Raw genomic sequence first — 57671 nt, forward strand, 5'->3', positions numbered from 1 at the left:
AAAAATGCGCTCCGAATTTGTGGAAGGGCGTTCAAAATTGATGCGCTTGAAAATGGAATCGGCAGTGGTTTTAAAAATGAAAGAAAAGGGGTTGGAGTCATCCGTTATTCCACCCAAAAAGATAATAATAAAAACACAAGAGTAAAACAGTAAGTGGCGGTAAGCGAGAAGAACATATTGAACAGATTGTATTTCGTAGCAGGTTGTATGTTCATCCTTGGTGTGACGGTAATGGTAAAATTGGCCAACGTGCAATTTGTGCAGGGCGATAAATATCGCGCCAAAGCCAGCAAACGCATAGTTAAGGATTTTGTGGTGCCCGCCAATCGGGGGAATGTCTACTCGGCTAATGGAAATTTGTTGGCCACAACCATTCCAAAATACAATGTCCGTCTGGATTTAAAAACGCCCAAAACCAATGTTTTTGAAGAGCATTTGGTGGGTCTATGTGATTCTCTTTCTGATTTCTTTGGCGAACATTCTTCGGGTTATTATCAAAAGAAACTGAGGAAAGCAAGGGCGAACAAAAACAGAGGGTTTTTAATCGCCCGGGATTTAAGTTACTCAGATTATTTGAGGATTACCAGTTTCCCTTTGCTTAGCGAAAAACCTTTTATTGGAGGGTTGGTCGTGGAGCAAAAGGCCAAACGTGAACACCCGATGGGCGGTATTGCTCAGCGGACTATTGGTTATGAAAGGATTGACGACCAGGGTCACGTTACCCGACCCGGAATTGATGGTGCTTTCGGTGTGCCTTATTTAAGGGGGAAAGACGGCAAAAGTACCATGCAACAGATTTATGGTGGTAAATGGAAGTTGATTGAGCACAATCAAATAGAACCAGAAGATGGCTATGATGTATATACCACGATTGATGTCAATATTCAAGATATCGCCCATCATGCATTACTGAAACAGTTGGAGCATTATAAAGCAGACCATGGTTGCGCTGTGGTCATGGAAACCAAAACGGGAGAGGTAAAGGCGATTGTAAACCTTGGCAGAAATTCAGAAGGTAAATATTATGAACGCCGAAATTATGCAGTGTGGGAGTCGCACGAACCGGGGTCAACCTTTAAACTGATGGCTGTTACCGCAGGTTTGGAGGACAAAGTGATTGATACCAGTGATGTAGTGGATACCGAGAATGGTCGTATAACTTTTTACGGCAAACATGTTAGGGACTCCAACCGCAGAGGTTATGGCAAGATTTCGGTTTCTAAAGCTTTCGAACTCTCATCCAATACGGGGATTGTTCGGGCTATTCATGATGCTTATAAGGATAAACCTGAAAAGTTTGTGGATAGACTATATGCCATGAATCTCCATGACAGTTTGGAGCTTCCCATTAAGGGGGAAGGGAAAGCTATAATTCCAGACCCGCGTATCAAAAATGGACGATGGAGCGGTATCGCTTTGCCATGGATGGCGTTTGGCTATGGCGTGTCCTTTACGCCTCTGCAAACCTTAACGTTTTATAATGCCATTGCCAATAATGGCGAAATGGTGAAGCCTCAATTTTTAAAGGAGGTGAAGCAGTTTGATAAAACCATTGTGCCCTTCAAAAAGGAGGTCATTAATAAGAGAATATGTTCTAAGGAAACGGTAAGCAAGGTAAAGCAATTACTCAAAAACGTGGTAGAAAAGAAACATGGAACTGGTCACAGACTATATTCCAAAAACTTTTCAATGGCCGGAAAAACAGGCACCTGCCAAAAGGATTATAGGGACAAGGAGAAGCTGAATTATATATCGTCATTCTCTGGGTTTTTTCCGGCTGATGACCCAAAGTATTCTTGTATCGTGGTCATTCATGAGCCTGATAAAACTGTGGGTTACTATGGAGCTGATGTATCTGGGCCTGTATTCAAAAGCATCGCTCAAAAGATATTTATTGATACCCCGATTGTAGACGAACTGGATTCAATGGAAGTGAAGCATGGTGCTGTCATTGAAGAATATGATGGGTATTATCAATTGGCTCAAAAGCATAAAACCATTATGCCAAATGTAGTCGGGTTGCCAGCCATGGATGCTGTGGCCTTACTTGAAAATATGGGGCTGAAAGTGGATTTAAGAGGGGCTGGATTGGTAAAAAGACAATCCATTTCAAAAGGACAAAAAATAAAGAAAAATCAAAAAGTTGTTTTAGAAATTTCGTGAACATACTAAGGGACATATTATATAGAGTGAATCTGAATGCCGTTGTTGGGAGCACGAGCGTCAAAATAAATGCTATTCATTTCGATTCCCGAAAAGTGGAAGAGAACGATGCATTTGTCGCTGTGCGAGGCACCGTTTCAGATGGGCACGATTATATAGATGTCGCTATAAAACAGGGCGCAATTGCGATTATTTGCGAAGCTTTACCTACTTCTTTAGTTGATGGGATAACTTATATAGAGGTTGACTACTCAAACAAAGCGCTGGCAATTATGGCTTCAAATTATTATGATTCCCCATCTGATAATTTGAAGCTTGTCGGTGTGACGGGTACCAATGGAAAAACTACCATTACAACTTTGCTTTATCAGCTTTTCAAAAATGCGGGCTATAAAGTAGGATTGTTGTCCACCGTGAAAATTTTGGTTGACGATACTGAATATAAAGCCACCCATACCACACCCGATTCAGTCACCATCAACAAATATTTGAAACTGATGAACGAGGCCGGAGTGGAGTATTGCTTTATGGAAGTGAGCTCTCATGGGATTCATCAGGGAAGAGCCGAAGGTTTGCGATTTGAGGGCGGTGTCTTCACGAATTTGTCACACGACCATTTGGATTATCATAAAACATTTGCGGAGTATCGGGATGTGAAAAAATCTTTTTTTGACGGTCTATCGCCAAGGGCATTTGCATTGGTAAATACGGATGACAAAAACGGTTTGGTGATGTTGCAAAATACCGTTGCCAAAAAGTACACCTATGCGCTTAAAGGCTATGCCGACTACAAAGCGCAAATTCTAGAAAATGAATTTAGTGGATTGTTGCTATCCATAGATGGGAGTGAGGTTTGGACGAGACTCATTGGAAATTTTAATGCCTACAACGTATTGGCGATTTATGCCACGGCGGAATTGTTAGGGCTTGAAAAGGTTGAAATCCTCAAGCTGATTAGTGATTTACAGAGTGTTAGTGGCCGGTTTCAATATTTTATTTCAGACGAAAAGATTACGGCCATTGTGGACTATGCCCATACACCCGATGCATTAAGGAATGTATTGGAGACCATCAACAGTATTCGCACCAAAAATGAATCGTTGATTACGGTGGTAGGTTGCGGTGGCGACAGGGATAAAACCAAACGCCCCAAAATGGGACATATTGCTTCCGAACTGAGTACCAAAGTGATTTTCACGAGCGATAATCCAAGAAGCGAAAAGCCAGAAACAATTATTGAAGATATTGAAAAAGGTGTTGAGCCTCAGAATTTCAAAAAGACATTATCCATAGTCGATAGAAAACAAGCTATAAAAACGGCCTGCCAATTAGCAGAGCCGAACGACATTATTTTGATTGCGGGCAAAGGCCACGAAACCTATCAGGAAGTCAACGGCAAGCGTTTCGATTTTGATGATTATAAAACGGTAGAAGAATTTTTAAAACAATTGCAAAAGTAAATGTAACTGTCACCCTGAGCGCAGTCGAAGGGGTCGCAAAATTTAAGGTTGAATGTTATACTACCTATTTGAATATTTAGAAAAGCAATTCCAGTTTCCTGGGGCTACACTCTTTGGGTTTTTAACCTTTAGAGGTGCCTTGGCGATGATTTTGTCATTGTTGATTTCTACCATTTACGGAAAGCGCATCATCAAATTTTTGCAGAAAAAGCAGATGGGCGAGACCATCAGGGACCTAGGCTTGGAAGGGCAGGCTGAAAAAGCAGGAACGCCAACGATGGGTGGTATCATCATTATTTTGGCAACGCTTATCCCCGTATTGCTGTTGGCAAAATTGGAAAACATTTATATCATTCTACTCATTGTTACAACACTTTGGATGGGGGTTATCGGTTTTTTGGATGACTATATCAAAAAATTTAAAAACGATAAAGAGGGTCTAAAAGGACGCTTTAAGGTTTTAGGGCAAATTGGTTTGGGTCTTATCGTCGGAATCACTCTTTATGTGAGTAGTGATGTCACCGTGAAGGAAAAACTGCCAGAGGCACAGCAAGAAATTTTGTTGGCCGAAAATCCAGATTTACCAATAACGAAATTATTTCAAGACGAAGAGAAGTCTACTAAAACTACGATTCCATTTTTCAAAGCAAATGAGTTTGACTATGCCGATTTAATCACTTGGATTAGTCCAGATTTGAAAAAATATACCTGGATTATTTTCATCATTGCAACGATTTTTATTATCACAGCGGTGTCCAACGGTGCCAACCTTACAGATGGTATTGACGGTTTGGCTGCAGGAACCTCTGCCATCATTGTGCTAACCTTGGGCATTTTTGCTTGGGTGTCTGGTAACATCATTTTCTCCGATTATCTCAACATTATGTATATCCCCAGAGTGGAGGAAATCACTATTTATATAGCTGCCTTTGTCGGGGCTTTGATCGGATTCTTGTGGTACAATACTTTTCCTGCCCAAGTATTTATGGGGGATACGGGAAGTTTGACTATTGGAGGGATTATCGCAGTTATCGCCATTGCGGTTCGAAAGGAATGGTTGATTCCATTGATGTGTGGCATTTTCCTTGCAGAAAATTTGTCTGTAGTGATGCAGGTGAGCTGGTTTAAATACACAAAGAAAAAATACGGTGAAGGACGTCGCATTTTCAAAATGTCGCCCTTGCACCACCATTACCAAAAATTGGGCTATCACGAAAGTAAGATAGTTACCCGTTTTTGGATTATAGGTATCCTATTGGCCATCATTTCAATAGTAACATTGAAAATCAGATAGCATGAAAAGGCTAGTGGTTTTAGGTGGCGGTGAAAGTGGAGTTGGTACTGCACTTTTGGGAAAGGCAAAAGACTATGAGGTATTCCTTTCTGATAAAGGAATCATTAAAGACAATTATAAAAAAGTTCTTATACATAATGAGATTGAATGGGAGGAGGAACAGCATACCGAAGCCAAAATTCTAAATGGGGATTTGGTGATGAAAAGCCCGGGGATTCCTGATAAAGTGCCTTTGGTAAAACGAATCAGTGAAAAAGGAATTCCGGTGGTTTCTGAAATTGAATTTGCCTCAAAATTCACATCAGCAACTATTGTTGGTATTACGGGTAGCAATGGGAAAACAACCACGGCAACTTTGACGCATCACCTATTGAAGGATGAATTAAATGTCGGTTTGGCAGGAAACATTGGCGACAGTTTTGCGAAGCAGGTTCTCGAGGAGGATTTCAACAATTACGTGCTGGAAATCAGTAGTTTTCAGTTGGATGACATTGTTGATTTCAAACCGAAAATCGCTGTGATTACCAATATTACGCCTGACCATTTGGACAGATATGACTATCAATTTGAAAACTATATCCGGGCCAAATTCAGAATTGCGATGAATCAAACCTCGGACGATTATTTGATTTATGATGCGGATGATGAAGCAATCACGAATCATTTAAAAAGCCACCCAGTTCAATCCACATTATTGCCATTTTCATTGGAAAAGAAAATTGAAAATGGGGCTTATTACGAAAACGAAAAACTAATTATAACTATAGACAATAACCAAATTATTATGCCAACAACGAATTTAACTTTAGAAGGAAAACACAACATTAAAAATGCCATGGCCGCGTCGACGGTCGCGCATTTGTTGAAAATTAGAAAGCAAACGATACGGGAAAGCTTGGAAAATTTTCAGGGGGTGGAGCATCGTCTTGAACATGTGCTGAAAATTAACAAAGTGCAGTATATCAACGACTCCAAAGCTACCAACGTAAACGCAACGTATTATGCTTTGGAGAGCATGGATGCGCCTACTGTCTGGATTGTTGGGGGCGTGGACAAAGGCAACGATTATAGTGAACTTTTTCCTTTTGTAAACGAAAAGGTAAAAGCTATTATTTGTTTAGGCGTGGACAACCAAAAGTTAATGGAAACCTTTGGGGGCATGGTCGATATAATAATAGAAACGCAATACATGAGCGAGGCTGTGAAAATAGCTTACAAGGTGGCTGATGCTGGTGAAAATGTATTGTTATCACCCGCCTGTGCAAGCTTCGATTTGTTCGAAAATTACGAGGACCGTGGACGTCAATTCAAAAATGCAGTAAGAAACTTATAAAATATAATAACTCCTTCCCTTTTTGAAGGGAAGGTGGATTTTGGTTTTCTAATAAACCAAAATTCGGAAGGGTTAAAAACATGGGAAGTATTTTCAAAAACATAAAGGGCGATCGATTAATCTGGGCGATAGTAGCATTGTTGGCGATACTATCGTTTTTGCCTATTTATAGTACGGCAAAGGGGGCAAACACCTTCTCTTCTTTTGTGACCCATTTTGTGCACTTGGCCCTTGGCTTTTCCATTATGTACGGCATTCACAAGATCCCATATCGTTATTTTAGGGGCTTGTCCTTGGTGATGATTCCAGTGGTTTTGGTGTTGCTGGTAATCACTATTTTCCAAGGTGAAGTGCGGGATGGTGCGGCCGCAAGCCGATGGATAACCGTGCCCATCGTGAATAAATCCTTTCAGCCTTCGGCATTGGCATCAGTTGTCTTGTTAATATATGTGGCGCGGTATCTGTCGAAAATGAAAGAGGAGGTTATTACCTTTAAAAGCTCATTGTTGCCGCTTTGGTTGCCCATGTTTTTGGTTCTGGGATTAATACTGCCGTTTAACTTTTCCACGGCGGCCATCATTTTTAGTATGGCTTTGGTGCTGATGTATTTTGGGGGGTATCCATTGAAATACCTCGGTGCTATTTCTGGTATAGGCTTATTGGGCTTATGTCTTTTCGTGGCGGTAGCCAAAAATACGGATGGCGCACTTCACGTTAAAGTAAATACCTGGGAAAATCGAATCAAGAGTCATTTTTCAGGCGAAGAGGAAACAGGTTCTCAAATTGAAAAAGCTAAAATAGCCATCGCTTCAGGCATGGTAAATGGTGTTGGGCCGGGAAAAAGCATTCAAAAGAACTTTTTGTCCCAATCGGAGTCCGATTTCATTTTTGCCATAATCGTTGAGGAGTACGGCTTTATTGGCGGATTTATTGTGATGTTGCTGTATTTGTGGCTGTTGTTTCGGGTGGTTATTGTAGCACAAAAGGCCGATACTATTTTCGGGAAATTATTGGTGCTGTCAGTGGGCATTCCAATTGTGTTTCAAGCTTTGGTGAATATGGGAGTCTCCGTTGGGCTGTTCCCCGTAACGGGGCAAACGTTGCCGTTAATCAGTTGGGGAGGTTCCTCTATATGGATGACTTGTTTGGCCATCGGTGTGATTTTAAGTGTGAGCGCAAAACGCGAAGAAATAAAAGAACAGGAGATTAGGGAAGATAATCCGTTGGAGATTTTATCAGAAACGATATGATTTAGGAGACAGGAGACAGGAGACAGGAGACAGGAGACAGGAGACAGGTGAAGTTTTGGAATTTAGTATTTGAAAATTGGAATTTTAATAATTGGCTAGAGCGAAAACATATCGAATTATTTTATCAGGAGGTGGCACAGGTGGCCATATCTACCCTGCTATTGCTATTGCCAATGAATTGAAGTCGCGATACCCCGAATCTAAATTTTTGTTTGTGGGCGCAAAGGACAGAATGGAGATGGAAAAAGTGCCACAGGCCGGATATGATATCAAGGGACTTTGGATTTCAGGGATCCAAAGGAGATTGACCCTCAAAAATCTGATGTTTCCATTGAAAGTGATGAGTAGCCTATGGAAAGCTCGCAAAATTATTAAATCGTTTAGGCCTGATGTGGCTATTGGAACCGGAGGTTTTGCAAGCGGTCCGTTATTATATGTGGCGGCTCAAAACAAAATTCCAAGTTTGATTCAGGAACAGAACTCCTATCCGGGAATTACCAACAAACTATTGTCAAAAAAAGCGCAAAAAATCTGTGTGGCTTACGAAGGTTTAGAGCGTTTTTTTCCAAAGGAAAAGATTAAAATAACGGGTAACCCTGTACGTCAGGATTTGCTCAGTGTAGAGGATAAAATAGTGGAAGCCAAAAACCATTTTGAGCTGAAACATGGGAAATATACCCTTTTGGTACTGGGAGGCAGTTTGGGGGCCCGACGGATTAATGAGCTCATAGAAAAAGAACTGGATTTTTTAGATACCCAGAACGTTCAAGTGATATGGCAGTGTGGTAAGTTGTATTATCAGCAGTACAAGCTCTATGGTAATATGAATAATGTTCAGGTGTACGAATTTTTAAATCAAATGGATTTGGCATATGCGGCGGCAGATATCATTATTTCCCGAGCCGGGGCAAGTTCGGTTTCGGAATTGTGTATCGTTGGGAAACCTGTGATTTTTATTCCGTCACCAAACGTAGCGGAAGACCATCAAACGAAAAATGCCCTGTCAATAGTGAATCAAGATGCCGCCATAATGATAAGGGAAAGTGATTTGGATGTGGATTTCGAAAACAAATTTTCTCAGCTGGTAAGTTCACAGGAAAAGCAAAGAGAGTTTGGTAAAAATATCAAAAAATTAGCCCTAGTGAATGCTACAAAAGATATTGTGGATGAAGTGGAATTATTGTTGAAAAAATGAATTTAAATAGTATAAATAACGTGTTTTTCATAGGTATCGGCGGTATCGGAATGAGTGCGTTAGCGCGTTATTTTAAGTCCATTGGGAAACATGTTTCGGGCTATGACAAAACGGCTACTGAAATTACGGAAGCTTTGGGAGATTTGGGGATTTCGGTTCATTTTGAAGACGATTTAAATCGTGTAGATAAGGCATTTCTGGAAAAGGATAAAACACTTGTTATTTATACCCCAGCAATTCCAAAACAACATTCACAATTAAACTATTTTAAGGAAAATAGTTTTACGGTACTGAAACGTTCTCAGATATTGGGGACGATAACAGAGAACACCTTTTGTTTGGCTGTGGCTGGAACCCACGGAAAAACTACCACGACCAGTATTTTGGGGCATTTACTGTATGAATGTGACGTAAAATTAACGGCCTTTTTGGGAGGTATCAGCGAAAATTACAATTCAAATTTGATTTTAAATGGTGATGCCGTTTCAGTAGTTGAAGCAGATGAATTTGACCGCTCCTTCTTGACCCTGTCGCCAAATTTTGCATGTATCACTTCCATGGATGCCGACCATTTGGATATTTATGGAGATGCTTCGGAATTGAAAAAATCCTTTGAGGACTTTTCGAAAAAAATTAAAAAGGAGGGAAAGCTTTTTGTGAAAAACGGGTTGCCTTTAAATGGCATTTCCTATGGTATTGAAGATGGTTCGGATTATGAAATTTTAAATATCAAAATTAAAAATGGAACCTACATTTTCGATGTAAAAACGCCACAAACGGCAATTAAAAATATTGAATTCAATCTTCCGGGAAGGCACAATTTGTCCAATGCTTTGGTGGCTTTCGCTATGGCTTTGGAATATGGTTGTGAGGCTCAAAGATTGGTTTCTGCATTAGCGAGTTACAAAGGTGTAAAACGCAGGTTCACGTATCAAATAAAAACCGAAGATTTGGTATTTATTGATGATTATGCGCATCATCCAGAGGAAATCAATGCGGTACACAGTGCAGTGCGCGAAATGTATCCCGCCAAAAAAGTGCTGGCCATATTTCAGCCACATTTATTTAGCCGAACGAAAGATTTTGCCGATGGTTTTGCCGAAAGTCTGTCGCAATTTGATGAGATTTTATTACTGGATATTTACCCAGCGCGGGAGCTTCCTATTGAGGGAATTACCTCGGAATGGTTAATGGGAAAAGTAAATAATCCTAATAAGAAGTTGATTCAAAAAGGGGAGATTTTAAGTGCTATAAAAGCCAGTGAGGCCACGGTGATACTGGTCATCGGAGCAGGAGATATTGGGGAAGAAGTTAAACATATTAAACAAGGATTGAGCATTGCGAGTTAAGTGGAAACATATAAAAATGGTGCTGTTGCTGATGCTAGTCGTGGGTCTTTTTGCATTCTCGTCAGTCAGAAATGAAGAGCGAATAATTTCCAAACCTGAGGTCTCTTTTTTGGGCGGGGACAACCTTTTTATCACCCAAGAGACTGTTAGTAAATTGTTAATACAAAATCAAGAGGGCGTTAAAAATGTGCCTAAAGAAACTTTAGATTTGAATACGTTAGAAAATGCCCTGAATTCTAATCCCATGATTAAATCGGCCGAGGTGTATGTTGCTGTAAATGGAACACTTAAGGCCGAAATTAAACAAAAAAGACCCCTTGCGAGAGTAAGTACAAACGCATCATATTATATAGATGATGAAGGTCAATATATGCCTTTGTCTCCTAATTATACCGCGCGCGTACCCTTGGTTACGGGTTATGTTGAAAAAAACAATTTGAAGCACATTTATACGGTGGCGAAAAAAATTGAGGACGACCAATTTTTGAAACATCATGTGGTGGAAATCCATCAAAGTCTAAATGGAAATATGGCCTTGAGGTTGCGAAAATGCAAGTTTATGGTAAACCTTGGGGATTTGACATTTTTAGAAAAGAAGATCAGCAATTTTAAAGCTTTCTATAAAAAGAGCTTAAAAGAGAACACATTGGATGCGTATAGTAAAGTGAATTTACAATTTGAGAATCAGGTGGTTTGTACCAAAACATAAGCTATGGAACATAATTTAGCGGTAGGATTAGACATAGGGACCACAAAAATTGTGGCAATGATTGGTCGTAAAAATGATTACGGCAAGCTCGAGATTTTGGGAATAGGCAAATCTAAAAGTTTGGGGGTGCACCGCGGTGTAGTAAACAATATTACACAAACCATTCAGTCCATCCAGCAGGCTGTTCAGGAAGCTGAAGCTGCCGCTGAAATTAAGATTGAAGATGTTACCGTTGGTATTGCCGGTCAGCATATCCGCAGTTTGCAACACAGCGATTACATCACTCGCCCTAATTCTGATCAAGTAATAGATGAAGGGGATATTGATAGGTTGATTAACCAGGTTCATAAGTTGGTGATGTTACCCGGTGAGGAGATCATCCACGTTTTGCCGCAGGAATTTAAGGTTGACGGTCAAGCTGAAATAAAAGAACCCATTGGCATGTACGGTGGCAGGTTGGAAGCCAATTTCCACGTGGTGGTAGGGCAAGTGTCTTCCATCAGAAATATCGGTAGGTGCGTACAAAGTGCCGGACTTAGTTTGGAAGGGATCACACTTGAACCCTTAGCTTCCGCGGAAGCCGTTTTAAGTCAAGAAGAAAAAGAAGCTGGAGTAGCCTTGATTGACATCGGTGGTGGTACTACGGATTTGGCCATTTTTAGGGATGGCATCATCCGGCACACTGCGGTAATCCCTTTTGGAGGGAACGTGATTACCGAGGACATCAAAGAAGGCTGTTCCATCATTGAAAAACAAGCCGAGCTTCTAAAAATAAAATTCGGTTCTGCATGGCCCGGTGAAAATAAAGACAACGAAATCGTGTCTATTCCCGGTTTAAGAGGGAGGGAGCCAAAGGAAATTACTTTAAAAAACCTTTCAAGAATTATTCATGCTCGCGTAGTTGAGATTGTGGAGCAAGTGTACGCCGAGATTAAAAACTATGGCCACGAAGAGCGTAAAAAGAAGCTGATTGCTGGCATTGTGTTAACAGGTGGTGGTAGCCAGTTGAAGCATTTAAAGCAGTTGGTGGAGTACATCACGGGGATGGATACCCGTATTGGTTACCCCAATGAACACTTGGCAGGGGATAGCGATAGTGATGTTACCAGTCCGTTATACGCGACGGCCGTAGGATTGGTGCTGGACGGACTAAAACGCCAAGAACGAAACAGGGCGGAAGAGCAAGAGCAAATTGTCGCTGATGAGCAAACAGAAACAAATGAAGAAAACGGACAAGAAACAGTTGAAAAACCTCTTAAGGAGCGCCGTTCCTTTTTAGATAAATTAACCGAACGCGTTAAGGATTTTTTAGATAACGCGGAGTAATTGAATAGAAGATTTAACCATTGAATTAAAAATAAAACCCCAAAAAAAGAAAAAATTTATGAGCAGCAAAAACGAATTCCAAAGCATTGATTTTGATATGCCTAAAAATCAATCCAATGTGATAAAGGTTATTGGTGTCGGTGGAGGTGGTAGCAACGCCATTAACCACATGTTTCAGCAGGGCATTAAAGGTGTGGACTTTTACGTATGCAACACCGATGCTCAGGCCTTAAAAAGCAGTGGCGTTCCCAATAAAATCCAGTTAGGTGTTAACTTAACTGAAGGATTGGGCGCGGGGGCCAACCCCGATGTTGGCGAGCAATCGGCCGTTGAGAGTTTCGATGAAATCTCCCAAATGTTGGATACCAATACCAAAATGGTATTTATCACTGCCGGTATGGGTGGTGGTACCGGTACTGGTGCGGCTCCTATCATCGCGAAGATGGCCAAGGATAAGGATATTTTAACGGTTGGCATCGTTACTATGCCGTTTCAGTTTGAGGGCAAAATGCGTTTGCAACAATCGCAAAAGGGTATTGAGCGTTTAAGGGCTGTTGTAGACTCATTAATTGTTATCAACAATAATAAACTGCGCGAGGTATATGGCAACCTTGGGTTCAAAGCCGGTTTTTCAAAAGCTGATGAAGTGCTGTCCACAGCTGCTCGTGGAATAGCCGAAGTAATTACAAATTATTACACACAAAATATCGATTTGCATGACGCCAAAACGGTATTGAGCAATAGTGGAACCGCTATTATGGGGTCCTCGTTAGCATCGGGTCAGAATAGAGCCCAAGAAGCTATTCGCAAGGCATTGGATTCTCCTCTGCTGAACGATAACAAAATTACGGGAGCTAAAAATGTGCTACTGCTTATCGTATCCGGTTCCCAAGAAATTACCATTGATGAAATAGGTGAAATTAATGACCACATTCAAGATGAGGCCGGTCATGGTGCCAACATTATTATGGGTGTTGGAGAGGATGAGGCATTGGAGGAATCTATTTCGGTCACTATCATCGCTACTGGTTTTAATGTAGATCAACAGGATGAAATTTCGAATACCGAAACGAAAAAAGTTATCCATCCTTTAGAAGATGAAGTAGAGGCAAAGCAAAAGGCAGACCCCGTAATTATTGCGCCCGTAGTTGAACTAGAAAAAAAACAACCGACTCCTGTGGTACGCCATACTTTGAACTTAGAGGATAATGAAGAAGAGTTGAGTTCAACAGAGAATTCATTTGTTGATAAACAAAAAATAAGTGCCGCTCCAAGGGATATAAATTTGATTCCTACATCAGAATTGATTAAAAATATTGATGTGGTATATGAAGAGGTGACGCCTAATGTCAAGGACGAGGAGGAATTTATCATCACTCCAGTTGCAACAATAGAAGAAAAGAAAGAGGAAATTATCGAAGATGATGATGAACAACAAATTACCTTGACTTTTGATTTGCCGTTATCCGAGGAAACTGCAGAGGAGAAATCTGAAGATGCCATAACCTATAGTTTAGAAGATGAAGAGGTGAAAAAGATTCCAGTCAATGATTACGTGGAATTAATAACGGTAACCGAGTCCAATGAGGAGGGCGATGTGCGCTATGCTCTGGACGACTATATTGAAGCAGAGTCTTCAATGAACAAAAAACAAGTGGCTGAAGAGGTTTTAGAGGAAATAGATGAAGATGTTGTTTTTGAAAAGAAGACCGTTCAGGAAGAACAGGTTGAAGAAGAAGCTGAAGAATTGGATCCAATGGATATGCCAATTTCTGAAGTTTTAAAAGAGCGTGCTGCAGAGCGTCGGCTAAAGATGAAAGATTTCAACTATCGCTTCAACAGTGCAAAAATTGACGATATAGAAAAGATACCGGCCTATAAAAGAAAGGGAATAGATTTGGATGAAACCAAACATTCTTCGGAAACCGATATATCAAGAACAAGTATCAGTGTAGACGATAATGACGATATACAAGTAAGAAGTAATAACTCTTTTCTGCATGACAATGTAGATTAGTAAAGACCTTCTGTGTTTAACCTTATTATGTTATCATCCCGAAAAGTTTCCCTCAAGCTTTTCGGGATTCTTTTTTGATGTCGTCTAAGGACATATTTTCTTCAAACTTCCGATGTGGGGCATTCAACTTTTTTTTATCTTCGCATCGCTTTTTAATTTAGAGGATATGAGTTTACAACAGGAGGTAATGGTCGCCTTAAAAAATGCAATGAAAGCAAAGGATCAAATTGCTTTAACTGCGTTGAGAGCTGTAAAATCTGCCATTCTTTTAGCCAAAACTGAAAGTGGCGCAGGTGATGAATTGACAGAGGAACAAGAACTTAAGTTGTTACAGAAACAAGTAAAACAACGCAAGGACAGTGCCGCTGTTTACATTGAGCAGGGCAGAGAAGATTTGGCGGCGCCTGAATTAGCAGAAGCAGAGATAATCAGCCAATTTTTGCCAGAAGCCCTGAGTGAAGAAGAAATTGAAAAAGTAGTTGTAGCTACAATCGACCAAATCGGAGCAGAAGGCATGAAGGATATGGGGAAAGTAATGGGTATGGTGAGTAAGGAGTTGACGGGACAAGCTGATGGTAAAACTATTTCAACCATTGTAAAAGCAAAATTAAGTAATTAATATAAAGAGATTCCTGCTTTCGCAGGAATGAACGGCCACGTAGCTCAGCTGAATAGAGCACTGGATTTCGGCTCCAGCGGTCGGGGGTTTGAATCCCTCCGTGGTCACGAATAAATGAAAAATTCCAGCGTCAAATCAAGCTTGTTTGAATTTGTAAGCTGGAATTTTTCATTTTCAAAGTGGAGTTTTGAGGGATATGCAATCCCTCCGTGGTCACGAGTAGCTAGTTCAATAAGAAAAAATGCCAAGTTTACTTGAGCATTTTTTTGTTTGAATTGTTTTCAAGACGGAGCTTTGAGGGATCTACAATCTTAATATGTGCAAAATTCGAAAAGAAAATATTAATCTAAATAATCGTTGCCAAAAGGTATTTCGGGTAATTTTGCAGGATTAATTATCAATTTAATTGAAACGCTTTTCCTGTGATTATCAGTTTTTCAGAAAGCACAGACCCATTTTTTATTCTTTCCTCAGAAGGCTGGGATCCACCAACAGATATTTGATATGCTCCCGGTTTAACAATTTTTTCTCCTTTGTTATTTGCAATGGATAACTGCTCCTTCTTGATTTTAAACTTTAAAGTTTTCTTTTCATCAGGCTCAAAAGAAAGGCGTTCAAAAGCCACTAATGTTTTATGAGGATTGTATTCATCTGCATTGGGATTCTCAATATATAATTGTATCACTTCTTCACCTTTTAAAGGGCCAACATTTTCAACTTCAACTTCAACAGTAAAATCAGTGCCAGCTTCAAGGTTTTTCGGTATTATAAAGTTGCTATATTTAAATTTGGTAAAGCTAAGGCCGTAGCCGAATTCATATAATGGGTCTCCTTTAAAATAACGATACGTTTTACCTTTCATTTTATAATCACTAAATGCAGGTATGTCGTTTATATCTTTATAAAAAGTTACAGGTAATCTTCCGGCGGGGTTGTAATCTCCAAAAATAACGTCAGCAATGGCAGTGCCTCCAGCTTGCCCAGGATACCATGCCTCAATAATTGCTGGAATATTTTGATTTTCCCAATTTATTGAAAGTGCGCTACCATTTAGTAATACTAAAATAGTAGGCTTACCAAGTGACTGAATTTTTTTAATTAAATCTGTTTGTGTCTTTGGTAATTTGGTGTTAACGCGATCTCCTCCTGAAAACCCATCAACTTTTACCTTCATTTCTTCACCTTCCAGCAACGGACTAATACCCATACATAAAACAACAGCGTCAGCATCTTTTGCAATGTTTAGTGCTTCTTGTTCTAAATTATCCTTAGGTGATTCCCAAAGCAAATGCATTAGGGAATGCTCTGTATTATCTTGAACACATTCAAATCGAATTTTATAATTCTTTCCAGCTTGTAGTTTTACATATTCATATAATTTTTTTGGGTGATGTACATCTTTTCGTTCTATCAAAAGCTTATCATCTAAAAATAGTTGAATGGATGAAAAAGCTTCACCGCCTAGGGCATAATTTCCTGTCTTGTTAACAGAAAGTATACCAGACCACCTTACGGAGTAGGCGTCATAAGCTATATCAGGAAAAGGAGGTGTAGTTCCCCATGTAAAATCTACGGTTTTGTCAATTCGAGTGTGTTTTGGTGTGCCTTCAAAAGCAATATTGTCATAATATTCAGCTTTTAAGCCTGCAATGCTCTTTGTTTTATCTGTAAATAATACTGTGCTTGGAATAGCTTCAAAAACAGGTAGTCCTTCAGCTAATTTACATCCTGTAGCGTAAACCACTTCAGCATTAGGTAATTTATTTTGTAACCCCTCTAGTGGTGTAATTGGTTCTTCGGGATAGCCATTGTAATTACCGAGTAATACCTCTAAGTCGTTTGCATTTGATCCAATTACTGCAACTTTTTTAATCTTATTTTTATCAAGTGGAAGTACGTTGTTATCGTTTTTTAATAACACCATAGATTTACGAGCAGTTTCAAGCGCGGCAAGCCTATGCTTTTCAGAGTCTACAGCGTCATAAGGGATGCTCTCATATTTAACGGCGCCTTCAGGTGCAAATAAGCCAAGTTTCAGTCGCGCTACCAACAGTCTTTTCAAAGAAACATCAAGTTCTGCTTCTGTAATTAGTCCATCTTTTACCGCTTGTACTAAAGCAGGGTATGAACTGCCGCAGTTTAAATCCGTTCCCGCTTTTACTGCGACGGCTGAGGCTTCTTTCGCATCGGCACTAATTTCGTGTGCCCCTTCATCATAAAAATCCCTGATAGCCCAACAATCGGAAACAATATAACCTTCAAAGCCCCAATCATCCCGTAATAGACTGCTTAATTTTTTGTTCCCACAACATGGTTCGCCATAGAAACTGTTATAAGCACACATAATTGAATATACATCGGCTTCTTTTACAACTTTTTCAAAATGAGGACTATAAGTGTTTAAAAAATCCTGAACACTTGGCTCCGCATTGAACCTATGCCGATCAACTTCAGGACCGCTATGCACAGCGAAGTGTTTTGCTGTTGCTACAAGCTTTAAATAATTAGGGTCGTCACCTTGAAGTCCTTTTATAAATCTTACTGCCAGTTCGCCGGCCAGGTAGGGGTCTTCCCCATAGGTTTCCATGCCCCGTCCCCATCTGGGATCTCTGAAAATATTAATATTCGGTGTCCAATATGTAAGGCCTTGATAGATGCCTCTTTTGCCTCGTGATGCAAATTCATGGTGTTTTGCACGGGCTTCATCTGAAATAATTTCAGATATTTTACTCATTTGATTTTTGTCAAACATGGCTGCCAAACCTATGGCTTGAGGAAAAACCGTAGCTTTTCCTGCACGGCCAACACCATGCAAACACTCGTTCCACCAATTGTATTCTGGTATCCCAAGTCTTTCAATGGCAGGAGATTCATAGCTCATTTGCCCAACCTTTTCTTCTAGGGTCATTTGAGCAATGAGCTCTTTGGCCTTTTTTTCAAAAGTTGGGGCTTCTTTATTTTCTTGGGTATTAGTTTGAGACTTGTCGTTAGAGCATGCTGTTATAATGCTCAAAACAAAAAGGAGCAGAATACGATTGTGAAAATTCATTAATTCTTTTTTAATTAGAGATGAATATAATTAAGGGCAAACACCCACATCGTCAAGATAGAATGTACCGGATACATCATCGCCGGGACTAATAAACATTTGAAACCTTATATACTGCCCTGTAGGAGTAAAAGGTGTAAAATCAGGGATGCCTAAAGCGCCCGAACCTGTAAAGCCGGCAGTGGCTGTTGCAAAATCAAACCTTAATTCCTCCCATCCTGTTCCTGTATGTATAAGATTAACTTCCGCTTCGCGCTCTGTGTTGTTGTTGGGATCCTGTTGTACGGTTAATCTCACTGGTATTTGTGTGTCTGACCAAAACTTGAGTCTTACAATTTTATCATCATTTTCACCATCACTGCTAAAATCTATTGGGCCATTCATTTGCACACCAAAACCATCAAAGTTTCCTCCACCGTCTTGCGTAATTTGTAAAACGTTGGAAACCTCGGGGTTTGCTCCTGATGGATCAGGGTTTTGAACTGTTGCAAGATCTACACCATTAAATCCAAAAGAGAACGCTATATTACCATTATCCCACGTGGCTGGCATGCTGAAAATTTGAGTACAGGGGTCAGCAGGTGGTATAACTTCAAAGAGTTGTTCAGTTACTTTACCATTTGGTGCAATTGCCCTAATTGTGACAAAAAAAGTTTCGTCAGATTCTGGGTATAGGTACATAACTTCTTTTTGAATGCCAATAAGAATGGGCGTGTTGTCACCAGGAAGTCCCGAAAGTACTTCAAAAGCCGTGGCTCCTATTGCAGTAGGACTTACAGTTACCTCGAATGGAGGTTCTGAATTATTGAAGGCTATATTTGCTTGAACACTTTGAGGGGCAGGCCCTTCCACGAGTATGGCATCAAATTCAACTTCTCTATTACAAGAGAATAATAATAAAGTTAGAACTATTAATAAAAACGGTCGCATAGTTATGGTTTATTTAAATTTATAGAACAAGATAGCCTTTTACTTGTTTTTAAAGGCATTTAAGCATTTGCGAATAATGTTTTTGCAACATTTGAGGTTTAAAATGCTACATATTTTATTGTAATTAGTTTTAAATTACATTTATTTCACCACTAAATGCAACAAAATTTATGATAATCATGAAAAGTCATTTTCTGAAATTTTATAGAAATATACTGTTAGTCATATTCATTTTAAATATGATTGATAGTTATTCCCAAATTGACTTTACTACTTTGGAGTTCAATATGGTTGAAAAAAATATATTTCAACGCCCAATCACTTCAATAGTTCATGACAGGCATGGCTTTTTATGGATAGGTACCGATGGTGCTGGCTTGTATAAATATAATGGTTTCTCTTATACCTATTTTGGTCATCATATAGATGACCAAAATAGTATTAACAGTAATTCTATAACGGCGATGTTTCTGGATAGTGCTGGGCAATTATGGATAGGAACGGATGCCGGATTGTGTGCATATAACGAAAAGCAGAATTCATTTAAGCGGTTTAACTCTGTGTATTTTAACAGTTCAGAAAACGCTTATGTTAGTGTCTTGAGTTTCGCTGAATACGAAAACAGGTTTCTTGTAGGTACTTATGATGGTATCATGGTGTTGGATGTGGAGAGTGGTCTGTTAAAGGATTACGGATTAGAAGGACATGGGGTTTTGGATTTACAGTTTTCTGCGAAGGGGAATTTGTACGCAGCTACAGATCTCGGGTTAAAAGTGGAGCGATATCATCAATTGGGGGGGTTTGAGGAAGTAAATCTGGTTGATGGTGTTTTACAGGAACATGTAACGAGCCTGCACGTTGATAAACGCGAGGTTCTGTGGGTCGGAACATTAAAAAGTGGGACATTTAAAGCTGATTTGAAAAAATCACTTATTGCTTTTGATAAGTTAGATATACCTAATAGTGCCACCATGGACATTATAAGTGGCTTAGACCAGGTTTTTGTGTCCGTAGAAAATGAAGGTCTGTTCGTTTTGGATCAAGCAGGAGAATTAGTAAAGCACTATTGGTATAGCGTTAAGAATAGAAATGGCGTTGGTTCAGATTCTGTTTGGTCTATGTTTTTAGATAATGAAAATAGGCTATGGCTGGGTTATTACGAAAATGGCTTAGGCTTTTTCGATGAACACTATAATAAGTTTGAGTCTGTCGTAAGGAAGGAGGAGGGAAATAGCATTCATACCAATGAAATAAAGGCTTTTGCTAAAACAGAGGAAGGGAATATATGGATAGCGCAAATAAATGGAATTGATATTTTAAATGCTACTACTGGTACTATAACCAATGTTTACGGTAATGAAAGCTCAGAATATACGGGCCTGAAAAAAGGGCTGTATATTGAGGATGTTTTTATCGATAGCAGAGGTAATATTTGGGTGGCAACCTGGGGAGATGGGCTTTTTTTTCTAAAAAAGGGGGGTAAAACTTTTGTAAACTTCAATAAAGTAAATACTTCTGGAGTTCTAAAAACCAATAAAGTGAGGTGTTTTGCTGAAGATGGTAGCGGTAAGGTTTGGATAGGTTCTTTTTTGGAGGGTGTATTTTACTTTGATTATAGTACAGGAAAAATTCATTCGCCAAGTGGGGAGTTTTATGCTGGTTCAGAAGTTGTAAACAAGGATGTTAAGGTAATGCACAACGATAGTTCTGGTTATATATGGGTAGGAACATCGTCAGGGCTTTATCACATCGAAAACCAAAACAATAGTGAATACCTTGTTACAGCCCATAACGACTCCATTTCATCTAAATTTGCTGGTCATCCAAGTTCTAATAGGATTTTAGATATCTATGAAACACAAGATGGAACGCTATGGTGTGGCACAAATGGAGGGGGTTTATTTGAGTTTAAAAGAAACAAGAAACGTTTTGAGTCCTTTCAACTCGAAGGGTTCGATCTTTCATTTGTAAATACCATTTTTGAACCTGTAAAGAACGAATTGTGGGTTAGTAGTAAACAGGGAGTTCTGAAAATTAATCGAGAAACCAAGGATGTTGTCCAGTTCACTACAAATGATGGGTTGCTTGAAAACTTTTTGACAGATCGAGCGGCAATATTAGATAATAATAACAATTTATACTTAGGAACAAAGAGTGGTGTTAATATTATAAATCCACAAAATATAGCCTACAACCCTTATTTAGCTAAGCCCTATCTTAAAGGTGTAAAATTATTTAATAAACGTGTAAATAAAAGCGATAAGGATAGCCCTTTAGCTATTAAAAGTGATACTAACATAATATCCTTAAAGCATGATCAGCGTGTTGTTACCATAGACTATGGTGCCATTAGTTTTACCAGGCCAGAAAAAAATCAATATGCCTATCTTTTAGAGGGTTTTGAAGAAGATTGGAATTACGTTGGGTCTAAAATGAACGCTACTTACACCAACCTTGAGCCAGGAGATTATACATTTAAGTTAAAAGCTTCAAACAATGACAATGTATGGAATGATGCCTCTGCCATTCTCAAAATACAGGTGCAATCTCCATGGTGGAAAACGATATGGGCCTACATTGCGTACGTTCTTTGTTTAGGTTTTTTAGTTTTCATTGGGATGTATTATTACCGCAAACGCGTAAATGAAAGAAACACTTTTAGGCTTGAAAGAGAGCGAAGAAAACAAAAAGTGGAACTGCAACAGCAAAAGCTTCAATTCTTTACAAATATTTCACACGAGTTTAGAACACCACTTACCTTAATAATAAACCCTATAAAGGAGCTTATAGAAACGCAAAACTCAGAGGTATCAAAACCTGTCCAACAAAAATATCATATCATTTATAAAAATGCTGAACGCCTTTCCAGATTAATTAATGAGCTAATGGATTTTAGAAAGCTGCAATCCAACAAGCTTCAATTAAAAGTAAGTCAATTCAATATTGTAAAAAGCACCAAGAATATTCTTAGTTTTTTTAACGAAGAATCCAAGAGAAGGTCAATTCAACTAGATTTAAAATACGAAAATGTAGAATTTAATATTTGGGCGGATAAAGGGATATTGGATAAGGTATTATTTAACTTGTTATCAAACGCCTTTAAGGTTACGCCCAACAAGGGAAAAATCAGAGTAAGGATTGTTTCTGTAAATAAAAAGGTACTGCCTTTGATAAATAAAGATGTGCCTGTACCAGTTGTAGAAATTAGTGTAAAGGATAATGGTCCGGGGATAGACCAAAAAGATTACAATAGAATTTTTGAAAGATTTTATCAAGTAGGAGAACTAAATAAGTCATACTATGGAAGTACTGGCGTTGGTTTAGATATGGTTAAAGATTTTATTAAGCTCCATAAGGGTTTGATAGAGGTAGAGAGCGAATTGGGGAAAGGATCTATTTTTAAGGTATTCTTACCTTATGGAAAAGAGTATTTTGAAGCTGATGAATTTTCTTTGAGGCAAACAGATAGAATCATGCCATTACCTGCAAACTTAGAACCTAAAACCTATAGCATTGAAGATATTCTTTCAGAAAAAGAGTTGAAAAAAAAGTTGCTTATTGCAGAGGATAATGTGGATCTTCAAGATTACCTGGTATCAATTTTAAAAGAAGAATACGATTTGGTTGTTGCATCAGACGGTCAAGAAGGGTGGCTTAAAACTATGGAGCATGCCCCCGATATAATTATTTCAGACTTGATAATGCCGATTATGGATGGTATCGAGTTTTGTAAAAAAGTTAAGAATGACCCTAACCTAAGCAGGATACCTGTAGTAATACTTACAGCAAAAAACCTTAGCGAAGATAGGATAAAGGCAATAAAAGGAGGTGCCGATGCCTACGTTGTTAAGCCTTTTGATAATAACGAGCTAATGGTGATTCTAGAGGAGCTTCTGTCAAAAAGCGAAAAACTAACCGAGAAAAATGCTCATACAGCTTCTTTAAATGAAGACAAGAAGGAGGCAGATTTAGATAATGACTTTATTCAAAAAGTTCTAGGATTTATATCTGAAAATATTGAAAACCCTGCTTTAAACGTAGAAAAACTGTCTTCTCACCTTTGTTTAAGTAGGAGTCAGGTTTATCGAAAGATAAAATTATTAACGGGCTTGTCGCCTATACAGTTTATCAGACGGGTAAGGTTAGAAAGGTCTAAGGTGATTTTTCAAAATGATAAAAATATAAATGTGAGTGAAGTGGCCCATAAGGTAGGTTTCCTGTCTGCATCATATTTTACAGTATGTTATAAAAAGCAGTTTGGAGAGTTGCCCAAGGGCAAGAAAATTGACTAAAAACTTTTTTGGTTTACACTTTATGTTGAGCCTGTGTCCTTTTTTAAAAAACGCTATAAAACATAACTATTTCTAGAAAATGTTTAAATGCAACATTTGAAATATTTATTGCATCAAATAAAATGCTCCTATTGCAATTACTAAATATAACTTGCAATCAACAAAAGTTTTAGACGTCAATAACTTGATTTTTGTCAAGATAAAAACCACAAACTAAAGCTATCTAATCTAAACTAACTAACATGAAATTAAAGAACTTATGTGCTGTTTTCTTTTTGGCTATTGCAGGTCAGATGTTTGGCCAAACGGTTACTGGATCAGTTACTTCAAATGGAGGTCCATTACCTGGCGCTAATGTTACAGTAAAAAATCAATCTAAAGGTGTTGTTACGGATTTTGACGGAGCGTACACGCTCGATAATCTTAGTAATGGCGATGTTATTTTGTATTCTTTCGTTGGATTTATTTCTAAAGAAGTAACATATTCAGGTCAAAAAGAGATAAACGTTTTTCTGGATGAAGACTTGGTCGGTCTGGATGAGGTGGTAATTGTAACCTACGGGAAGCAAAGAAACACACCTGTTTCTGTTGTAAAATCTGAAGACCTTAGTGAATTTCCAACGGCAGATTTGGGTCAAGCGTTGCAAGGTCGAGCCGCTGGTGTAACCATTACAAATGGAGGTTCTCCAGGATCACAAACCCTGATACAAATACGCGGGGTTAACACATTTGGAGATGGTACGCCACTGTATGTTATTGACGGTGTTTTTACCAATAGCATCAATAGTTTGGATATGTCAAGTGTAGAGAAGGTTGATATTTTAAAGGATGCAGCCTCTCTAGCCGTTTATGGTTCAAGAGGAACTAATGGTGTAGTTTTAATAACAACCAAAAAAGGTAAGGTAGGTAAGGCATCCTTTACAGTGCAGGCCTCTACAGGAATTCAGGAATTTAACAGAAGGTACGACCTTATGAATACTGCGCAGTATATTCAATTCTTGAGAGAAGTAAATGCACTAGCAGGACAAAATGGAGGGCCAGATTTTCCGATAGAGAGAGTAAATGATGATCCCTTATTTGATGGTAATGGTATAGATACCGATTGGCAGGATGCCTATTTTAGACAAGCACCTATGTATAACATTAGTGCTAATATAAATGGGGGTAGTGAAAAAGCTAAATTTAATGTAGGCATTTCAAGGCTTAGTCAGGACGGTGTGTATATAGACACCGGTTTTGAAAGAACAACAGTGAATATTAATACAGATGCGAGCATTGCAGACTGGATGGATATTGGGCAAACCTTGGCTTTAGCGCAAAGCGAAACCATCTTTCCTGAAAGAGCGGAAGGTAGAGACCCTTTGCAGAACATTATCGGGCAGGCACCTTATGTACCTATTATTGACGAAAATGGTCTTTTTGGTGGAACTGATTCAGGAGATCTAAACGATTCAAGAAATCAAGTGCGAATTCAGAATACAAATGATAACTTAAATAGGTTTTCTTCTGTTATTGGTAGTATATACGCCAATATTAAATTAGCCAAAGGACTCACATTCAGAACTCAGTTTGGGCTTAATGCTAATTTAACGCTCGTGGATGCTCAGAATAGAAGTTTTGCAGAATCGGGAGGTAGATTTGAAAACCCCATAAATTTTATTTCCAAGACCAGACGAACAGTTGTTCAGACGGTACTTACTAATACTTTAGCTTATGATAGGGATTTTGACAAACACTCTGTCAATTTTTCGGCTGTTTCAGAGCGAATGCAAATTAAAACAGAATCGGCATCTATTTCTGATAATAATATAGAATCGCCAAACCTTACCGAGGTGTTTTCTCCTAACGCTAGGGCTACATCCTTATTATTGGAAGATAATTTGAATTCTATACTGTTTCTTGGAGGTTATGAGTTTGATAATAGGTATTCTGTAAGTGTTTCTGGACGAAGAGATACATTTTCCCGTTTCGCACCCGGAAATGCGTCCCAATGGTTTTTTTCTGGATCTTTAGGTTGGGATGTAACCAAAGAGTCCTTTTTTAAGGTGGATTGGATTAATAGTTTAAAGTTAAGAGCCAGTTACGGCGAAACTGGAAATAACAGAACAGGAAACACCTTAAATCCATTCACATCTACGCTAGGTGTAAATCAACCTTATGTTATAGGAAATGAGACAGTTACAGGTATTACTCCCAATAATTTACCAAACCCCGATATCTTATGGGAAACTCAAATTAAGCAAAATTATGGTTTTAATCTTGGCCTATTAAACGACCAGATCCAAATTGGTGTTGATTATTATAAAAACAAAAGTGAAGATCTTTTAGTTCCAGTAGACACAGAGCCTAGTTCTGGAGTCCTTGGTAATAATTTAACAGGTGTTTCTGTAACGCGTAATATTGGAATTGTAGAAGTTGATGGTTTTGAAGTTACGTTGGGTTACAATGATTATGAAGGCGAGTTTAAATGGAATTTTTGGGCTAATGTAACAACAAACCAAAGTACTGTGACAAGGTTAGACGGCGTTAATAATGAACCAGTAGAAAGAGCAAGACTTAATCCTCCGTTTGCTGCACCTCTGAATAGATTGGCGCTTAATGAAGCACCTTTTCACTTTTTTGGTTTAGTGGCAGATGGAGTATATTCTACACAAGATGAGGTAGATGCGTATTTGCCTAATAACAACGATACTGCCGTACCAGTACAACCAGGCGATGTTAGGTATGTAGATATTAATGAAGATGGAAAAATTGACTTGGAGGACAGGGCAGTGATTGGAGATCCCAATCCTGATTTTACTTATGCTATTAATCTTAGGGCAGAATATAAAGGTTGGGATTTTAATGTGTTGTTCAATGGCGTACAAGGAGTTGATGCCTTCAATAGTAATATTTACTATTTAGAAGGGCTAGATAACGGATTGAATTACGGTACTCGTGTAATGCGCAGATGGCAAAATGAAGGAGATGTTACGGACATACCGAGGTTTAGGTTTGGTTCAAACGTCAATAACGAAATTTCATCCCGTTATGTTGAAGATGCTTCCTACCTTAGATTGAGAAACGTTACCATTGGTTATAACCTTCCCAGTAATTGGATAAATAAATCGGGCAATGGCATAATTAAAAAGCTAAGGATTTATGTACAAGGTCAGAATTTGTTAACTTTTACTGATTACACAGGTCTCGATCCAGAAATAGCGCCTTTTTATAATGCCCAAGGTCTTGTAGATGGGTTAGGAATTGATAGAAGTGCACAACCGAGACCAATTACCGTGTTGAGCGGCATTCAAATAGAATTTTAAATCAATAGAATTGTTAAGATGAAAAAAATTAGTAATTATTGTTTAAAGTGCGCAACGTTATTCTCTTTAGTTTTACTTGTGGCATGTGAAGACTATGTCGCTGTAGAGAATACTAACGCATTAAACCCTGAGATTTTCTTTGAGTCTCGAAGTCAAGTTGAAGCGGCGGTAAATGCAAGTTATAACCAATTCCAGACCTTATATCAACGGGTAGGTTATATTTTTCCAGACGCAATGTCTGATGAGGTGGTCTCTAGTGGAGATCCTAACTTTGCGCCTTATAATAGATTTGAGTTTAATGCAACCCTTGATAATATAGCATTGTATTGGACGGCTTGTTTTAATGGTATTGGCGCGTCTAATTTTGTTATACTCAATGAAGACAGGATGCGGGCTAATGCAGCAACTTCAGATTTTTCGGATGAAGATGTTGATAATGCCTTAGGGCAGGCCTATTTTTTAAGAGCACTATATTATTATTACCTAGTAAAGCGTTTTGGTGGGGTTCCTATCAAATCTGATGCTGTAAATACATTGTCATCTCAGCCAAGAGCTACAGCTGATCAGGTGTATAACCTAATTATAACAGATTTACAAGTGTCAACCAGATTAACCCTGCCAAAAGGAAGAACTGACGTAGGGCGAGTGACCAAAGAAGCCGCTTTTGCAATGCTGGGAAAAGTGTATTTACATAGGGAGATGTATCCAGAAGCAAAGGAAGCCTTTAGTAATGTTGTAAATCATAGTTTGCTTCCCATAGAGAATTATCGTGATAACTTTAGTGAAACTGGAGAGTATAATGATGAATCTATGTTTGAAGTAGGTTATAATGGAGAAGTAGGTACTGAAACAGAACGATGGGCTCAAACAGGTGTAGGCACATCAGAAGTAACGTTCCGATCTCAAGATTACACAGGTTGGGCTAATGCAAGGCCCTCTACTAAAATTATTGAAGAATTTGAAGAGGACGACCCTAGATTGGATGTTGCCATTCTTGTGGATGAAGAAAACACGTATGGTCCTGGTGATGCCCTTCAATTCCCGTGCCCCGGATGTGTCGGGGGACCAGTTTGGTATAAATTTTCACAATTATATGACAATCAAAATGTTTCTGAAAACAGCGGTGTTAACGTAAGAATATTGAGATATGCGGATGTTGTACTAATGCAAGCAGAAGTTGAAATGAACCTAAATAATAATGCGGGAGCTGTAGATTTCCTAAATCAGATAAGAGATAGAGCAGGCATGCCAAGATATGGCACGGCAACTATGGATGCGCGAGGTTATCCAGTAAACACAAAAGAACAAATTTTTAATGCTATTGTACATGAAAGATTTGTTGAACTGTGTGGAGAGCAGGTACGATTTGATGATTTGGTAAGATGGGATTTGGACGATCAGGAACTGTCCGTTTTCCCGGATGAAAACTTTGATAATCCAGATCCATCACTGCGAGTCACCAGAAATTATGATCCTTCAGTACACCGTGTTATGCCAATACCTCAGAATGAAATTGACGCCAACCCGGAAATAAGTGGAGGGGATCAAAATACAGGGTATTAAAGAGTTATTTGTTTAGTTTAATTTAGTTTAAAATGGGCGAAAGTTTTTCTTTTCGCTCATTTGTCTTTAATTTAAACATCTTAATAAAGGTTATTAAAGTGAAGATTATGTTGCGAGCAATTTTGATACTGCTTTTTGTGTCAACTGCACTAGGTTGTAGAGAAAATGATACTAATGAGCAAAACTTAAATAATGCTGTTAAGGAAAAGGTTTTTACTAAGCTTTTATCTAAGGATACGGGAATAACTTTTAAAAATCAGTTAGTTGAGAATGACACCATCAATTACTTTACTTATCCATATATATACATGGGTGGTGGTGTTTCTGCAGGGGATATTAATAATGATGGCCTTACCGATTTGTTTTTCACGGGCAATATGGTGGATAATAAGCTGTATCTCAATCAAGGAGGCCTCAAATTCAAAGATATCACTCTAGAATCTGGCCTTTCCGGAGATAGACGATGGTACACGGGTACAACCATGGCAGATGTTAATGGTGATGGCTTAATGGACATATATTGTTTGGCCTCAGGTCTTTTAGGAAACAAAAAAAACCAGCTTTTTATCAACCAGGGGGATAATACATTTATAGAAAGTGCAGCTAATTTTGGTTTAGATGACGCTGGAAATAGTGTTGACGCCACATTTTTTGATTTTGATAATGATGGTGATCTTGATGTTTACGTTGCCAACTATCCGATTACCCCATTTGAATACAATAGCTATCATTACAAGATGCGCATGGATAGGGTAACAGATTTAGAAACCGATAATTTGTATAGAAACGATGGTGGAAAATTCACTAAAATTACAAACAGTGCGGGTGTTAGGTTATATAGCCTTTCCTTGAGTGTAACAGCATCTGATATAAACAACGATGGCTGGATCGATCTTTATATTTCTAATGATTTTGGCACACCGGATTGCTTATATATCAACCAAAAAGATGGTACGTTTAAGGACGAAATCAAAAGCGCGACGGCACATACCTCGTTTTATGGTATGGGGGTAGATATAGCTGATTTTAATAACGATGGCCATGTAGATATTATCCAAATGGATATGGATGCTGCCCTAAACAGACGCTCCAAAGCGAATATGGCTAGTATGAATCCTGAGCTTTTTGCTAATATTGAACGCGTCGGGTTTCAGTACCAATTTATGCAGAATACGCTTCAACTTAATACAGGGTTTAATCATCAAGGGATTCCAAAATTTAAGGATATTTCGCGTTTAGCAGGTGTGTCTTCTACAGATTGGAGTTGGGCACCGCTGTTGGCCGATTTTGATAATGACGGCTATAAAGACCTGTTTGTTTCGAACGGTACGCGAAGAGAGATAAACAATAAAGACTATTTTGAGAGCCTTCGAGGTGAAAAAAAACATAAGGATAGTTTATTGATTAAAAGCCTTAACATCCCAACAGAACCTATCGATAATTATATTTTTAAGAATAATGGAGATCTTACATTTTCCAAAAGTAGTGCAGATTGGGGTATTGAAGGCAAGGGCTTTTCTAATGGTGCCGTTTATGTGGATTTGGATAATGATGGCGATTTAGAATTAGTTACGAATAATATTGATGATTATGCGTCTCTATTTGAAAATCATAGTGCACGCATTAACAACCATGTTACAATAGCGTTTAAAGGTAGTGCTAAAAACACCCATGGTATAGGCGCTAAAGTGCATCTTTACCATAACAACAAGCATCAAGTTCAGGAAGTGTCTCTAAGTCGCGGATTTCAGTCATCGGTTGCGCCAAAACTTCATTTTGGATTGGGTAAAGATGATACAATTGATAGTTTGATTGTGGTATGGCCGAATCAAAAAAGCCAAAAAATAACAGATGTCAAAATCAACACTGCAATATTCCTGGATGAGAATCAGGCCGAGGGAAGCCTTGAGAAAAATAATAGAAACATTGCGGGTCAGTTGTTTAAGAGCTACATGGACACTTTAGCTTTGTATAAGCACAAAGAAAATATTTATGACGATTTTAAAAAGGAAATCCTTTTGCCACATAAAACGTCTCAATTTGGTCCCGGTTTATCAGTGGGTGATTTAAATGGTGATGGTTTGGATGATTTTTATGTTGGCGCCGCATCAAAATACCCAGGAGGCTTATTTTTTCAGAAAGCTGACGGCACTTTTGAACAACAAAAATTTAAGATACTACTTGAGGATAGAAAACATGAAGATATTGGTTCGTTAATTTTTGACGCGGATAACGACGGCGATAATGACCTTTACATTGTTAGCGGTGGAAATGAATTTAAGAGTGGATCGCCGATGTTACAGGATAGACTTTATGTAAATAAAGGTAACGGTGAATTTATCAAAAGTTACAATGCATTACCGCCGATAAGCGAGAGTGGCAGTAGAGTTTACGCTTTTGATTTTGATAAGGATGGCGATCAAGATTTATTTGTGGGCGGCAGGCTTGTGCCTTCAAATTATCCGTACCCAGCTTCTAGTTATATACTCGAAAACATTAGTGAAGTGGATCAACCTAAATTTAGGAATATAACTCAGAAGGTTGCTCCTGAGTTAAGTAGAATTGGTTTAGTAACGGCTGCGCAATGGTTTGATTACGATAATGACGGTTGGGAGGACCTTGCTGTTACGGGGGAATGGATGAAGGTTAGGGTTTTTAAAAATGATAAAGGACAGCGTTTTACTGAATCTACTGAAAAACTCGGCTTGGATAAAACAAGAGGTTGGTGGTTTAGTTTAGTGGCTGATGATATTGATAATGACGGTGATATTGATTTAGTTGGAGGAAATCTTGGAGATAATTACAAGTACAAAGCTTCGGATGAGGCTACTTTTGATATCTACCTAAACGATTTTGATGGTAACAGAACTAACGATATCGTGTTAAGTTATTATAATGAAGGGAAACAGTATCCCGTTAGAGGTAGGGAATGCTCTTCTCAACAAATGCCATCAATTAAGAAGAAATTTAAAAATTACAATGAGTTCTCAACAGCAACGCTGGTAGATGTTTACAATGAGAAAAAACTTGAGAATGCGATACACTATCAAGTATCTTCATTTAAAAGTGCCGTATTTGTAAACGACAATGGTAAATTTGTTAGGCGCGACTTGCCCTTAAGGGCGCAAATTGCACCAGCCAATCAAATTTTGGTTAAAGACTTTGATGCAGACGGCATTAAGGATATGGTCCTTGCCGGTAATTTATATGCTTCGGAGGTTGAGACGCCTAGGGCAGATGCCGGTTATGGTACGTTTTTAAAAGGCGGAAAAGATTTAGGTTTTAAAACATTAAGTGCTGAAAAAACGGGACTTTTTATAGATGGAGATGTAAAGGACCTTGCCATGATTCAGGTACAAGGGAAGCCTTATATTATAGTGGCAAAAAACAATGATTTTTTGAAGTTTGTTGCTATACTCTAAAGAATTGCAGTTCCTGATACTTACGACAAGTGCTTCTGGCAAAAATGCTTAGTGATGCAAAAAATAAGTATGCCAGCGGATTTGCCCGCGTTAGGGTCCCGATAGCTATCGGGAGTAGTGGAAAGCCCACGGCGAAGGCCCGATAGGGCTACGCGAGGACTTGTAGCGGATAGCCCGACCCGCCCGATAGCTATTGGGAGGGTAACGCCCAAATATTTATAAAAGGTTGTTATTGTTGGTAGGCTTTTGTAATAACATCGGCTATATCATCGAAGGCCCAAGCTAAGTTTCGTCTGTTAAAGATGCCTAAATCGTCTTTAGATACTCCAATTTTACCATTGTCCCACCAAACACAGGGCATGCCTCTTTGTGCCGCGGCATTGGCGTAATATGCAGCATGCGTGATACGGTCAGATAAATTATTTAAGTTTCCTGAGCTCCATTCACCAAGTACTACAGGGATGCCACTATCGATAAACTTAGCTTTTATTTTATCCATTTCTGCATCCAAGGCTTGTTTGTCACTGTTGGTGCCCCAAGTTGTATCAGTGCCCCCCAATGTGAAAGGAAAAGGGAAATAAGAATGCAGAGAAACTATAGCCTTATCATCGTTATTAGGTATTTTTAAAGCATTTATGGCGACAGGGAAGGTACTTGCTGCGTATGTCGATATCATAACGTGTCTTGAAATATTATTCCCCCCGGTAGCTCTTATGGCGTCGAGACATACTTGGTGGTATTGGTTTACCACATCCCTGCCCTCTGCAGTCCCGCCCGTCCATTCCTGTGGGGTGTTTTCGTAACGGGGTTCGTTAAGTGTTTCAAAAATGAGATAATCACTATAATTTCTAAATCTAGTTGCAATTTGGGTCCATAATTTTGAGAGTCTATTTTTTACTTCGTTAGCTTTGGTATAGGTAGGAATGATCCAAGTATCTTCATGATGTGTGTTGAGGATAACATACATATTATTGGCCCTTGCATAATTAACGACCTCTTCCACACGATCTAACCACGCTTTGCTAACGGTATAATTTGGACTAGGCCCTTGGTGAAATCGCCATGTAACAGGTATTCTTATGGTTTTAAACCCCCTGTTTGCAATTGCATCAATCATATCCTTTGTGGTAACTGGGTTGCCCCAATGGGTTTCGGTGGGGCCTTCAGCATCAAGGCTGTTTCCTAAATTCCAGCCTATTTTCATTTCCGAAACGATTTCAAAAGAGGATATATTTCTCATCTCCCCATCATCAAATTCACTCGCAAAACCGTCATTTGTTTCAGGCGTTGTTTCCTCTTGTTCAGGTACAATGGTTATATTCATCCTAGGTTTTTCACAAGAAAGTATAATTGGAAAAACAAAAAAGACAATAAAATAGAACTTCATAGCATTGTTTTTTCATCACAAAGTTAGTTAAACAAAAGAATGGTTATCATCTGTAATGATGTAAATAGTGCTAGAAATGGCGCATATTTTTAAAATAAGAGTGTAGAGTGGTGACACGTAACTTACATATAGGAATATTTTTGTTGTTCAGAGGAAGCATTTGTAAGCAATTAACCTTAGCTTTAGAGGAATTAGTACCGCTCGGTTTAAATGTGTTAATTGGTTGCTGTTTTTTTCTCAACACTACGGTCTAAGTTGTTTTAAATTATATTTTGCACGTGAAATGTTGATACGCATCATTTGTTATATAAGTTGCGTTATATGGAATGGTAATTTTATTTGGAATACGATTAATTTCGATGTTTACTAATATGATGTTATAACTGAAAGTTATAAATGAATTGAAAAAGAATGAATTATTTAAATTTAAAAAATGAAATGGACAAATTTTTAAAGCACACTTTAAAATTTCTTATGATGGTAGTTATAACTGGAAGCTATGCGCAATCAAAGTCGCATTTGGACCAAAGTAAACCTATTGAAGAGCGTATCTCGCTTTTAATGAACCAAATGACTTTAGACGAGAAGGTAGGGCAAATGAATCAGTATAACGGGTCTTGGGATTTTACGGGGCCATTGCCAGAATCAGGGTCGGAAGAAGAAAAGTACGAGCACCTTAAAAAAGGCTGGGTAGGCTCCATGCTTAGTGTAAGAGGCGTAAAAGAGGTAAGGGCTGTACAAAAAATAGCTGTGGAAGAAAGTCGTTTGGGCATTCCGATTATTTTTGGTTTTGATGTGATTCATGGTTATAAGACACTGAGTCCTATTCCGTTGGCGGAAGCCGCTAGCTGGGATTTGGAAGCCATAAAAAAATCGGCTAGTGTTGCGGCTCAAGAAGCTTCGGCATCAGGTTTAAACTGGACTTTTGGGCCTAACGTTGATGTCGCCAATGACGCCAGATGGGGGCGTGTTATGGAAGGTGCGGGAGAAGATACCTATTTAGGAAGTAAAATTGCTACGGCCAGAGTTACAGGATTTCAAGGTGAAAACTTAGATGATACCAATACCATTGCCTCTTGTGCAAAGCATTTTGCTGCCTATGGTTACGCAGAAGCGGGTAGGGAGTATAATACCGTTGATATGAGTAGGTCAAAATTATATAATACTGTTTTGCCTCCTTTTAAAGCTGCCGTAGATGCTGGGGTTCGCACACTTATGAACTCTTTTAATACACTAAATGGTATCCCTGCAACCGGACATGTTTTTTTGCAAAGAGATATTTTGAAAGGCGATTGGGGTTTTGATGGATATGTAGTTTCAGATTGGGCTTCAATTTCTGAAATGATAACGCATGGTTACGCATTCGACGGTGCAGATGCTTCTGCCAAGGCAGTTATTGCAGGATCCGATATGGATATGGAATCGCACTTATATGTGAAAGAATTAGTGGGGTTAGTTGAGAATGGAACGGTTAAGGAAGCACTTATTGATGATGCGGTTAGAAGAATACTTCGAGTAAAATTTGAACTGGGGCTATTTGATGATCCTTACAAATATTGTGATGAAGCCAGAGAAAAAGCTACAATTGGTAACAAAGCGATTAATGAAGCTGTTTTGGATATGGCCAAAAAATCTATTGTGTTATTAAAAAACGAGGATAACCTATTGCCTTTAAAAAAATCAGGACAAAAAATAGCATTAATTGGAGCGTTGGCCGCCGATAAAAATAGTCCTTTAGGTAGTTGGAGAATTGCTGCTGATGATAATACTGCGGTATCTGTTTTAGAAGGTATGCAGCAATATAAAAATAACGAACTTGTGTACGAAAAAGGAACCGATGTGTCAATTGGTGCACAATTATTTGTTCAAGAAGTCAAGATAAATACCAATGATTTCTCTGGATTTGAAGCTGCAAAAAACGCTGCAAAAGATGCTGACGTTGTGGTGATGGTTTTAGGAGAAGTAGGTTTTCAAAGTGGTGAGGGCAGAAGTAGAACAGAATTGGGTTTACCAGGAAACCAACAGCAATTGCTGGAGGCTGTTTTTGAGGTGAATAAAAATATCGTTTTAGTATTGAATAATGGTCGTCCATTAGCTTTGCCTTGGGCTGCAGAACATATACCTGCCATAGTGGAAGCTTGGCAATTAGGCACACAGGCAGGAAATGCGGTGGCGCAAGTATTATATGGCGATTATAATCCAAGCGGTAAATTACCAATGTCTTTTCCAAGAAATGTGGGGCAATGCCCAATTTATTACAATAACCTAAGCACGGGTAGGCCGGTTAACTCGCAGGACAATGTATTCTGGTCACATTATATAGATGTTGAAAATAGCCCTCTTTTTCCTTTTGGTTTTGGGTTGAGTTATACGAATTTTGACTATAAGAACTTAAAACTAAGTAAATCTGAGTATAATAAAGGAGAAACTGTGGAGTTGAGTGTGGACGTCACAAATGTTGGTGATTTGGATGGAAAGGAAGTAGTGCAATTGTATATTAATGACCCTGTGGCGAGTATTGTAAGACCTGTTAAGGAATTAAAAGGTTTTGAATTAGTGGAGTTAAAAAAAGGGCAAACAAAAACCGTAACATTTACCTTAACCAATGAAGAATTAGGTTTTTACGATAATAATGGTGCTTATTTAGTTGAACCTGGAACCATTAATGTTATGGTAGGTAGGAGTTCAGAAAAAGGGCTGAAAGACAAATTTGAGTTAAAATAATTGCTGTAGATCCAATGCTATGAAAAATATAATAACTTTTTACAAGGTTGTTTTGCTTTTTGCAATAACAATTACAACTCTTGCTTGCTCCACCGATGACGACAGTGTGCCTCAAGACACGCCAACACCTATTGTTTTGTCTTTTGATGTATTAATATCAGAGCAAAATCCTTTTAGAGTCGCAGTAAATAATACCTCCACAGGAATAAGCGGATTAAGGACTTACTGGCAGTTTTTTTCAAACGGCCCCATAGTTGAAGACCAAGCAGGTCCTGAGACTTATGTTTACGATGCATCAGGCGATTATACAATAACGCTTACTGCAGAAGCACCAAACGGTGATGTTAGCACTAGTCAAGTAGTTTCTATTACTGGAGTGGCTCCTACGGATCCTGTACTTAAAGACGCTACTGATAAATTTTCAATAGGTATGGCGGTTAAATCAAATCTATTAGATGGAAGCCATGGTGAGATTTTAGTTCGAGAATTCAACAACCTTACTGCAGAATATGAAATGAAAATGAATATCATGTATCCTTCTCAGGGTAACTATGACTTTACAGCAGCTGATGCCATTGTGGACTATGGAATTGCCAACAACATGGATATTCATGGACATACGTTAATTTGGCATACTGCAACACCAGAATGGGTAGAAAATTTTGCTGGTACGGATGAGGAGTTTGAAACTATGATTAAAGATTATATTACAACGGTATTAACCCGTTATGCTGGTAAAGTAAGGTCTTGGGATGTTGTAAACGAAGCAGTAGAGGATGGCACTAATCAATTGAGAAATTCTGTCTTTAGAAGACGTATGGGGGATAACTATATTGAAAAATGTTATCAGTTTGCGAGGGATGCAGATCCGAACGTACTCCTCTTCTATAATGACTATAACATAACATTTGATGCAGGTAAGCAAGCTGCAATGTTTGCTATTGTAGATGATCTGTCCTCAAAAAATCTAATTGATGGGGTTGGTGCTCAAATGCACATATCTTATAATTTTCCATCTGCTGCCCAGATACAGAGTGTAGTTAATGGGACTGTGTCAAGAGGACTAAAAATGCATTTCTCTGAGCTTGATATCAGGGCAAACCCAAATAATGATATTACCTCCTTAACCGATGCAAGAGCGACAGCACAACAAAACAAGTATAGAGAGGTTGTTGAAATTTATGATGCTATGCCTGATGCCAATAAATTTGCATTAACCATTTGGGGTATGCGAGACAACGAAACTTGGCTGATTGATTTTTGGGGACAACCAGATTGGCCATTATTGTATGATTCCAATTTCAACTCTAAAAAAGCCTATACAGGTTTTTTAGATGGATTAAGTAATTAATAATACCAGAGTTACGATGCAGGTGATATGTTTCCCGAATACTACGTGAGAGTATATTAGTTATTTGGAGCTATGATTTTGCTGAACGCAGAATTCAATTGGGTAATGTGGTATTATCAGTAAACTATTACCTTGTCTTTATGTGTGGTTGTCAAAATACACCATATTTTCAAATCTTATCGATTTAAGGTATCCATCTGATCACTTCTCTGTATTGGTGTCATTTACCATTTCGATATTTACCATGCCCTTATCGAGGGCGCTTCGAAAACATTAATTTTCAAAAGGAAAATATACGTGTTCAATAGCGATGTGCTATCTTGGCTGTTCAAGAAAGTCTATGCTATTCGTTCAAGATCGCGATTACTCTATTATCGGAAATATTATTCTGGCCCTACTTTTATGCGGTGTTGCTTTCCTTTTGCTTCTTTTAATTAGAAAAATTGTAGTCACGGTTTTGGACGGAATTGAAATGGTTTATGCCTTGTTTCACAAGCAGCCAATTTTTATACACTTCTACCTTTTTAAGAGGGAACTTACGATGGAACAAACCTTCGTCTTGAAAAGTGAATTCACCTTTTACAACAGGCTGAGCAAAAGATACAAAGGCTATTTTAGGCACCGCGTCGCTACATTTCTTAGGAGGAAAAAATTTGAGGGCAAAAAGGATTTTGTTGTTACCGAAGAAGTAAAGGTTTTAGTTGCTGCCACTGGGGTAATGCTCACGTTCGGTTTTAGAAATTATCTTGTTTCCTACATCAAGAATATAATAATTTATCCCTCAATGTACTATTCCAGATTTAGCAAAACTGAGAACAAAGGTGAATTTAATCCACGCTTAAAAACCTTAGTGCTTTCCTGGGATAACTTTTTGGATGGACACAGGATTGAGGATGACAAATTAAACCTAGGCATTCATGAATTTGCACATGCCATTCACTTTAATAGCATAAAAAATGATGATATCAATTCTGTTTTATTCGTAGATACATTTTCAGAACTGCGAAATTTGCTATCCGACGATTCACGCTTGAAAGAAAGATTGATGGCATCAACACTTATCAGAAGTTATGCCTTTACAAATGATTCAGAACTTCTGGCCGTTATCATTGAAACATTCATTGAGGCTCCGGACGAATTTAAAAGTTCTTTTCCCGAAATTTATGGAAAAGTAAAACAAATGCTCAATTTTAACTTCGCAAACTATTGATTTTCTGAAACTTTGGGATTTGCTATGACTTTTATCATGCTTTAATCTTTAGCTAATAGGTACTTTTAGAAGAACTAAACTAAAAATTCAAAACGATGATACGAAAAGCACCGGTTTCGATGATCATGACAGAGAATGTCATCACATTGAAGAAAAATGACCATTTGGAAAAAGCAGAGGCTCTTTTTAAAAGACATAACATTAGACATATTCCCGTAGTTGATGAAGGTGTCGTGATGGGGATGTTGAGCTACACCGATTTGATGCGATTGAGTTTTGGGGATATGACCGACAACTCAATGGACGATACGGACGTCATGATTTACAACGTACTTACTATAAACCAAGTGATGAACAGAAAGATTGTTTCAGTTTCATCTTCCAACTCGATTAAAGAAGTTGCCGAAATTTTGGCAAATCGCGAGTTCCACGCCCTTCCGGTTGTTGATAACAATAAATTGGTGGGCATAGTTACCACTACGGATTTGATCAAATATCTGTTGAAGCAGTTTTAGGAAAATAAATCACAACGTATAAGGGAGGATTCTTGTAATTCTCCTGTTATATTTTACGGATACAAAGTGTAGTGAGTTAGTGCTTCTTCTGTCTCGATTTTAATTTATATCAAAAAATACATACAGTTTGCCAAAAAAAAGGTATGTTTATACCCAACAAATTCAACAACATTTTTTTATGAAAAAGCATCTATTAATTATGCTGGTAATGGCATTTACTACCGCTGGTTTCGCGCAAAAGGCGAAAATTCAGGAAGGAGACTGGAAAAACCTTAAAGGGATTTCAAAATTCAATCTTGTTTTTGATTATTCTGATTTGGAAATTCCTAAGTACAAGAATGAGGACGAATTTCTGAAGGATAAAATGCAAAAAAGGGAGGAAAAAAAGAAAGGCGATGGTGAAAGGTTTAAAAAAGATTGGTTTGCCGACAGGGCTGACCGTTATGAGCCCAAGTTTATTGAATCTTTCAACAAAAGATGGAAAAATGGCGAAGTTATGGTTGATAGAGAATTGAGCGACGCTGAGTACACAATGCATGTTCACACCACCTTTATGTATGCAGGCTACAACGTTGGTGTGGTGAGACAAAATTCTAAAATTGATGCGGTTTTGACATTTTATAAGAATGACAATCCAGAAAAGATATTATTTCAAGTAAAATATATCAAAGCTGAAGGTAACGGTGCGTTTGGAAACGACTACGATTCAGGATATCGAATCTCGGAGGCCTATGCCAAGCTGGCCAAAACTTTAGCGGCTCATTTGAGGAAAAAGGCTAAATAAAAAGTGAACAACTTCAATGTGAAATAGAAAAGCGAATCTTTAGGGATTCGCTTTTTCGTTTTCGTTCATTCTAATGAGGTGGGCCAGGTTTTTAACAATACTATCGTGCCTGGCAACAAAAGGATTGCTGTCATCCCAAACATACCCTGCAAGCACTGCACAGATTTGCCTTTTGACATCCTGATTTTCTGGCCTATGGAAAAATAGGGTTTGCAAATTTCCGGTGTACCATTCCTTTACATATGTAGAGAATACATTTACACCTTTCATGATATAGTCGGAGTACTCTTTCTGCCAATCCACGTTTTCGCCTTTTTGGGCTTTGGCGATGAGTTTAGCCGCCTTGAGTGCCGATTCGGTCGCAAATGTTACCCCAGATGAAAAAACAGGGTCTAAAAACTCAGCACTGTTGCCGGTGAGTACATAGCCCTTACCGTATAACTGGGTAACTGATTTCGAAAAATTCTTTATACAAACAGGAGGAAATGAGAAATCTACCCCTTCAAACCGATCGCGGTAATACTCCGATAGTCTTAACATAGCACCCAAATCGCCATTATAAGATTCTATAAAATCAGTTTTTCCAACAAAACCGATACTCGTATTTCCATCTGAAAAGGGAATCACCCAAAACCAGGTGTCCGTATCTAAAATATCAAATGTTATCAAGGTGCCTTCCCTGCCTTCAGGCCGTCTTACGTCCTTCACATGAGTAAAAATTGATGAATGCTCAGGAATAGAAGACGGCTTGTCTAAACCAAGCAATCTCGGCAATACGCGACCGTAGCCACTGGAATCCACAATATAATTGGCCTTTACCGTATAGTGGTTTCCATTCTTGTCCTTGATTTCCGTTGCTGATATCCCCTCTTCATCAAAAGAAACATTGAGCACCTCATTTTCAAAGGCAATATCAACACCCTTATTTTGAAGCTCTTTGGTTAAAACATGGTCAAAATCGGCTCGAGGTACCTGCCATGTCCAATCCCATCCTGGCGTATGTTTTTTGCTGAAATCAAAATTACTGACTACGCCATGCTTCATAAATCGAGCGCCTCGTTTTATTTCAAAACCAAAATCATCCAAAGCCCCTAATAGGCCAGCTTTTTCAAAATGTTCCATACAGCGTGGCAATAAGCTTTCGCCAATTACAAACCTTGGGAACTTGCTCTTTTCAACCACTTTAACCGAAATGCCCTGTTGCTCCAAATATCCAGCTGCCACACATCCCGAGGGGCCAGCGCCAATTACTAAAACGTCAACTTCAATTTCCGACATACAAATGCTTATTATTAATGAATTATTATCTTAGATTTGCAAATAAAAATAAATACTTTAGCTTTAAAGAAAAATAATTAAAACGAGAATTATTCAGAATCTAATATATGCTCAAAGTTAATGGTAATTTAGGAATTGAGGAATTTTATGACGTTATTATTAATAACAAATCTTTAGAAATAGATGATTCCCTAATTCAATTGGTTGAAAATAGTTTTAACTTTTTAAAGGATTTTTCTGAAAACAAGGTCATTTATGGTGTAAATACAGGCTTTGGTCCAATGGCGCAGTACAAGATTAAGGATGCGCAACGTATTGATCTTCAGTATAATTTAATTCGAAGCCACGCCTCCGGAACTGGAGGGGTTATCCCCCCGATATACGTAAAAGCTGCAATGTTGGCCAGATTGAATACCCTCTCATTAGGTAGGTCGGGTATTCATGTTTCAGCCATTAATCTTATGGCCGAATTGATCAATCGGGACATCATACCTCTAATTTATGAGCACGGCGGTGTTGGAGCCAGTGGCGATTTGGTACAATTGGCGCATTTGGCAGTTGTTTTAATTGGCGAGGGAGAAGTGTTTTATAAAGGAGAACGATGCGCTACCAAGGATGTGTTTCAAAAAGAAGGGTTACAACCCATATCCATCCACATTCGTGAGGGGCTTGCCCTGATGAACGGTACGTCGGTAATGACGGGTATTGGAATCGTAAATACAATTTATGCGAGAAGATTACTGAATTGGATGATTGCATGTTCTGCCGCCATTAATGAAATTGTTGAGGCCTATGACGACCATTTGTCCTTTGAATTGAACCAGTCCAAAAAACATTTGGGGCAACGAGCTGTGGCGAAGCAAATGAGGGAACACCTGGCCGACAGTAAGCTTACGCGAAAAAGGGAACATCACCTTTATGAGAATAACAATGACAATGTTGCCGTTTTTGAGGATAAAGTCCAAGAATACTATTCCCTGCGTTGCGTGCCTCAAATTTTAGGGCCTGTTTTGGATACGCTTAACCATACCGAAAAAATCATGATAGAGGAGGTCAACTCTGCCAATGATAATCCAATAGTTGATGTGGAAAAAAGACACGTTTATCACGGGGGCAACTTCCATGGGGATTACGTGTCGTTAGAAATGGACAAGTTGAAAACCGTAGTTACCAAAATGAGTATGCTGGCCGAACGACAACTTAACTACCTTTTGAACCCAAATCTTAATAATATTTTGCCGGCTTTTGTTAACCTGGGTACTCTAGGGTTAAATTTTGGCATGCAGGGCGTCCAATTTACGGCAACATCTACAACAGCGGAAAATCAAATGCTGTCTAACCCCATGTATGTGCACAGCATCCCAAACAATAACGATAATCAGGATATCGTAAGTATGGGTACAAATGCGTCATTGATTACTAAAAGGGTTATTGAAAATGGCTTCGAGGTTATGGCCATTGAACTTATTACGGTAACCCAGGCCATAGAGTATTTAAAGGTACAGGATAAAGTATCTTCGAAAACAAAGAAACTTTATGATGAAATAAGGGAATTAGTCCCTATATTTACTGATGATGTCATCATGTATCCCTATGTTAATGGTGTGAAGGACTATATTATTAACCATAAGGCTTAGCTATAACAATTAAAATGAATTCTTAATTATGAAAACAAAAGTACTTTTACTGGTATTTCTTTTTTTTACGTTGACAATTACCGCGCAAAAACTCGCGTTGGCAAATACTGATGACAGGTTTGGCTATATTGACAAAACTGGTGAATGGAGTATTCAGCCAGAGTTTAAACTTGCAAAAAATTTCTCAGGGGATTTGGCCGAAGCAATGACCGACCAGAAAAAATGGGGCTATATTAACAGAAAAGGTGAGTGGGTTATCGAGCCACAATTTGATAAGACCAAAGCCTTCAATTCTGGTTATGCCGTAGTTTTAAAAGATAAGCGATGGTTCTATATTAATGAAAAAGGAGAGGAAGCATTAGCTAAAGTGTTAACGGACAAGGTTTACGATTTTAAAGACGGTTTTGCCCAAGTTCGAAGTCGCGACAGAGTAGGTTTTATCAATACTAAAGGAGACTTGGTTATAGAGCCAAAGCTTGAAAAAGCCTTTGATTTTGTAAACGGTTACGCCAAAGTAAAAGAAGGTGAAAAATGGGGATTAATCGACACTAAAGGAAATTACTTTGTAAAGGCGGTGTATGATGGTGTAAGTAATGTCTACAATGGAAATATTGTAGCCTACAAGGGAGAATCCTATGGTTTGATTATTAATGGTGAATTTAAAATTATTTCAGATGCCCAGAAAATCTGGGACTTCTCAGTCAATGGGAATTTAACCTATGCTAAGAAGAACGAAAAACTGGGGTTCATCAATAATAAAGGTGAATGGGTAATTGAACCTGAATACGATAAGGCAAGAGGCTTTGCTAATGGATTGGCACCCGTAGTAAAAAATAAACTTTGGGGTTATATCGATACCTCAGGAAAAATAGTAATTCCATTGCAGTATAAGGATGCCGAAATATTTAGTAAGGATGGTCTTGCACCTGTAAAGGTGAATAAATTATGGGGCTTCATTAATACCTCAGGCGATTTGGTTATACCCGATAAATATGCAGTAACCGTGTTCGGCTTCGGAGCTTTCAAGAAAAATGCTGAAAAAGGTTTTGTTGATGGTTTGGCGAGAGTTAAGGAAAAAAAGGTGTGGGCATATCTAAATACCAAAGGAGAAGTGCTAAACAATAAATGGTTTAAAAATTTGGAGCTATTCAATTAGTTCGCTGAAAATTGCTATTACATGAAATGTGCCTTAATTACAGGCGGTTCCCGGGGTTTAGGAAAAGCTATATGTGTGCAATTGGCAAAGGATACCGATTATCATATTCTAGTCAATTATAACTCTAATAAGGATGCGGCAACGGATACTTTAAAGTCTATTGAGGCCGAAGGAAACACTGGAGAATTAATGCGATTTAACGTCGGAGATGCATCCGAGGTAAAAGCCCAGCTGGAAACTTGGCAGGAAAATAATCCCGATGCTATTATTGAGGTCATTGTTAATAATGCGGGAATTACAAAGGACGGGATGTTTATGTGGATGCCTGAGGAAGATTGGAAGGGCGTTTTGGATACTTCACTGAACGGTTTTTATAATGTTACCACTGCTTTACTTCAAAAAATGCTTCGAAATAGGTTCGGGAGAATAATAAATATGGCCTCAGTTTCGGGCGTAAAAGGTACTGCCGGGCAAGTCAATTATTCGGCCGCCAAAGGAGCGATCGTCGGAGCCACTAAAGCACTGGCTCAGGAGGTGGCCAAGCGAAATATTACTGTAAACGCAGTTGCTCCTGGCTTTATAAAATCGGATATGACCGCCGAACTGGACGAAAAAGAATTAAAAAAGATGATTCCCATCAATAGATTTGGGGAGGCCGACGAGGTGGCGCATTTGGTGTCTTTTTTGGTGTCCAAAAAAGCATCTTATATTACGGGTGAAATTGTGAATATCAATGGCGGAATATATTCGTAGTTAATTACAATTCTAAAATTTTGGTGGACGTATGAGGAGAGTTGTTATTTCAGGAATGGGGATTTACTCATGTTTGGGAAAGAACCTTGATGAGGTGAAAGCATCTTTATATCAGGGTAAATCCGGGATTGTTTGTGATCCCGAAAGAATCGAATTTGGTTACCGTTCGCCATTAACAGGAATGGTAGAAACCCCGAATTTAAAAAAATTACTATCCCGCAGGGAACGTATTAGCCTTGGAGATGAAGGCGCCTATGCCTACGTTGCCACACTTGAAGCGTTGGAGAACTCAAAGATCAATCAAGATTTTTTGAATAATAATGAAGTTGGTATTATTTATGGGAACGATAGCACGGCAAAGGCCGTCATTGACTCCCTAGATAAAATAAGAGAGAAGAAAGATACCACTTTGGTGGGTTCAGGAGCTATTTTTAAAGGCATGAATTCAACAGTGACCATGAATTTGTCCACCTTATTCAAACTTACTGGAATTAATTTTACGGTGAGCGCTGCCTGTGCCAGCGGATCACATGCTATTGGACTTGCTTATCAATTAATTAAAAGCGGGTTGCAGGATTGCGTTATTTGTGGCGGGGCTCAGGAAATTAATAAATATGCCATGGGCAGTTTTGACGGGTTAGGTGTTTTTGCAATAAACCAAAAGCATCCCGAAAAGGCGTCAAAACCCTTCGATAAAGATAGGGACGGTTTGGTGCCAAGCGGAGGTGCCGCTACTTTGATTGTGGAAACTTACGAATCCGCAATGAAACGAGGTGCGCCTATTTTAGGTGAAATATTGGGTTACGGGTTTTCATCCAATGGGGAGCATATTTCAACACCAAATGTTGTGGGGCCTTCCACCGCCATGCTTAAAGCTTTGAAACAGGCGAATATTAACCCTTCTGAAATAGATTACGTAAATGCACATGCCACTTCCACCCCAGTTGGGGATGCCAATGAGGCTAAAGCTATAGTAAACGTGTTTGGAGAAAATGGTCCCTATGTCAGCTCAACGAAGTCTATGACCGGACATGAATGCTGGATGGCTGGGGCCAGTGAAGTGATTTATTCAATGATTATGATGCTGAATGATTTCATTGCGCCTAACATCAATCTAGAGCAACCTGATGAGGCGGCTTCTAAATTAAATTTAGTAAGAAAAACGCTAGATAAAAAAATTGATGTATTTTTGTCCAATTCTTTTGGGTTTGGTGGAACCAACTCAGCGTTGATTATTAAAAAAAAATAAGAGGAAGAAATGGACAAGGACGTTATTATTGAAAAAATAAACGACTTTTTAATAGATGAGTTTGAGGTAGATGAAGATGATATTGCGCCTGATGCAAATTTAAAGGATGCCTTGGACCTTGATAGTCTGGATTTTGTGGATTTAGTGGTTGCCGTGGAATCTAACTTTGGCGTAAAGTTAGTAGGGGAAGATTTCGTTGGAATGGTAGAACTTCAGGATTTTTACGATTTGATCGAAACTAAATTAAGCTAAGTTAGCTTATGTCGGCTGAGTGGCAGGGAAAATCTAGGGGAACCGTAATTGGTTACAAAATTTTTGTTTTCTGCATAAAAAAAATAGGTATCGGTTCGGCCTATTTTATTCTTTTGTTTGTTGCGCTTTACTTTGTTTTCTTTGCATGGAGCAACACTCAATCCAGTTATTATTACTTCAGGAAAAGACGGAATAATTCGGTATTACGAAGCGTTTTAAACGTTTATAAAAGCTACTATGTTTTTGGTCAGACCATTATTGACAAAGTAGCTATATCCTCAGGACTGAGGGATAAATTCACCTATCATTTTGATGGGGTAGAATATATCAACGAGACTCTAAGGAATAAAAAAGGGGGCATCTTAATCAGCGCCCATGTGGGTAATTTTGAAATTGCCGAATATTTCTTTGGAGAATTGGAGGGAAAAGCATCCATCAGTATTTTGACTACGGATTCCGAGCATTCTGCAATAAAGGAGTATTTGGAGTCTGTTGTGGACAAGCCTAATGTCAATTTAATTTTTATTAAAGAGGACCTTTCCCATATTTTTGAATTAAATGCGGCGCTGGCACGGAACGAATTGGTGTGTATTACGGGAGACAGGTATGTAAAAGGTGCTAAGTTTTTAAAAGAAAAATTTTTGGGGGAATGGGCAAAATTTCCAGCTGGCCCCTTTTTGATTTCTTCAAGGCTTAAAGTTCCCGTACTTTTCGTTTATGTGATGAAGGAAACCAGAGAGCACTATCACCTATTTACGAGAAAGGCTGAATTTAAACAGCGGGATGCCCAAAGTCTTTTAAGGGAATATACTGGGAGCTTGCATTGGATATTGAAAAAGTACCCTTTGCAGTGGTTCAACTATTTTGATTTTTGGGAAACTAAATAAACCCTTTAGTATTGAAACGTATTCTGGTCATACATTATTCCCAAACAGGGCAATTAACGGAAATTGTAAAAAATATTGCATCCCCTTTAGAAAAGGATGATGCGATACAGGTGGATTACCATAATATAAAAATGGTAAACCCCTATCCCTTTCCATGGACTAAAGAGGAGTTTTTTGGCATTTTCCCCGAGACTTTTAGACAAATTCCGGCTGAGGTCAATAAGGTTTCAGAAGAGATTTTATCTAAAAATTACGATTTGATTATTTTGGGCTACCAAGTATGGTACCTTACGCCATCTCAGCCAATAGTTTCATTTTTGAAAACACCCGAAGCAAAAACATTGCTTTCAAGAACACCTGTGGTTACAGTTATTGGTTGCAGAAACATGTGGGTGATGGCCCAAGAGAAAATGAAACGGATTTTGAAGGATTTAGAAGCTAATTTAGTTGGCAATATTGCCTTGGTAGACAGGCATTTGAATCATATTAGCGTTATTACCATTTCAAAATGGATGTTCTCGGGAGAAAAAAAGAGATTTCTGGGAATTTTTCCAAAACCAGGGGTGGCACAAAAGGATATTGATGGCGCCACAAAATTTGGGCACACCATTTTGAGCCATCTTAAAAATTCTAGTTTCGATACATTGCAACAAAACCTTGTCAGCAATGGATCGGTGGTAATTAAACCATTTTTGGTGACTACGGATAAAAGGGCAAATCTCATATTTGGAAAATGGGCAAATCTCTTGATTTCTAAAGGGAATAAAAACAATCCGAAACGGCAATTTTGGGTTAAAGTTTTTAATAAATATCTCTTATTTGCCATTTGGTTCATTGCGCCTATAGTTTTTATCTTATTTTTGCTAACTTATTTGCCGAATTACAAAAAAATTGTGAAAGAAAAGGCTTATTACAAATCGTTGGAAATTAAATAGAAGGAATTTATGAAAGAGGTTTACATAACGAGAATAGCCAAATTCTTGCCCAATGAGCCAATAAGTAACGACGAGATGGAGGCCAAGTTGGGTGTGATTAATGGTAAATCTTCTAAGGGGAGACGGATTGTTTTGCGTAACAATCAGATTAAAACCCGTTATTATGCCATTGACGACAAAGGGAATATTACCCACAATAATGCACAATTAACTAAGGAGGCAGTTGAGGCTTTATGCGATTCAGGTTTCTCGAAAAATGATATTGAGTTATTGTCCTGTGGCACGTCCAGTCCGGACCAAATTTTGCCATCTCATGCGGCCATGGTGCACGGGTTTTTACAAAATGGAAATATCGAAATTAACTCACCTTCCGGAGCCTGCTGTTCGGGTATGAATGCTCTGAAGTATGGTTATATGGCTATAAAGTCCGGCGAGAAAAAAAATGCGGTATGTACGGGTTCAGAACGTACATCTTCGTGGATGATGGCTAATACTTTCGAAGAGGAATTAAAGCATTTAGAAACCTTGGAGACCGATCCAATTTTAGCGTTCAACAAGGATTTTTTAAGATGGATGCTTTCTGACGGAGCGGGTGCTTTCCTTTTAGAGCCCGAACCAAAGGGCAAAAGCCCTTTAAAAATCGAATGGATTGAGGGTTATTCATATGCCTATGAATTGGAAGCCTGCATGTACGCAGGAGCGGATAAACAAAACGATGGGTTTTTGAAGCCTTGGAGCGAATATTCTTCTGAGGAGTGGAGCAGACAATCTTTGTTTGCAATGAAGCAGGATGTAAAGCTTTTAGGCGAAAACATACTGCAAAAAGGTGTGGACAGTATGAAAAAGGCCCTTGAGAAACACGACCTCAAACCTTCAGATATCGATTATTACCTACCACATATTTCATCGTATTATTTCAAGGATAATCTATACAAAGAAATGGTTGCCCAAGACGTGGAAATCCCATGGGAAAATTGGTTCATCAACCTAGAAAAGGTGGGCAATATTGGTGCAGGTTCCATTTACGTAATGTTGGAAGAATTGGTGAGTTCCGGTAAGTTAAAAAAGAATGACAAGATATTGCTTTCGGTCCCTGAAAGTGCGCGATTTTCATATGCCTATGCTCTTGTAACGGTTTGCTAATTCAGGTGTCTATGTTGCCAATTTCAAATATTGAACATTTGATTCCACAGAAGGTGCCATTCGTTATGGTGGATACACTTGCTGAATTTTCAAAAGAACATGTGGTTTCCAATTATACCATTCCAGAGCATAACCTATTTATAAACAATGGAAAGCTTTTAGCGCCCGGAGTTATTGAAAATATGGCCCAAACGGTTGCCCTCCATACAGGATACGACTATTTTTTAAGAAATGAAAAGGCACCAACAGGTTATATTGGCTCTATCAAAAAAGTAGAGATTATCGCCTTGCCTAACTTAAATGATGTGATCACTACCAAAGCAGCGGTTCTTCATGAGTTTATGGGTGTGACGATGGTGAAGGTAGAAGTATTGAATTCTGAAAACGAAATGTTAGCCTTTGGCGAAATGAAAACCGTAATTGCTCCTGATGCCTGACATCAAACAACTGGACATATCGAAGTTTTTACCACACAGGGCTCCATTTTTAATGGTAAACCAAGTGGTTTCCATAAGCGATACCCATGTGGATACTTCGTTTACGGTTACTCCAGATTGTATTTTTGTGGACAATGGGGTGTTTAACGAGGTAGGGCTGGTTGAAAATGCGGCACAAACCTGCTCTTCCATTGTTGGGAAAAGCTATTTTGAAGATGACGATTTGGAAGGGGAAGGCACTAAATTGATCGGTTTTATCAGCGCAATTAAAAAAGTCACTATCAATAAATGTCCAAATGTAGGCGATACCATTCTTACCAAGGCGCAATTAGTATCGCGTTTTGATTCGGATATGTATTCCATCTGTACCCTTTCTTGCAGTATCTCTACTTCAAATCAAGAATTGTTATCTTGTGAACTGAATTTATTCATTCAGGAAGTCAAACAATAATTGCGGTTATGAAAAAGAGTGAAGTGCCACAAGATAAGAGCAACTTAGAGTCAGCGGATATTAAGGAAATTTATTATGCCGTTGACGAAAAGGGGGACTACACTACTGCCCAAAGTACGGGGTGGGATCCTAAAACCATTGCTTTGGATAACGCTATTGCCGATATAAACGAACGCGTGGCAAAGGCTAAAGCCAAAGTGCTAAATAACGAAACAAGCCCGATTGAATATTACATGGAGTTGCATAAAATGGACTTGAATATTCTGGCAAGTTACGTGGGCATGTGGAAATGGCGTGTTAAGCGTCATTTTAAGCCCAAGATATTCAATAGATTACCCAATAGAATTTTAAATAAATATGCCGAAGTGTTCGACATCACGGTGCAAGAATTAAAGACGATAGCGCATGAAGATTGATTTTAAGCACCACCAGTCTGCGCACTGCGAAAATGGTGTGGTTTCAAATTTAATGAAGCACAACGGTATAGACATTAGTGAGCCAATGGTTTTTGGCATCGGTTCCGGTCTACTGTTTTGCTATATTCCATTTTTGATGGTGAACCACGCTCCTGCCATAACGTATCGGGTAATGCCAGGTCTGATTTTTAAACGATTTGCGAAGCGTGTAGGGATAAAAGTAAAGCACGAAAAATTCAAAAGTCCTGAAAAAGCCAAAGCGAGGCTAGATGAAAATTTGAGAAAAAACAATCCCGTTGGGCTTCAAGTTGGGGTGTATAATTTGGTCTATTTTCCGGATGAATATCGTTTTCATTTCAATGCCCATAATTTAGTAGTGTACGGAAAGCAGGACGATACGTATCTTATAAGTGACCCTGTGATGCAAACCGTAACAACTTTAACCGAAAAGGAATTGGAGAAAGTACGCTTTGCCAAAGGCGCCTTTGCGCCAAAAGGACATATTTATTATCCCACTGATTTTCCTGAAAACATTGAATTAAAGAGTGCCATCATAAAAGGCATCAAACATACCTGCAGGGACATGTTAGCTCCAGTTTCGATTGTTGGTGTAAAAGGGATCAGGCGTGTGGCAAAATTGGTGAGAAAGTGGCCGAAAAAGAAAGGCACCAAAGTGGCCAATCATTATTTGGGGCAAATCGTGAGGATGCAAGAGGAAATTGGGACTGGCGGTGGCGGTTTTAGGTATATTTTTGCGGCATTTCTACAAGAATCGGGTAAGTTGCTCAACAATGATAAATTATTGGAACTGTCCAAAGAAATGACTGAGATAGGCGATTTATGGCGTGATTTTGCTCTGGATGCTTCACGGATTTACAAACAAAGAGGCCCAAAATTAGACGCTTATAATGATGTTGCGGCCCAATTGGACGCCCTGGCGGATAAAGAAGAGGTTTTCTTTAAAAAGTTGAAGAAAGCAATTTAGTATGATACAGATTGAACAGATTTCAAAAAAGTATAAAACTGCCGATACGTTTGCACTTAAAGATTTGGATTTGTTCATTGCCGAAAACGAAATTTTTGGCCTTTTGGGACCTAATGGTGCAGGTAAGACTACGCTAATTTCAATTTTATGCTCCCTGATTAAACCGACATCTGGAACTTTCTCAATTGATGGGCTGACTTATAAAAAGCATGGAAACCAGTTGAAACAACTCATTGGCATCGTACCTCAGGAGTATGCTCTTTACCCTACACTTACGGCTTTTGAAAACCTAAAGTATTTTGGAAGTATGTATGGCCTTAAAGGAAAAGCACTGAATACCAAAATTGAAAGTGCCTTGGAGCAATTGGGATTGCTGGCATTTTCAAATAAAAAAATCGGCACATTTTCGGGAGGAATGAAACGGCGTATAAATTTAATATCTAGTATTTTGCATAATCCTAAAGTGCTGTTTCTTGATGAACCTACAGTTGGGGTGGATGTCCAGTCCAAAAATGTCATCATCGAATATCTTCAAGAGTTGAACAAAAAAGGCACTACTATTATTTACACTTCTCATCACTTGAACGAAGCTGAACTTTTTTGCACAAGAGTTGCGATTATTGACCATGGTAAACTCATCATAAAAGGAAAGCCAAAAGAGCTTATCGGGAAATACAAAGATGCCCACAACCTAGAAGATGTGTTTTTAAGTATAACAGGTAAAGCGTTGAGAGATAGTGCATAAACTCTGGGCTTCCACATACAAGGAGTTTTTGCTTTTGGCCCGCGATATTGGGGGTGTGGCTATTTTATTTGTGATGCCTTTGGTGCTCATTATTACCATCACATTAATTCAAGACAGTACCTTTCGGACCATTTCGGATGTTACCATTCCTATTTTATTGGTAGATAACGATAAAGGAAAAGTATCGGAAACCATTGAAATTGGTTTGAAAGATTCGAATGCCTTTGAAATTGTTCCCTGTAATACCGAGGAAGAGGCTAAGGCCTTGGTATATAAGGGAAAATACCAGTTGGCTATAATTGTTCCCGAGGATTTATCTGCCGATTTGGAACTCAAAGTCAATCAAAATGTGGAGGGAATCATAGCCAAATTTGGATTGGAAGAAGAGCAGGACGAATCCCAATTAGCTCAAATATCGAATAAAGAAATACGACTTTATTTTGATCCGGCTACACAGCAATCTTTCAAGTCTTCGGTAAAAAACGGTATAGACCGTATGATTGCCAAAATAGAAACAGAATCCATCTACAAGGCATTTCAGGAACAGGTAACCGATGACCCAGAAGAACAGATTTTTGAGACCGAAAATTTTATTTCATATCGGGAAATTGTAGCTCAAAATGAGGGCGAGGATATTTTGCCTAATTCAGTACAGCACAATGTTCCGGCATGGACGCTGTTTGCTATATTTTTTATAATCGTACCGCTATCTATCAACATAGTTAAGGAGAAAAGCCAAGGCACTTTCGTGCGTTTGCGTACAAATCCAGTGTCTTATAGCACAGTTTTATTAGGAAAAACACTTATTTATCTTGTAGTTTGTATAATACAGTTTGTTTTAATGCTGTTAATCGGTATTTTTGTTTTTCCTGAAATTGGCCTGCCAACATTGGATGTTTCCGGGCGTTTGCCTTTGCTTTTTTTGGTCACGATTTTTATCGGATTGGCGGCCATAGGTTTAGGCTTGCTATTGGGAACAGTGGCTACAACACAGGAACAATCGGCGCCATTTGGAGCAACATTGGTTGTGATATTGGCTGCCATGGGAGGCGTTTGGGTACCGGTATTTGTGATGCCCAAGTTTATGCAGGCTATGTCGAATTTTTCGCCGATGAACTGGGGGCTAAACGCCTATTATGATGTGTTTTTGAGAAATGCCGGTGTAGTTGAAGTCATCCCAGAAATTGGGTTGCTTTTTCTATTTTTTATTGCAACTACGGCTGTTGCTATTATTTATAACAATAAAAAAAATGCGGTCTGAGAAAAAGGAATTAGAGCACATAAGCCAAGTACGGGTGCGGTTTGTTGAAACCGATCCATTGGGTATCGTGTGGCACGGTAACTACATACAATATTTTGAGGACGGAAGGGAATCTTTTGGAAGAAAACACGGTATATCCTATCTGGATCAAAAGGACCACGGCTTCGCGACTCCAATTGTAAAATCAAGTACAGACCATAAATTACCCTTGCGTTACGGGGATATAGCCACCATAAGAACTATTTATGTAGATAGCCCAGCAGCAAAAATGGTATTTAGATATGAAGTTTATAACCAAGATAACAAATTGGTCTGTACGGGTGAAACCGTTCAGGTTTTCGTAGATAATGTTGGTAATGGCGAATTAGCGCTTTCCATCCCCGAGTTTTTTATGGAATGGAAAAAAAAGGTTAACCTTATTTAAAGTTTGAAGTAGGCATTGGGCAATATTTACATTTCACATAATAATATCGTTTCTTCACTGGGGTTTTCTACCAAAGAGGTGGTTGGCAAAATTGAAAAAGGAGTTTCTGGGTTGAATCTTGTTGACGATTCGTCGGTTTTTTCAGAATCGTTTTGTGCTTCTTTAGTGGATACCGATAAACTTCAAAGATCATTTTCAGTTTTAGAATCTCATGGAAATTTTACCCGACTGGAGCAAATGATGATGGTTTCACTTGATAAGGTGATAAAAGCTTCAAACATTAAATTGGATAAAAGGGTTGGCTTAATAGTTTCAACAACAAAGGGAAATATTGACGCTTTAGATGAAAACAATTCATTTGAAGCTGAAAGAGCTTATTTAGGGAAACTCGGTGCTCAAATCAAAATCTTTTTTAGATTTCAAAATGAGGCCATAGTAGTGTCAAACGCTTGTATATCTGGCTTGTTGGCCGTGGCTATTGCAAAAAGATATATTAGCTCCGGAACCTACGACCATGTATTTATTGTAGGTGGGGATATTGTTTCCGAATTTACCTTATCTGGATTCCATTCCTTTCAAGCCTTAAGTAATGAACCTTGCAAGCCCTATGATGCCAACAGAACAGGTATCAATATTGGGGAAGTTGTGGCTAGTGCTTTGGTTACTAAGGAAGATTCTAATCTGTCCGAAGACGCCGTGGTGGTTTTGGGTGAAGGTTCGTGTAACGATGCCAACCATATTTCGGGCCCGTCGCGAACTGGCGAAGGTTTGTACAGAAGCATTCAATCAGCCATGCGGCAAGCTAAAGTTAGCTCAGGAGAGGTGGATTATATTTCAGCTCACGGTACGGCTACCCCATATAATGATGAAATGGAGGCAATTGCTTTTAATCGTTCTGGACTTCAAAAAGTGCCTCTGAATAGCCTAAAAAGCTATTTTGGTCACAGCTTGGGAGCATCAGGTTTGGTTGAAACCATAATAGGTATGCAATCTTTAGCCAATAATACGCTTTATCCTTCCTTGGGTTTTGAGACGCTTGGTGTTTCTCAACCGATTAATGTCATCGAAGAAAAAACGCATACACCCTTGAACCTATTTTTAAAAACGGCCTCTGGTTTTGGAGGTTGTAATTCTGCTATATTATTTAAAAAAGCACTGTAAGCATGTCAAACCAATCTATAAAAGCCATAGACGCCATTCAGGAAGCCCAAAAAATTGCTTTCGCCCCATTTGTATTCCAAGCGGTGGTGGCATTGCGAAATTTGGGGATTCTTAATTATATCTTTAAAAAAAGACGAAAAGGTGGAGTAACCATTGAGCAAATTGCAAGCGATTTGGAAATTAGCGAATATGGCATTGGTGTGCTTTTGGAAATTTCAGAAACCTCAGACATTGTCATTAAAAATGACGATGGCAGATATGAACTGACGACGATTGGCTACTATTTGGCCTATCACGAAACGGTAAACGTCAACCTCAATTTTACCAATGAAGTTTGCTATAAGGGCCTATTTCATTTAGAAGAAGCCATAAAAACGGAGAAGCCATCAGGGCTCAAGGAACTGGGGAATTGGCGCACCATTTACGACGGCTTGTCCCAAATGACACCCTTGCAACAAAAATCATGGTTTGAGTTTGACCATCATTATTCGGATGATATTTTTTCTGAAGCTTTAGATATCGTCTTCCAAAAAGAGCGAAGGTCCATGTTTGATATTGGTGCGAATACCGGAAAATTCACCATTAAGTGTTGTAAACACAATGAAAATGTAGGGTTGACGATGATTGATCTCCCCGGTCAATTGAACAAAGCTGTTGAAAATGTAAAAAGTGAAGGCTTCGACAATCGCGTAAAAAGTTATGAAATTGACTGGCTTTCAGAAAACCCAAAAATTCCTGCGGGTGCGGATACCATTTGGATGTGTCAATTTTTAGATTGCTTTTCAAAAGACAATATTTTGAAGGTACTCAAAACCTGCGCAAACGCCATGGATGATGATGCAGAATTGATCATTGTGGAGACTTTTACGGATAGGCAAAAGTTCGATAACGCCAAATTTATTTTAGAAGCCACCTCGCTGTATTTTACAGCCTTGGCCAACGGTAAATCTAAAATGTACAAGGCTACGGAGTTTAAGGAAATTGCGGAAAAAGCAGGGTTAAAGCTTAATGAGGACGTTGCAATTGGTGAGTACCACACTATGTTTACGTTCAACAAAAACAAGAATGGGGCAGTTGTTTAAGATCAAATCATATTGCCATATTAAAGATAATCGGGTGGTTTTGGATGGAAGGGTTTTGTGTGAGCATGAAAACCTTCCGTTTTCGGATTTCATTAAAACGGTGTATCGAAGCCAAGAAGCAAAATATCCAAAGTTTTTCAAAATGGATAATTTATCAAAACTTGCGTTTCTTGCAGCTGATATTCTTTTGAACCATGGAAATGACTCCGAACGTGGTGAAAATATAGCCATAGTTTTTTCGAACAAGGCTTCAAGTTTGGACACCGATAGAAAACATCAGGAATCCATTCAGGATAAGGACAATTATTTTCCCAGCCCGGCGGTTTTCGTCTATACGCTCCCCAATATTTGTATCGGCGAGATTAGTATCAGGCATAAACTTTATTCTGAAAATAGTTTTTTTATCTTTGACGCGTTTAATGCCGAACATTTATCGGTGTATTCAAATACGTTATTGTCTCAAAAGAAGGCTGATGAGGTATTGTGCGGATGGGTGGAGTTTGATAATGAAAACAATTACCACGCCTTTATTTATTTAGTGTCGAAAGAAGGCAATGTGGAAAATAAAAAACAGGAAATAAACGAACTATTCAAAATATAAATATGGACGCTTTAAAACAAGAATTGAAGGAATTTATTATTGAGCAATTAAATTTGGAAGATGTTGCTGTGGAGGATATTGCAAATGACGATGCCTTATTCGGTGATGGTTTGGGATTGGATTCCATTGATGCATTGGAGCTTATCGTAATGCTGGACAAAAACTATGGTATTAAATTGACCGACCCAAAAGAAGGGCGCGCTATTTTTGAATCCATAGATACCATGGCGACATATATTTCAGAACACCGCACAAAATAAAGCGTACCTTTTAGGGAGCAAAAATTGCAAATGGGTAAAGGGGTTGCTATAACAGGTATGGGCATTATTTCTGCAATTGGAAACAATGTAGAAGAAAATTACCAATCCCTTATTACCAGTAAAAAGGGCATTTCTCGAGTTTCTAAAATCCAGACCAACCATGTAAACGATATTATGGTGGGTGAAATTGATGCCACAAATCAAGAGTTGGAACATCAATTGGGTTTGTCTCCCGAAAACAACTATTCACGTACCGGGCTATTGGGCGTTATTGCAGCCAAACAAGCTTTAAAAGATGCTGGTATTACCAACCTAGGTAATTATAAAACGGGCTTGGTGTCTGCTACTAGCGTCGGCGGGATGGACATGACCGAACGCTATTACTACGAATATTTGGAAGGTGGCCCAGTAAAGAAATATATTGAAAGCCATCATGCCGGGGATTCCACTCAAAAAATTGCCCATCAAATCGGATTGGATGAAAGCTTGGTCACCACAATCAGCACGGCGTGTTCCTCAGCGGCAAATGCCATTATGCTCGGTGCGCGTTTGATAAAATCTGGCCAATTGGATAGGGTGATTGTAGGCGGTACGGACTGTCTTTCGAAATTTACTATCAATGGGTTTAAAACGTTAATGATTCTATCGGATACTTATAATACTCCATTTGATGAAAACAGAAAAGGTTTGAATTTAGGCGAAGCCGCTGCGTATTTGGTTTTGGAATCGGACGATATTGTTTCCAGTGAAAACAAAAACGTGTTGGCCTATGTGAAAGGTTACGGAAATGCCAACGATGCCTATCATCAAACAGCCTCTTCCGACCATGGTGATGGAGCTACACTAGCCATGCAAAAGGCATTGGATATAGCAGGATATAGCCCAAAAGATATTGATTATATCAACGCCCACGGCACGGCCACGGGGAATAACGATTTGTCTGAAGGGCGAGCATTCATCAGGGTTTTTGGTAATAAGGTGCCGGTTTTTAGTTCTACAAAAGCCTACACTGGGCATACCTTGGCTGCGGCAGGTGCTATTGAAGCGGTTTACTCTATTTTGGCACTTCAGAACAACGTCATTTATCCAAATTTAGGATTTAAGACGCAAATGAAGGAGTTTGAAATTACGCCTCAAACTGAATTAAAGCACCAACCTTTACAAACGGTAATGTCTAATTCTTTCGGTTTCGGAGGGAATTGTTCCACCATTATTTTTTCAAAAGAACAATAAATGAATAGGGTTTACATCAATAGCGTAGCTTCCATTTCAGCTCAAAAGACTTATGATAATTCAGAGTTTTTGAATGAA

General features: G+C 38.7%; 46 protein-coding genes and 1 tRNA gene (2 of these 47 running past the window's edge). 43 read left to right on the top strand and 4 right to left on the bottom strand.

Annotation, left to right across the window (positions count from 1 at the left end):
- The 13 genes from H7U19_RS01995 to H7U19_RS02055 all read left to right on the top strand — a co-directional run.
- On the top strand, positions 1–145 hold the final stretch of the coding sequence (locus H7U19_RS01995; RefSeq protein WP_186558162.1) for an FtsL-like putative cell division protein. The gene continues 173 nt to the left of window position 1, outside the view; 145 of the gene's 318 nt are visible here — the last part of the coding sequence; the start codon falls outside the window, past its left edge; it ends in the stop codon at positions 143–145.
- A gap of 62 nt (positions 146–207) precedes the next feature.
- Positions 208–2163, top strand: a complete 1956-nt coding sequence (locus H7U19_RS02000) for a penicillin-binding protein (RefSeq protein WP_186559848.1) — start codon at positions 208–210, stop codon at positions 2161–2163.
- Entirely contained in the window at positions 2160–3623 is a 1464-nt protein-coding gene (locus H7U19_RS02005; RefSeq protein WP_186558163.1) for a UDP-N-acetylmuramoyl-L-alanyl-D-glutamate--2,6-diaminopimelate ligase, read from the top strand. Before H7U19_RS02000 ends, H7U19_RS02005 begins: the two co-directional genes overlap by 4 nt.
- Positions 3624–3675: 52 nt before the next feature.
- On the top strand, positions 3676–4917 hold the full coding sequence (mraY, locus tag H7U19_RS02010) for a phospho-N-acetylmuramoyl-pentapeptide-transferase (RefSeq protein ID WP_186558164.1): 1242 nt from the start codon (positions 3676–3678) through the stop codon (positions 4915–4917).
- Position 4918: 1 nt separating this feature from the next.
- Positions 4919–6250: a UDP-N-acetylmuramoyl-L-alanine--D-glutamate ligase gene (gene murD, locus H7U19_RS02015; protein WP_186558165.1), complete on the top strand. Its 1332-nt coding sequence runs from the start codon at positions 4919–4921 to the stop codon at positions 6248–6250.
- 80 nt (positions 6251–6330) lie between these two features.
- A complete protein-coding gene (locus tag H7U19_RS02020) occupies positions 6331–7500 on the top strand; it encodes an FtsW/RodA/SpoVE family cell cycle protein (protein WP_186558166.1) in 1170 nt (389 codons plus the stop codon).
- Between the two features lie 91 nt (positions 7501–7591).
- Positions 7592–8695, top strand: a complete 1104-nt coding sequence (gene murG, locus H7U19_RS02025; RefSeq protein WP_186558167.1) for an undecaprenyldiphospho-muramoylpentapeptide beta-N-acetylglucosaminyltransferase — start codon at positions 7592–7594, stop codon at positions 8693–8695.
- Positions 8692–10044 (top strand): UDP-N-acetylmuramate--L-alanine ligase, encoded by a 1353-nt coding sequence (gene murC / locus H7U19_RS02030; protein WP_186558168.1) that lies wholly within the window; start codon positions 8692–8694, stop codon positions 10042–10044. Before murG ends, murC begins: the two co-directional genes overlap by 4 nt.
- The gene (locus tag H7U19_RS02035; RefSeq protein ID WP_186558169.1) at positions 10034–10753 is read left to right on the top strand and encodes a cell division protein FtsQ/DivIB; all 720 of its coding nucleotides are present in this window, start codon (positions 10034–10036) and stop codon (positions 10751–10753) included. Before murC ends, H7U19_RS02035 begins: the two co-directional genes overlap by 11 nt.
- Before the next feature lie 3 nt (positions 10754–10756).
- The gene (ftsA, locus tag H7U19_RS02040; RefSeq protein ID WP_186558170.1) at positions 10757–12079 is read left to right on the top strand and encodes a cell division protein FtsA; all 1323 of its coding nucleotides are present in this window, start codon (positions 10757–10759) and stop codon (positions 12077–12079) included.
- A gap of 58 nt (positions 12080–12137) precedes the next feature.
- On the top strand, positions 12138–14096 hold the full coding sequence (gene ftsZ, locus H7U19_RS02045) for a cell division protein FtsZ (protein ID WP_186558171.1): 1959 nt from the start codon (positions 12138–12140) through the stop codon (positions 14094–14096).
- Positions 14097–14262: 166 nt separating this feature from the next.
- Positions 14263–14715 (top strand): GatB/YqeY domain-containing protein, encoded by a 453-nt coding sequence (locus tag H7U19_RS02050; protein WP_186558172.1) that lies wholly within the window; start codon positions 14263–14265, stop codon positions 14713–14715.
- 33 nt (positions 14716–14748) lie between these two features.
- Positions 14749–14822: transfer RNA gene (locus H7U19_RS02055), tRNA-Arg, on the top strand.
- Between the two features lie 290 nt (positions 14823–15112).
- Here the strand turns inward: H7U19_RS02055 and H7U19_RS02060 are convergent.
- Together H7U19_RS02060 and H7U19_RS02065 are read right to left on the bottom strand one after the other, a co-directional pair.
- A complete protein-coding gene (locus tag H7U19_RS02060) occupies positions 15113–17764 on the bottom strand; it encodes a glycoside hydrolase family 3 C-terminal domain-containing protein (RefSeq protein ID WP_186558173.1) in 2652 nt (883 codons plus the stop codon).
- A 30-nt stretch (positions 17765–17794) separates the two neighbouring features.
- Positions 17795–18694 carry a hypothetical protein gene (locus tag H7U19_RS02065; protein ID WP_186558174.1) on the bottom strand — a complete coding sequence of 300 codons (900 nt, stop codon included), beginning with the start codon at positions 18692–18694 and terminating at the stop codon, positions 17795–17797.
- A gap of 239 nt (positions 18695–18933) precedes the next feature.
- Between H7U19_RS02065 and H7U19_RS02070 the strand changes: the two genes are divergently transcribed.
- From H7U19_RS02070 to H7U19_RS02085, 4 genes are all read left to right on the top strand, one after another.
- Positions 18934–22986, top strand: coding sequence for a hybrid sensor histidine kinase/response regulator transcription factor (locus tag H7U19_RS02070; protein ID WP_186558175.1), 4053 nt, complete (start codon positions 18934–18936; stop codon positions 22984–22986).
- A 242-nt stretch (positions 22987–23228) separates the two neighbouring features.
- Complete coding sequence (locus H7U19_RS02075) at positions 23229–26291, top strand: SusC/RagA family TonB-linked outer membrane protein (protein ID WP_186558176.1); 3063 nt, start codon at positions 23229–23231, stop codon at positions 26289–26291.
- Positions 26292–26309: 18 nt separating this feature from the next.
- Positions 26310–27854: a RagB/SusD family nutrient uptake outer membrane protein gene (locus H7U19_RS02080; protein ID WP_186558177.1), complete on the top strand. Its 1545-nt coding sequence runs from the start codon at positions 26310–26312 to the stop codon at positions 27852–27854.
- A 107-nt stretch (positions 27855–27961) separates the two neighbouring features.
- Positions 27962–31276 (top strand): CRTAC1 family protein, encoded by a 3315-nt coding sequence (locus H7U19_RS02085; RefSeq protein WP_186558178.1) that lies wholly within the window; start codon positions 27962–27964, stop codon positions 31274–31276.
- Between the two features lie 229 nt (positions 31277–31505).
- Here the strand turns inward: H7U19_RS02085 and H7U19_RS02090 are convergent, their stop codons facing one another.
- Complete coding sequence (locus tag H7U19_RS02090; protein ID WP_186558179.1) at positions 31506–32600, bottom strand: glycoside hydrolase family 5 protein; 1095 nt, start codon at positions 32598–32600, stop codon at positions 31506–31508.
- 537 nt (positions 32601–33137) lie between these two features.
- Between H7U19_RS02090 and bglX the strand changes: the two genes are divergently transcribed.
- The 5 genes from bglX to H7U19_RS02115 all read left to right on the top strand — a co-directional run bounded on the left by bglX (position 33138) and on the right by H7U19_RS02115 (position 39247).
- Positions 33138–35387: a beta-glucosidase BglX gene (gene bglX, locus H7U19_RS02095; protein ID WP_425489546.1), complete on the top strand. Its 2250-nt coding sequence runs from the start codon at positions 33138–33140 to the stop codon at positions 35385–35387.
- Positions 35388–35406: 19 nt separating this feature from the next.
- Positions 35407–36738, top strand: coding sequence for an endo-1,4-beta-xylanase (locus H7U19_RS02100; protein ID WP_186558181.1), 1332 nt, complete (start codon positions 35407–35409; stop codon positions 36736–36738).
- Positions 36739–37078: 340 nt separating this feature from the next.
- Entirely contained in the window at positions 37079–37948 is an 870-nt protein-coding gene (locus tag H7U19_RS02105; RefSeq protein ID WP_186558182.1) for a zinc-dependent peptidase, read from the top strand.
- Positions 37949–38043: 95 nt separating this feature from the next.
- Positions 38044–38463: a CBS domain-containing protein gene (locus tag H7U19_RS02110; RefSeq protein ID WP_186558183.1), complete on the top strand. Its 420-nt coding sequence runs from the start codon at positions 38044–38046 to the stop codon at positions 38461–38463.
- A 178-nt stretch (positions 38464–38641) separates the two neighbouring features.
- Positions 38642–39247 carry a hypothetical protein gene (locus H7U19_RS02115; RefSeq protein ID WP_186558184.1) on the top strand — a complete coding sequence of 202 codons (606 nt, stop codon included), beginning with the start codon at positions 38642–38644 and terminating at the stop codon, positions 39245–39247.
- A gap of 39 nt (positions 39248–39286) precedes the next feature.
- Here H7U19_RS02115 and H7U19_RS02120 read toward each other — a convergent pair whose 3' ends face one another.
- A complete protein-coding gene (locus H7U19_RS02120) occupies positions 39287–40525 on the bottom strand; it encodes an NAD(P)/FAD-dependent oxidoreductase (protein WP_186558185.1) in 1239 nt (412 codons plus the stop codon).
- A gap of 107 nt (positions 40526–40632) precedes the next feature.
- Between H7U19_RS02120 and flxA the strand changes: the two genes are divergently transcribed.
- The 21 genes in view from flxA to H7U19_RS02225 are tightly spaced (at most 31 nt apart) and all read left to right on the top strand, a layout consistent with a single transcriptional unit that may run on beyond the window.
- Positions 40633–42162 carry a flexirubin biosynthesis tyrosine ammonia-lyase FlxA gene (gene flxA, locus H7U19_RS02125; RefSeq protein WP_186558186.1) on the top strand — a complete coding sequence of 510 codons (1530 nt, stop codon included), beginning with the start codon at positions 40633–40635 and terminating at the stop codon, positions 42160–42162.
- A gap of 28 nt (positions 42163–42190) precedes the next feature.
- Positions 42191–43318, top strand: a complete 1128-nt coding sequence (locus tag H7U19_RS02130; protein WP_186558187.1) for a WG repeat-containing protein — start codon at positions 42191–42193, stop codon at positions 43316–43318.
- A gap of 21 nt (positions 43319–43339) precedes the next feature.
- Positions 43340–44071 (top strand): flexirubin biosynthesis SDR family reductase FlxB, encoded by a 732-nt coding sequence (gene flxB, locus H7U19_RS02135; RefSeq protein ID WP_186558188.1) that lies wholly within the window; start codon positions 43340–43342, stop codon positions 44069–44071.
- 31 nt (positions 44072–44102) lie between these two features.
- A complete protein-coding gene (locus H7U19_RS02140) occupies positions 44103–45320 on the top strand; it encodes a beta-ketoacyl-[acyl-carrier-protein] synthase family protein (RefSeq protein ID WP_186558189.1) in 1218 nt (405 codons plus the stop codon).
- A gap of 9 nt (positions 45321–45329) precedes the next feature.
- Positions 45330–45572: an acyl carrier protein gene (locus H7U19_RS02145; RefSeq protein WP_186558190.1), complete on the top strand. Its 243-nt coding sequence runs from the start codon at positions 45330–45332 to the stop codon at positions 45570–45572.
- 8 nt (positions 45573–45580) lie between these two features.
- Positions 45581–46459, top strand: coding sequence for a lysophospholipid acyltransferase family protein (locus tag H7U19_RS02150; protein WP_186558191.1), 879 nt, complete (start codon positions 45581–45583; stop codon positions 46457–46459).
- 11 nt (positions 46460–46470) lie between these two features.
- On the top strand, positions 46471–47394 hold the full coding sequence (locus H7U19_RS02155; protein ID WP_186558192.1) for a flavodoxin family protein: 924 nt from the start codon (positions 46471–46473) through the stop codon (positions 47392–47394).
- A gap of 9 nt (positions 47395–47403) precedes the next feature.
- The gene (gene darB, locus H7U19_RS02160; RefSeq protein ID WP_186558193.1) at positions 47404–48537 is read left to right on the top strand and encodes a dialkylresorcinol biosynthesis protein DarB; all 1134 of its coding nucleotides are present in this window, start codon (positions 47404–47406) and stop codon (positions 48535–48537) included.
- Positions 48538–48548: 11 nt separating this feature from the next.
- On the top strand, positions 48549–48974 hold the full coding sequence (locus H7U19_RS02165; protein WP_186558194.1) for a hotdog family protein: 426 nt from the start codon (positions 48549–48551) through the stop codon (positions 48972–48974).
- Positions 48967–49425, top strand: a complete 459-nt coding sequence (locus tag H7U19_RS02170) for an ApeP family dehydratase (protein WP_186558195.1) — start codon at positions 48967–48969, stop codon at positions 49423–49425. The genes H7U19_RS02165 and H7U19_RS02170 overlap by 8 nt, the downstream gene beginning before the upstream one ends.
- A gap of 8 nt (positions 49426–49433) precedes the next feature.
- Positions 49434–49841 (top strand): flexirubin biosynthesis protein DarG, encoded by a 408-nt coding sequence (DarG, locus tag H7U19_RS02175; protein WP_186558196.1) that lies wholly within the window; start codon positions 49434–49436, stop codon positions 49839–49841.
- Complete coding sequence (gene darH / locus H7U19_RS02180; RefSeq protein WP_186558197.1) at positions 49831–50826, top strand: BtrH-related acyltransferase DarH; 996 nt, start codon at positions 49831–49833, stop codon at positions 50824–50826. Before DarG ends, darH begins: the two co-directional genes overlap by 11 nt.
- Position 50827: 1 nt before the next feature.
- The gene (locus H7U19_RS02185; protein ID WP_186558198.1) at positions 50828–51571 is read left to right on the top strand and encodes an ABC transporter ATP-binding protein; all 744 of its coding nucleotides are present in this window, start codon (positions 50828–50830) and stop codon (positions 51569–51571) included.
- Positions 51564–52832, top strand: coding sequence for an ABC transporter permease (locus tag H7U19_RS02190; RefSeq protein ID WP_186558199.1), 1269 nt, complete (start codon positions 51564–51566; stop codon positions 52830–52832). The genes H7U19_RS02185 and H7U19_RS02190 overlap by 8 nt, the downstream gene beginning before the upstream one ends.
- Positions 52822–53256, top strand: a complete 435-nt coding sequence (locus H7U19_RS02195; RefSeq protein WP_186558200.1) for an acyl-CoA thioesterase — start codon at positions 52822–52824, stop codon at positions 53254–53256. The genes H7U19_RS02190 and H7U19_RS02195 overlap by 11 nt, the downstream gene beginning before the upstream one ends.
- Positions 53257–53271: 15 nt before the next feature.
- Positions 53272–54417 (top strand): beta-ketoacyl-[acyl-carrier-protein] synthase family protein, encoded by a 1146-nt coding sequence (locus tag H7U19_RS02200; RefSeq protein WP_186558201.1) that lies wholly within the window; start codon positions 53272–53274, stop codon positions 54415–54417.
- A 2-nt stretch (positions 54418–54419) separates the two neighbouring features.
- Positions 54420–55499 carry a methyltransferase gene (locus H7U19_RS02205; protein WP_186558202.1) on the top strand — a complete coding sequence of 360 codons (1080 nt, stop codon included), beginning with the start codon at positions 54420–54422 and terminating at the stop codon, positions 55497–55499.
- A complete protein-coding gene (locus H7U19_RS02210; protein ID WP_186558203.1) occupies positions 55483–56100 on the top strand; it encodes a 3-oxoacyl-ACP synthase in 618 nt (205 codons plus the stop codon). The genes H7U19_RS02205 and H7U19_RS02210 overlap by 17 nt, the downstream gene beginning before the upstream one ends.
- A gap of 2 nt (positions 56101–56102) precedes the next feature.
- A complete protein-coding gene (locus H7U19_RS02215) occupies positions 56103–56360 on the top strand; it encodes a phosphopantetheine-binding protein (protein WP_186558204.1) in 258 nt (85 codons plus the stop codon).
- A 30-nt stretch (positions 56361–56390) separates the two neighbouring features.
- Positions 56391–57593, top strand: coding sequence for a beta-ketoacyl-[acyl-carrier-protein] synthase family protein (locus tag H7U19_RS02220; protein WP_186558205.1), 1203 nt, complete (start codon positions 56391–56393; stop codon positions 57591–57593).
- Positions 57594–57671, top strand: partial view of a beta-ketoacyl synthase N-terminal-like domain-containing protein gene (locus H7U19_RS02225; protein ID WP_186558206.1) — the 5' end (the start) only. Its footprint extends 987 nt past the window's final position; 78 of the gene's 1065 nt are visible here — the first part of the coding sequence; its start codon is at positions 57594–57596; its stop codon lies beyond the right edge, outside the window. It begins immediately after the preceding gene.

The sequence above is a fragment of the Hyunsoonleella aquatilis genome (assembly GCF_014270105.1).
Lineage (GTDB): Bacteria > Bacteroidota > Bacteroidia > Flavobacteriales > Flavobacteriaceae > Jejuia > Jejuia aquatilis.

Excerpts from the sequence above, each read along its gene's own strand:
- H7U19_RS02000 (WP_186559848.1), top strand. The coding sequence starts at position 208 with ATGTTCATCCTTGGTGTGACGGTAATGGTAAAATTGGCCAACGTGCAA.
- mraY (WP_186558164.1), top strand. The coding sequence starts at position 3,676 with ATGTTATACTACCTATTTGAATATTTAGAAAAGCAATTCCAGTTTCCT.
- murD (WP_186558165.1), top strand. The coding sequence starts at position 4,919 with ATGAAAAGGCTAGTGGTTTTAGGTGGCGGTGAAAGTGGAGTTGGTACT.
- H7U19_RS02020 (WP_186558166.1), top strand. The coding sequence starts at position 6,331 with ATGGGAAGTATTTTCAAAAACATAAAGGGCGATCGATTAATCTGGGCG.
- murC (WP_186558168.1), top strand. The coding sequence starts at position 8,692 with ATGAATTTAAATAGTATAAATAACGTGTTTTTCATAGGTATCGGCGGT.
- ftsA (WP_186558170.1), top strand. The coding sequence starts at position 10,757 with ATGGAACATAATTTAGCGGTAGGATTAGACATAGGGACCACAAAAATT.
- ftsZ (WP_186558171.1), top strand. The coding sequence starts at position 12,138 with ATGAGCAGCAAAAACGAATTCCAAAGCATTGATTTTGATATGCCTAAA.
- H7U19_RS02050 (WP_186558172.1), top strand. The coding sequence starts at position 14,263 with ATGAGTTTACAACAGGAGGTAATGGTCGCCTTAAAAAATGCAATGAAA.
- H7U19_RS02060 (WP_186558173.1), bottom strand. The coding sequence starts at position 17,764 with ATGAATTTTCACAATCGTATTCTGCTCCTTTTTGTTTTGAGCATTATA.
- H7U19_RS02065 (WP_186558174.1), bottom strand. The coding sequence starts at position 18,694 with ATGCGACCGTTTTTATTAATAGTTCTAACTTTATTATTATTCTCTTGT.
- H7U19_RS02070 (WP_186558175.1), top strand. The coding sequence starts at position 18,934 with ATGATTGATAGTTATTCCCAAATTGACTTTACTACTTTGGAGTTCAAT.
- H7U19_RS02075 (WP_186558176.1), top strand. The coding sequence starts at position 23,229 with ATGAAATTAAAGAACTTATGTGCTGTTTTCTTTTTGGCTATTGCAGGT.
- H7U19_RS02080 (WP_186558177.1), top strand. The coding sequence starts at position 26,310 with ATGAAAAAAATTAGTAATTATTGTTTAAAGTGCGCAACGTTATTCTCT.
- H7U19_RS02085 (WP_186558178.1), top strand. The coding sequence starts at position 27,962 with ATGTTGCGAGCAATTTTGATACTGCTTTTTGTGTCAACTGCACTAGGT.
- H7U19_RS02090 (WP_186558179.1), bottom strand. The coding sequence starts at position 32,600 with ATGAATATAACCATTGTACCTGAACAAGAGGAAACAACGCCTGAAACA.
- bglX (WP_425489546.1), top strand. The coding sequence starts at position 33,138 with ATGATGGTAGTTATAACTGGAAGCTATGCGCAATCAAAGTCGCATTTG.
- H7U19_RS02100 (WP_186558181.1), top strand. The coding sequence starts at position 35,407 with ATGAAAAATATAATAACTTTTTACAAGGTTGTTTTGCTTTTTGCAATA.
- H7U19_RS02105 (WP_186558182.1), top strand. The coding sequence starts at position 37,079 with ATGCTATTCGTTCAAGATCGCGATTACTCTATTATCGGAAATATTATT.
- H7U19_RS02110 (WP_186558183.1), top strand. The coding sequence starts at position 38,044 with ATGATACGAAAAGCACCGGTTTCGATGATCATGACAGAGAATGTCATC.
- H7U19_RS02115 (WP_186558184.1), top strand. The coding sequence starts at position 38,642 with ATGAAAAAGCATCTATTAATTATGCTGGTAATGGCATTTACTACCGCT.
- H7U19_RS02120 (WP_186558185.1), bottom strand. The coding sequence starts at position 40,525 with ATGTCGGAAATTGAAGTTGACGTTTTAGTAATTGGCGCTGGCCCCTCG.
- flxA (WP_186558186.1), top strand. The coding sequence starts at position 40,633 with ATGCTCAAAGTTAATGGTAATTTAGGAATTGAGGAATTTTATGACGTT.
- H7U19_RS02130 (WP_186558187.1), top strand. The coding sequence starts at position 42,191 with ATGAAAACAAAAGTACTTTTACTGGTATTTCTTTTTTTTACGTTGACA.
- flxB (WP_186558188.1), top strand. The coding sequence starts at position 43,340 with ATGAAATGTGCCTTAATTACAGGCGGTTCCCGGGGTTTAGGAAAAGCT.
- H7U19_RS02140 (WP_186558189.1), top strand. The coding sequence starts at position 44,103 with ATGAGGAGAGTTGTTATTTCAGGAATGGGGATTTACTCATGTTTGGGA.
- H7U19_RS02145 (WP_186558190.1), top strand. The coding sequence starts at position 45,330 with ATGGACAAGGACGTTATTATTGAAAAAATAAACGACTTTTTAATAGAT.
- H7U19_RS02150 (WP_186558191.1), top strand. The coding sequence starts at position 45,581 with ATGTCGGCTGAGTGGCAGGGAAAATCTAGGGGAACCGTAATTGGTTAC.
- darB (WP_186558193.1), top strand. The coding sequence starts at position 47,404 with ATGAAAGAGGTTTACATAACGAGAATAGCCAAATTCTTGCCCAATGAG.
- H7U19_RS02165 (WP_186558194.1), top strand. The coding sequence starts at position 48,549 with ATGTTGCCAATTTCAAATATTGAACATTTGATTCCACAGAAGGTGCCA.
- H7U19_RS02170 (WP_186558195.1), top strand. The coding sequence starts at position 48,967 with ATGCCTGACATCAAACAACTGGACATATCGAAGTTTTTACCACACAGG.
- DarG (WP_186558196.1), top strand. The coding sequence starts at position 49,434 with ATGAAAAAGAGTGAAGTGCCACAAGATAAGAGCAACTTAGAGTCAGCG.
- darH (WP_186558197.1), top strand. The coding sequence starts at position 49,831 with ATGAAGATTGATTTTAAGCACCACCAGTCTGCGCACTGCGAAAATGGT.
- H7U19_RS02185 (WP_186558198.1), top strand. The coding sequence starts at position 50,828 with ATGATACAGATTGAACAGATTTCAAAAAAGTATAAAACTGCCGATACG.
- H7U19_RS02195 (WP_186558200.1), top strand. The coding sequence starts at position 52,822 with ATGCGGTCTGAGAAAAAGGAATTAGAGCACATAAGCCAAGTACGGGTG.
- H7U19_RS02205 (WP_186558202.1), top strand. The coding sequence starts at position 54,420 with ATGTCAAACCAATCTATAAAAGCCATAGACGCCATTCAGGAAGCCCAA.
- H7U19_RS02210 (WP_186558203.1), top strand. The coding sequence starts at position 55,483 with ATGGGGCAGTTGTTTAAGATCAAATCATATTGCCATATTAAAGATAAT.
- H7U19_RS02215 (WP_186558204.1), top strand. The coding sequence starts at position 56,103 with ATGGACGCTTTAAAACAAGAATTGAAGGAATTTATTATTGAGCAATTA.
- H7U19_RS02220 (WP_186558205.1), top strand. The coding sequence starts at position 56,391 with ATGGGTAAAGGGGTTGCTATAACAGGTATGGGCATTATTTCTGCAATT.